Here is a 57,671-nt window from a genome sequence, read left to right as displayed (position 1 = left end):
CCAACGATTTGGACATGGCGACACTTGAGCTATTAGAGGAATCAGTCGCAAGCTTTGGTGGTACGATTTTGCTCATCAGCCATGATCGCTCATTTATGGATAACGTCGTTACCTCAACATGGGTATTCGGCGAAGATGAAGATGGCAAAGGGATCGTCAAAGAGTACGTCGGTGGCTATCAAGAGTATCTGGTACAAAAAAATCGTGAGCAAGCAGCACAAGCTGCTAGAGCACCAGTAAGTAATACAAATGCAGCAAATAAATCAGCTAACAAGCAAGCAGTAGCAAAACCTAGTATCACAGCCAAAAAGCTCAACTATAATGAACAGCGTGAGTTAGACAATTTGCCAAAAGAGATTGCAGTGCTTGAAGCTGAACAAAATGAGCTGCAAGAAAAACTGGCTGACGGCTCATGGTTTACTAAAGACTTCGATGCGGCAACAGCAGCTAGTGAGCGTTTACTAGTGATTGAAGATGAAATGATGAGCAAGCTTGAGCGCTGGAGTACACTTGAAGGCTAGGATGCGTCGCTAAAACGTACCTTTAAGTACCTTTGAAATAGACACATTCCATGAACTGATATTTTAAGTTTCTATCCATGGCATATTTAAAGGCTAAAATAATCATCACGCTATTAATAGTGTGGTGATTATTCGTTTACGACCACTTACACAGAGATTAGGGACTGAAAGTTAGTGAACATTCCCTCGATTTCAAGTATCATTCGCTATTGCCAAATACCCTTATTAATTATAAGGTCATCGCGCTGACAAACCTTGCTGGCATAAAAACAGTAACGATACGGCGATATCCAAGCCATCGTGGACAAATAATGTTGTTCAACCGCATACTATGCCCTATCAAGGTTGCTTTATTTTTAACGCAATAATTTATTTTATGACCAAAATAGCTTAGAATAGCAACAATTAGCAAAATTAGGCACAGCTAAAGTGGCTTGATATTGTATCTATATTTTTTAAGCCAATATTCTCTAAGCCACAAACCCAGTGTGGGATAATCCCATTTCATTCACCTGGAGGAAGTATTAATGAGCCATGCCGAAGGCGTTAATGTAAAACGCCGTAGAGTTCTTATTGCCTCAACTGCCGCGATTGGTGCAGCTGGGGTAGCTGCCTTGGCAACACCTTTTGTCCGCTCTTGGACGCCAAGCGCAAAAGCTGAAGCTGCAGGGGCTGCAGTGACCCAAGATATCGGTTCTATCGAAGATGGACAAATGATTGTCATCAAATATCGTGGCAAACCTATTTATGTGGTTAAGCGTACCGAAGATATGATTGCAGGATTAGAGTCAGTTAAACCATTGCTGTCTGACCCAGACTCTCTTGCCTCTTTACAGCCTGAATACTGTGCGAATCCTACGCGCTCTTTAGAACCAACTGTGTTGGTCGTTGAAGGCGTGTGTACGCATTTGGGCTGTGCGCCAAACTATCGCCCTGACGTTGGTGCCGCTGACTTAGGCGGTAATGACTGGTATGGCGGATTTTTCTGCCCCTGCCACGGTTCTAAGTATGACTTAGCAGGTCGCGTCTTTAATGGCGTTCCAGCACCGCTTAACTTACCCATCCCAGAGTATAATATGGATGGTACCATCTTGACGGTTGGGGAGGCTTAATATGAGTATGGGTAAAAAAATCATGCACTGGGTGGACGCGCGCTTTCCGGCGACCGAAACCTATGAATATCACATGTCTAAGTACTACGCACCAAAAAACTTTAACTTTTGGTACTTCTTTGGCGTGTTATCTATGGTCGTACTGGTCAACCAATTGGTGACGGGTATCTGGCTAACGATGATGTACAACCCAAGTGCCGAAGGGGCATTTGCGTCTGTTGAATACATCATGCGTGATGTGAAAGGCGGCTGGCTTATTCGCTATATGCATTCCACTGGCGCCTCGGCGTTCTTCGTGGTGGTCTATCTGCATATGTTTAGAGCCTTGCTCTACGGTTCGTACCAAAAACCACGTGAGCTTATTTGGCTCATCGGTATGGGTATCTATCTAGCATTGATGGCAGAAGGTTTCTTCGGATACTTGCTACCTTGGGGTAACATGTCATTCTGGGGTGCACAGGTTATCTTGAACTTACCTGCCGCGTTGCCAGTGATTGGTGACGGTCTTGCCGAATGGGTACGTGGTGATTATATTATCTCCGGTATTACCCTCAACCGCTTCTTTGCCTTACACGTTGTCGCTATTCCTTTAGTGCTCGTGGGCTTGGTCTTTATGCATTTAGTGGCACTGCATCATGTAGGTTCGAACAACCCTGATGGCATCGACATTAAAAAGCTAAAAGATAAAAACGGCGTGCCATTAGACGGTATTGAGTTCCATCCGTACTACACCGTTCATGATATGGTCGGTATTGTGGTGTTCTTTATCCTGTTCTTTGCAGTGGTATTCTTCTTCCCAGAGGGCGGCGGATTCTTCCTTGAGCCACCAAACTTTGAGACAGCGAACTCGCTGAAGACGCCTGCTCATATTGCACCAGTATGGTATTACACGCCATTCTATGCCATTTTACGTGCAGTCCCTGACAAGCTGGGTGGTGTGATTGCGATGGGTGGTGCGATTGCCGTATTGTTCTTGATACCATGGCTCGATAGATCGCCGGTACGCTCTATACGTTATAAAGGCATTTTATCTAAAATTGCTTTAACCGTGTTTGCGATTAGTTTCTTAGTTTTAGGTTACTTAGGCGCGACGCCAACAACACCAACAGCAACATTGATGGCTCGTATCTTCACTGTCTTGTATTTCTTGTTTTTCTTACTGATGCCAATTTATACTTCTATCGAGAAGTGTAAACAGCCACCAGAACGCGTTACCGGAGGTCACTAATGAGCACGCTAATTAAATCCCTAGCTGGTTTAGGCTTAGGCGCGGCACTGACTTTGACTGCTGGTACTGCACTGGCAGCGGGCAGTGGGTGTGGTACATTCACCAATGCTGAGGGTGTCGAAGAGCACTTGCTCTGTAGTGAAGCCCCTATTGACTTTACCAATAAAGGCTCGCTACAAAACGGTGCCAAGACTTTTATGAATTACTGTGCAGGTTGTCACTCAGCACAGTATGTTCGTCACTCTCGCATCGCTAAAGATTTAGAGATTCCACCTGAGCTAGTCGAAAAATACTTGATGGTGACGACCGATCAGATCGGTGATCATATCAATGCTGAGATTGACCCTGAGGTTCAGGCCTCATGGTTTGGTGCTGCGCCACCAGATTTGTCACTTGAGACAAGACTGCGTGGCGATGACTGGGTATACACTTACCTACTATCATTTTATGAAGATCCAAGTCGTCCTTGGGGTGCCAATAACCTAGTGCTTGCAAACGCTGCAATGCCTCATGTCTTGCACAATATGCAAGAAAAATTGAGTCAAGAAGAGTTCGAGTCTGAGGTCGGTGATTTGGTTAACTTCATGGCGTGGATGGGTGAGCCTGCTCGTCACGACCGTCAAGTAATTGGTTTCTTCGTCATTATCTTCTTATTGGTTTTACTCATCCCAGTCTACTTGCTCAACAAAGAGTTCTGGAAAGATGTAAAATAAATAGAAGTAGATAGTATAAAAACCAAGCATTATATAAGGCACTACTTCGGTAGTGCCTTTTTTATGTTTTGATGGTTTAATATCTAATGAAAACTCAAGACATCAGACAAATAAAGCGCTCACCAGCAACATTTACGCGAGTTACCTTGATAAACACAGCGACTTTGTTTACGATGACAACCTTCACTATTAACATTAGGCTTTCATGATTGATGCGAATGACATTCCCAGTAGTCAGCTGATTTTATACGCTGATGACGGCTACGACAGTCATGTAGTACGCCTATTACTTGAAGAAAAGAAGCTCGCTTATTATTTATCACGTTTGCATTCTGAGCGTCCTGAAGATTTGACTGAGCTCAACCCCTATCACACCTTGCCTGTTCTGCAACAGCGCGAGATTGCGCTCTATGAAATTAACGTCATCTTTGAATATCTTGAGGAACGTTATCACGCCAATAAATTGCTGCCCGACACCCCGCAAGAGCGGGCTCAGTTTCGTCAATTGGCATGGCGTATACAACGTGATTGGTTGGTGCTCGGTAAGCGACTGCTTATGCATCCAGATAGCTTTAACAAAGCACAAGCTGCCTTGGCAAAAAAGCAACTCGCTGATTCATTGATTACCTTGTCACCGCTGTTTGCTCACAAGTCTTACTTTATGGCGGATGAGTTTGGTTGGTGTGATGTACTACTCGCGCCTTTATTATGGCGACTTGAGGAGATGGGCATCGAACTACCTCGGGCTATTAGTCGTCCGTTGTTTGACTATCAAACGAGAGTCTTTGAACGCAGTAGCTTTCAAAAAAGCGTGCGTTAATTAGTGCGTGTCTTCAATTTACTCGATAGTCATCTAAATGGGCTGAAAATGGCTAAATCTTGCCAAACATCGTCAAATAGCTGGTTAATATCCCGATATTATCTGCGCTATTTTTCTTGTTTAACGGCAATTTATCTCATTTTTATCACCATTTTTGAAATTAAGACACGCCCTAGACAAATATAAAAAGCTGTCCTAGAATAAATACCAATAAAACAGACGTTAAGTAGCCTTTATCCTCTGATAAATTGCTGAAATAACTGTCTTTTAATTATAAAATATCATTAGTATAGGAAATCATCAGATGAGCGAAACCACCTCTATTACTCCGACCCGCCCCTACATGGTACGTGCGCTATACCAATGGATAGAAGACAATGACCTGACTCCCTATCTGATGGTCGATGCAACGGCTGAAAACGTGCAAATTCCAACCGAACACGTGCAAGATGGTCGTATTGTCTTGAATATCGCCAGCCGCGCCACTGGTAATATGAGTATGGAAAATGGCTATATACATTTCAGTGCGCGCTTTGGCGGCGTGTCACAAGATATTTGGGTACCACTGACGGCGGTGCTAGGTATTTATGCGAAAGAAAACTCGCAAGGGATGTTTTTTGATCCCAAAGAATATGACAATTATCAGCCTGAAGGCGATTCACCAGTTGCTGCTAAGAAAAGCCCAACAGCAGCACCCAAGCCGAAACGTGATAATAAAGCAGGCTTAAAAGTCTTAAAATAGTCGGTTTTTCTACATAAAAAAGCTGGTCGTATTGAATACGGCCAGCTTTTTTGTTGTAAGTCTAAAAGTGTAACGGCTTTTAAAACGCTTAGGTTTTTGGCGCTTGGGTTTTTGACGCTTAGGTTCTTGGTAAAGTCACACCACGCTGGCCTTGATATTTACCACCGCGATCTTTATAGCTGGTTTCACATACGTCATCAGCATCACTTTGGAAAAACAGCATCTGTGCCACGCCTTCACCCGCATAAATACGCGCTGGCAAATTGGTGGTATTACTAAATTCTAAAGTCACATGCCCTTCCCACTCAGGCTCAAGCGGCGTAACATTGACGATAATTCCGCAACGGGCATACGTTGATTTACCCAGGCAAATCGTTAATATGTCACGTGGAATACGGAAATATTCCATGGTGCGTGCTAGCGCAAATGAGTTGGGCGGAATGATGCACTCATCACCGACGATATCAATAAAACTTTTTTCATCGAAGTTTTTAGGATCAACGACGACTGAATGCACGTTGGTGAAGACTTTAAACTCAGGGGCACAGCGCACATCATAGCCATAGCTTGACGTACCGTAGCTGACCAAACGCTCGCCTGCATCATTAAATCGTACTTGACCCGCTTCAAATGGCTCAATCATGCCATGTTCTTCGGCCATTTTACGAATCCAGCGGTCAGATTTGATAGACATTGTTGTTCCTTAGCAAATATTGAATAGCGACGATTATACGGAATTGAGGGCTCAATTTATAGAGCGATGGCGACTTTAAAATTAATACGTCCAATAGCCTAATTATCATCAACCTATATTTTACAATCTACCATTTGGCAAAGTGATCTTCTGCTAAGCCCATCACCTTATCAAGCTTAATCACCTCATCTTTGATGCGAATCTCACCACTATAAAAGCCAAGCCATTGCTCAAAGATACTGGCAAGCACACCAAAGTTATCCGTCTTCTTATAAACGGTCATCGGTGTAAAGGTTAAGTCAATATCCACGTTGCTCCAGCCTAGATTTTGATGATAGACACGCCAAGTATTTTGCACGGATGTATCCCAATCTTTACGTATAAATAGCACTGGTGGTAGATAATAAATCTGCCCAGCCAGCCAGCACGCATTTTCGCTAACCCCTGTTTCATTGACGCCCATCGACAAGTTCAACGTAAAATGACGACCATCGGGTAAATAGCTGTTAATACAGGTCCAGAACCAATTGGTCTTGTGACGCATATAGCCAAGCGTCCAATCTAAATTGGCGATAGTCGTTTTGGAAAAGTGGATTTGTTTGGCTTGAGCACCCGTATTAAATTTTGAATTGGCTTTAATAAGCAAATGACCAGATATGGCTGTTAATGGCTCTTTTTGCGTAAACGTCCAGCCACGCCTGCCAGTTGGTGTGCATATAGCCAGTGGCTGCGCTTGCCGCGCCAGTGTCGCATGTAATGCGATATATTGACTGTCCAGCGCCACCTTAACTTGTGAAGGCATAAAATCTAATGTCACGGTTAAATTCGCATGGACAAACGCCATTTGCCCTTGATGACAATCACCTTCCAATAACGTATGACGAGTCAACGGCTGCAATGCTTCACAAACCTCCAACTCATCCGTCTCATCGTTGTAAAGATAAACAAAAGCACTGGTTGCCAGCTTAATCGTCGCCAATGCTAGACAGATTCGATAAGGTGGCTGAATAATTTGGATAAAGCAGAATTGGTTGGCCTTTAATTCTTTGCGCCAATTTGGTAAGGTTTTTTGTGAGATAAGATGGCTGTGATAGTCCAAATAATTGATATTTTTGACGTGAGCAAAGATGCCAAAAGTAGGCTGACCGTTTTGAATAAGCTCATTGAGAATAACTGGCTTCATGCGGGTGGATAAGTGTTGTTGGTTTTGGTCGTTGCGACTTTGATTCATGATTAAGGCATCCTAGCCATAGTTCATTGAGAAACTACCTGTCCTTGGTAGCTGACTGCGGTACTTATAACGCTTCTTTTTGCCTGTCTTGACGCTGCCCAAATTGCCTCTCTCACCGCTTTAATCTCTATCGACGTCAATCCATCTGCCAGCTCTTCAGTTACATTGACTACGGCAAAACCATTTATGCCAAATGGATGTTTGGGAAATTTAAGCAGTAGATCAGTCATCGCCTGTAATGCTTTAAAAAAATCGGCAATCACCATTCGGCGATTGCTAAAATCAGCATGGACTTCATAGCGTTTGCTACTCCCATCTTTATAGTAGCAAACGGCAATCAATTGATTGTTTGAGAGTTCAATCACATATATCGGTGGGCGGAATAATTTCAGTAACCTATATTGTTTGGGAATATTGTCTAAATGACGTTGATAAATCGATAAGCTCACAATATTCCCTTTTTAAAAATCTAAGCCCTTCAAGCTTTACTTACTTAGGCTATTTAACTATTACTAGAAGCCATTAAAAACCATTAAAAAATACGCTTATCATCGACAGGCTTGGCAAATTTATTAATATTGGCTTCGATATTTTTAGCAATGCTCATATAGTAAGGTGCAAATTCATCATCGGCTAAGACACTTGGCTCACCTTTATCCACTTGTGCACGAATACCGCTCGCCAATGGCAACTGACCTAATAGCGGCACCTGATATTGCTCAGCGATTTTTTCGCCGCCACCCATACCAAAGATAGCTTCGGTATGATTACAGTTGCTACATGTATGCAGCGCCATGTTTTCGACCACGCCAAGCACTGGTATATTGGTTTTGTTAAACATCTCAACGCCTTTCTGCGCATCAAGTAAGGCAATATGCTGCGGCGTCGTCACAATCACGGCACCCGTTACGGGAATGCGCTGAGCTAGCGTGAGCTGAATATCGCCCGTACCCGGTGGCATATCAATTACTAAGTAATCTAGCTGCGGCCAATTGGTTTGGTTATACAGCTGCATCAAGGCACCAGTAGCCTTTGGTCCGCGCCACGCGACAGGCGTATTGTCACCGTCGAGCAAGCTACCAATCGATAGCATTGCCATGCCATGCGCATTGATAGGAACAAACTGCTCATTCTCTAGCTCAGGTCTGACATTATCGACGCCCAGCATGGTTGGCATACTAGGGCCGTAGATATCGGCATCGAGCACGCCAACACGGTTGCCGAGCTTTTGTAATGCCAAGGCGATATTGACAGTAGTGGTTGATTTACCAACACCGCCTTTACCCGACGCTACCACGATAATATGACGAATACGCGGATGCGCTGTCAATGATGCTTGTGTCGGTGCGGCTTTGGTAATCGGCGGTTCGGCATCAGTTGTCTTACTACCAGTCGTTTCTGACGACTGGCTTTGGCTGTCCATTGCATTGGTGGTCTTGGGCATTGCCTTCGGTAAGCTTGATCCTGTACCTTTCGCTGGCGCTGGTAGACGGACATTCATGTGAATCGCTTTGATACCGTGCGGATGTAGCAGCTGCCCAAGCTCTTGTTGGATGATTTCAGGGTTACTATTTACGGGAAGACGCAAATCTAAGGTAAGCTGATCGCCATCGCGCTCAAGTCCTGTGACCATGGTGGCAATGCTAATGGTACCTACTTCGTAACCAAGCAGTACCTTGTCCACAGCACTATCGCGCTCTGCCCGCTGCTCTGGTGTTTCTGGTTTTTTAGTAGAGGTTTTCTTCATAAAGTTAAACATAGTGACCGTTACTGCCTATACAAGTGGTTAGGTATGGTAAAAACTCAGTGAATACTGTCGTAAATAGCGTCAACAATATAGCTCATGAGCATGTTAGCCAAACCTTTTATGATGACAGTGTAGCTGAATTGGAAGCATAAAAAAACCACAACGCCAGTAGGACTGACGTTGTGGTTTACATAGTTATATATGTATATTAATTCATAAACCAACCATGACTGGCAACGATAGACTGACCCGTAAATACATTGCTTGGGAATGCTGCTAAAAATAGTGCCAACTGAGCAATGTCTTCGACCGTCGTGAATTCTTTGTCGACAGTATTGACCAACATAATATCATTCACTACGGATTCTTCGCTGATGCCTTTTTCAGCCGCTTGTTGCGGGATTTGTTTTTCGACCAATGGCGTTTTGACAAATCCAGGACAAATCACATGCGCGCGCACATTGTGCTCGGCACCTTCTTTTGCCAATACTCGGCACAGTCCAAGTAAACCATGCTTGGCAGTCACATATGGTGCTTTAAACATTGATGCTTCATGCGAATGCACAGAACCCATATAGATGACCGTACCGCCTTTATCGTCTTTGTACATATGCTGTATGGCAGCTTTGGTGGTCAAAAATGCCCCGTCTAGATGAATAGCGAGCATTTTTTTCCAGTCATCAAATGCCATTTTATTGATTGGGTCGATGATTTGAATACCAGCATTGGAGACGAGAATATCAATCCCACCAAAGGTATCGACTAGCTGCTGCACACCGTCGTTTACCGCATCCTCTGAAGTAACATCCATGGCAATTGCCAATGCGCGCCCACCAGCCGCTTCGATAGCATCAACTGTTTTCTGCGCTGCTTCAAGATTAATATCTGCAATACCAACCGCAGCGCCTGCTTTTGCATAAGTTTCAGCGATGTCACGACCGATACCACTTGCAGAGCCAGTGACCAACGCTACCTTCCCTGTCAAATCATGCTGTAATTGAGTCGCCATCTTTTATATCCTTTCATTACATAGCTTTTCTGAATACTATTATTGGGCAATGCTTACTTATTGGGCAATACTCACTGGCGTTTTTTCTTGGAGTTCTTCGAAGCTGACCCCGTCTGCCAGCTCGACTAACTTCAAGCCACTGTCAGTCACATCGAGTACCGCAAGCTCAGTAATGATACGGTCAACGACCCCTTTACCCGTTAATGGTAGCTCACAATTGGCAAGGATTTTTGGTTCTCCGTGTTTGTTGACTTGCTCCATCAACACAATGACTCGCTGCACGCCAGCGACTAGATCCATCGCACCGCCCATGCCTTTGACCATCTTTTTGGGAATCATCCAGTTGGCCAAATCCCCTTTTTCTGAGACTTCCATCGCGCCCAATATCGCCAAATTGACATGACCGCCACGAATCATCGCAAACGACTCTGAACTACCAAAATAACTGGCGCCTGGTTCTGCGGTCACTGTTTGCTTGCCAGCGTTAATCAAATCAGCATCGACATTGTCTGCCGTTGGAAACTCGCCAATACCTAGCAGGCCGTTTTCTGACTGTAGCCAGACATCCACATCTTCAGGAATATAATTGGCAACTAGGGTTGGTAGACCAATACCTAAATTTACGTAATAGCCATCTTTTAGTTCTTTTGCGGCACGCTGTGCCATCTGCTCTCTTGTCCATGCCATGGTAACTTCCTTATTTTTATAACCACCCCAAAAAATATGATTAGCGGTGTCAAACTCGCTGAGTCTACTAAATGTAGCACTTTCACTCGTTTTCCTTGCTACTCCAATTTTCGGAAATGGTATTACAATATTTTATTATTAATGTCATCTTTTAGAAATATTTCGATAACGCTATCAATTAAGCGCCTTCGGCTGCCTTGATTGTCGTCTTTTCGATACGCTTTTCAGGGCTGTTATTTAATACAATACGCTGCACAAAGATACCAGGCAGATGCACTTCATCAGGATCGAACGTGCCAGTCTCTACAATCTCTTCTACTTCGACAATGGTAATTTTGCCTGCCATAGCGCAGTCTGGATTGAAGTTACGGGCAGTTTTGTTAAACATTAAGTTGCCCGATTTATCCGCTTTTTGCGCTTTGATTAATGACACATCAGCACGCAATGTATGCTCAAGCACATAAGTGCGACCATCAAAATCACGTGTTTCTTTACCTTCAGCTACCAGTGTGCCGACACCAGTTGCTGTGTAGAATGCAGGAATACCTGCGCCGCCCGAACGTAGCTTTTCAGCCAACGTTCCTTGCGGGGTCAGCTCAACTTCTAACTCACCTGCCAAGTATTGACGCTCAAACTCTTTGTTTTCACCCACATAAGAGGAAATCATTTTTTTGATTTGGCGAGTTTGTAGTAACAGACCAAGACCAAAGTCATCGACACCTGCGTTATTACTGATACAAGTTAGATCCTTCACTCCACTATCACGCAGAGCTTCGATTAATGCTTCAGGAATACCACACAGACCAAAGCCGCCGATAGCAAGGGTTTGTCCATCACTAACGATGCCTTTTAGCGCCTCTTCGGCACTACTATATACTTTTGATTGACTCATACTAAACTCCTTTTTTATTTAATATTTTATATGCAGCGTTACTTATGCAGCGTTACTAGGGCGTGTCCTCATTTTAAAAATGGTGATAAAAATGAGAACACCCCTTAACATTCAAAATCATAAGAATCATCATTTAAAGTAATACATTATATATCGGTATATCATATATAAAACACTTATGCTAACTTAGCACATTATTCTCATAGCGACTAGAGGATATCCATAAGTCAGAAACCGTAAGGAATAGCGCAGTCGCTGAGTGTATCGCCTGTCAACACTTCATCAGTACAAATGTGCATGACATAACAACCATTGACCATGCTGTACTGCTGAATTTTACCATTGACTCCTATTGATAGACTCTAAATACTCGCTACCTTAATTTTGCCAAGGAGGGCCATCATGTTTAGTACACTTGCTATTGTCATTACTCTATTATTACTCATGTTTTTTGCTTATCGCGGTTATTCTGTGCTGATCTTAGCACCGATTATGGCGACACTAGCAGTCTTACTGTCAGGTGACTTCTTAAGCACCATCCCCGCTTATACCGATGTTTTTATGGGCGCGTTAAGTGGATTCTTACTCAAGTTCTTCCCTATATTCTTGCTAGGCGCACTATTCGGGCGTTTGATGGCTGATTCTGGCGCGGCAACAGCCATTGCCAATACGGTCGTCGAAAAGCTCGGTGCCAGCAAAGCCATTCTTGCTGTGATTTTGGTCTGTGCCATTTTGACCTACGGCGGTGTGTCATTATTTGTCGTGGCATTTGCCATTTATCCAATCGCCAAAGACTTGTTTAAAGCCGCTGATATTCCGAAACGCTTAATTCCAGCAGCGATTGCTTTAGGGTCATTTACCTTTACCATGACTGCATTACCGGGCACGCCAGCCATTCAGAACGCTATTCCAATCCCTTATTACAATACCAACGTATTTGCTGCGCCTATTTTGGGTATTATCGGCGGTACGATCATGTTTATTTGTGGTTGGTTGTGGTTGCAATCACGTGCCAAAAAAGCGAATGCAGCGGGCGAAGGCTATGGTCAGCATGATGATGAAGATGTGGGCGGCGTTGGTGCGACTGCAAAAGAAGCTGAAGCATTAAATACGCATCACACCTCATTTACCATTGCGATGATTCCTCTGATATTGGTCATCGGTTTAAACGCTGTATTGACGTACGCTATCTTTCCATCGATGGACTTTAGCGCTCTACAGACACAGTTTCCTGACTTAAATATCGCAGGCTCACTCGGATTATGGTCAATTATCCTGTCATTGGTTGTGGCTTGTGTGGTATTAATCTTGCTACGTATCGGACATTGGAACAATCTACAGAAAACCATTAACCGTGGTACTTACGATTCTATGTTGCCGATTTTTAACACGGCATCAGAAGTCGGTTATGGTGCGGTCATCGCCTCATTGGCAGGCTTCCTTATCATTCGTGATAGCATCCTAAACCTAAGCCCTGAAAACCCACTCATCTCAGAAGCGGTCGCAATGACCACGCTGGCAGGTATTACGGGTTCATCGTCTGGTGGTTTGAGTATTGCTCTATCCACTTTGGGTGAAGATTATCTCAGAATGGCCGTCAATGCTGGTATCGACCCTGAACTAATGCACCGTGTGGCCGTTATGGCAGCGGGTGGTTTAGATACGCTGCCACACAGCGGCGCGGTCATTACTTTACTCGCTATTTGTGGTTTGACCCACAAGCAGTCTTACTTAAACTTAGCCATGGTTACGATGGTCATTCCATTAGTGGCTGTGGTTGCTGTTATTACCTTAGGTACCATGTTTGGCTCATTCTAAGCTAGCTTAGTTATTTACTATTACTGACTACTGGTATCTAAGCGAATAATGGATAAATAAAAAACCCACTTGGCAAAATGCTTGGTGGGTTTTTTGTGGCTGCTCTATAACCATTCTATAACTATCAAATATGGCGCAAGCCTATTGTTTATGGCTGACAGATGCTTGACAAACGATAAGTAATTACTAAGGAATATCACAAATTTATCTGAATTACGGTATCATAGGCACACTTTTTGAATTTTTATTATTTTTAGTATTAATAACATCGCATCGAAGAGCGATGAACTGCTTGAGATGTTCGATAACTAACCCGTTTTTATAAAAATATAGGTGATTTTGTGCGTGAGATTCTAGTAACCAGTGCGCTGCCCTACGCCAATGGCTATATCCATTTGGGGCATCTTGTAGAATATATTCAGACCGACATTTGGGTACGTGCCATGAAAGCGCAAGGTCATCAGGTTACCTATGTCTGCGCGGATGATGCACACGGTACGGCGATCATGCTCAAAGCTCAAGATAACGGCATCACACCAGAAGAGCAGATTGCGACAGTTAAAGCTTCACATGAGGCCGATTTTAGTAAATTTTTGATTGATTTTGATAATTATCATTCAACCCATTCAGAAGAAAACAAACATTTCTCTGAGCTGATTTATCGTCGTCTTAATAGCGCTGGGCATATCAGCACTAAAGATGTCGAGCAGCTTTTTGATCCCGAAAAGCAATTGTTTTTGGCCGATCGCTTTGTCAAAGGCACTTGCCCTGAATGCGGATCAGCTGACCAATACGGTGACAACTGTGAAGTATGTGGCACCACATACAATGCCACCGAACTTAAAGACCCACAGTCTACGCTATCGGGCGCGACACCTGTGCTCAAAACCTCTAAGCATTATTTCTTTAATTTGCCAGAGTTTGAGCAGTTCTTAAAAGATTGGACACGCAGCGATAACCGTTTGCAAACCTCTGTCGCCAACAAGCTACAAGAATGGTTTGAAGCCGGTTTAGCCACTTGGGATATCTCACGTGATGCGCCCTATTTTGGTTTCCAAATTCCAGATACGCCAAGCGATGAGCCAGACAAATATTTTTATGTATGGCTAGATGCGCCAGTTGGCTACATGGCAAGCTTTAAAAACCTGTGTGACAAACGTGCAGGTACTGATAACGCGCTTGATTTTGACCGTTATTGGATGCAGGAAAACGAGCACAAAACTGAGGTTTATCACTTCATTGGTAAAGACATCGTTTACTTCCATGCCCTATTTTGGCCAGCGATGCTAGCTGGTAGCGAATTACGTACGCCGACTGGCGTCTTTGCCCACGGCTTCTTGATGGTCAATGGCGAAAAGATGAGCAAGTCACGCGGCACCTTTATTAAAGCCGAAACCTATGCTGAGCATTTGCATCCTGAATACTTGCGTTATTACTTTGCCAGCAAACTGTCTGACAAAGTTGAAGACATTAACTTAGATTTAGAAGACTTTATGCAAAAGGTCAATTCTGACTTGGTTGGTAAAGTCGTCAATATCGCCAGTCGTAGCGCTGGATTTTTGGTGAAAAAATACGACGGTATGCTGTCAGAAGTTTGCGTAGAATCGGCATTATTAGAAGATATCACCAAAACGGGTGATGAGATTGCTGCTGCCTACGAGAATCGTGAATTCTCACGTGCCATGCGCTTGATCATGCAGTGTGCAGACAAGGCTAATGAATACATTGATGACAAAAAGCCATGGTCACTGGCCAAAGTTGAAGGCAAAGAGCAAGAAGTTCAAGATGTCTGCTCGGTAGCCATTAATATCTTCCGTCAGTTAATGGTTTATCTTGCTCCTGTCTTGCCTGAACTGACTGCCAATGCAAAAGAGTTTTTGAACATTGATAGCTTAGACTTCGCAAGCCGTAACCAATGGTTGCTGGGTCACAAAATCAATAAATTCAAACCACTCATGCAGCGTATCGAAGAAAAAGATGTTGCTGCGATGGTTGAAGATTCTAAAGCATCATTAGCTCAAGCAGACGCTCCTGCCGCGACTGAAAGTAACAAGCCTGCCGCAAAGGATAAAACACCTGCAACAGATGCGGATGCTGAACAAACTGACTATATTGGTATTGACGATTTCTCTAAAGTTGAAATGAAAGTGGCTCACGTTTTAGAGTGTAACCATGTTGAAGGTGCGGACAAGCTTTTACAGTTCACCTTAGATGTTGGCGAAGACAAGCCACGCAACGTATTTAGCGGTATCCGTAAGTTTTATGAGCCTGAACAATTGGTTAATAAAAAGGTCATTTGCGTGACCAACCTTGCCCCGCGCAAGATGAAATTTGGAATCTCAGAAGGCATGGTATTATCGACTGGTGATCCAAAGACAGGCTTAACAGTCGTTACCTTGCCTGATGCTTGTATCGTCGGTGATGTGCTTGCTTAACGGTGATTTTTAGTAGTAAAAAATAAAAAAGATGCCCTAGAGGCATCTTTTTTATGGTTGATTTATAAAATGGTTAAAAATCGAATCTTATATTTATCTGGTTAAAACATCGATGATCTGCAACGTATCATTAATCACCGTCACAATATTGTTTTCTGGGGTGCGAAGACGGACGTAACGGTCATCATAACGGTCTAAAACGACAGAACGATCATAATCTCTTCTATCAATATTGCCGACTACTCTGTAACCATATTTATCGAGATCACGCTTAAATGAGGCATTCGAGCTAGCATTGCGATAAGCGTTGATATTTGGTTTAGCATTGCCACTATGCTTGTAATCTTTACTAATATGAGCAGAGTTACCCTTGGCGTTTCCGTGCCCATTACCGTTACCATTTCCATGATTGTCTTTTGCCATAGCAGGCAAGCCAATCAATGAAGTAGCCGTGATACCGGCAATGGCTAATAATTTAAAATTAGCAGTGTTCATATTGTTATCCTTAAAATATTCATTCGAAAAAACTTAAGGAGATATTAGAGTGTGCTGTACATTCACCACGCCAGCATAGTAATGGAATGGTAAAAATTTTAGACTCACAATAATTCTCGTATCAAAATTAGCTTACGTTAATTATAAAATGAGTTCGTAATAGGTGCGTTGCTAGCGTGTAGGCTTTTTAATTGTAATTCTATTGAACAAAAAAATGTCCTTAGTGGCATCTTTTTCTTATGGCAATCTCTAAAATATCAAAAAAAAGTTATGATTTTCATTCTATCTATCACCATAACAAACGCAAATTAATTTTTTATTGCGATAAGTTACATTGCTGTCATAATATAGCCATCATGATCAAGGAATCGATCACCTCAATGTTAGCCTACTATCGCAGAATTGACATCACAGAACTGATATTACAGAACTGATACTGCTGTCATTCGGCTGACCTGCACTCTCTAACCTATGAGCCAGACTAATAATGACCATTGCTTCTACTCTACGCCTAAGCCTATGCAGCATTGCCATCAGTACGCTCGGCCTAATCGGCTGCTCAAACACTGACGATACGGCAACTACTGATAGCACGACAACGACAGATAAACCAGCCAAAACGCTGGCCATCACACAGATTGTTGAGCATCCATCGCTAGATGATATGCGCCGCGGCATCATTGATGAACTGGCAGATAATGGTTATATCGAAGGCCAGAATCTGACTATTAACTTCCAAAGCGCGCAAGGAAACACGGCAACTGCTGGACAAATCGCCAAGCAGTTCGCAGGAGACAATCCAGATGCTATCGTGGCTATCTCTACCCCGTCAGCACAATCGGTTGTGGCATCCACCACAAGCGTGCCAATTGTATATACGGCGGTTTCAGACCCACTTGCAGCCAAGCTCATCAATGCAGATGGCACTCCGTTTCAAGATAACTTGACCGGACTGTCAAGCCAGTTGCCATTAGAGCCACAAATTGACTTATTGCAAAAAATCAAACCCAATGCCAAAACCATCGGTTATGTGTATAGCCCTGGTGAAGCCAACTCAGTAGCACTGCGTGACAGGCTAAAAGAAATCTTGCCAACACGTGGCTTGTCTATTTTAGATATACCTGCCAACCGTCCAACTGATATTGGTATGGCGACGCGTAGCTTACAAGGACGCGCGGATATCATCTATACATCAATGGACAATAACGTAGCGTCTGCTTTTGAAGCCATGACACAAGCAGCAAATGAGCTAAAAATGCCGATTGTGGCCTCTGATGAGTTTAGCGTTCAGCGCGGGGCGACTGCTGCTTTAGGCGTTAATGACTATGACTTTGGTCGCAAGACCGGAAAAATGGTTTATAGAATTTTAAATGGCGAGGCTGTTAGCACCATCAAGCCTGAGGTAATGAATGATCTGACTTTATATGTCAGCCCCAAACATGCCAAAGCACAAGGTGTTAGCCTATCAGCAGAGATGATGAAAAACGCTGTCGATGTTGATACTAAAGCAAAAACCGGTAATAAGTAGCCAGCAATAAGAGCATCAACCAGCAGTAAACGCTTAATAAGTACGTTAATTATTTATGTATGGACACATTATTATTTTTAGGAGTAACACCCATGTTGTATCAGAATCGTTTTGCTAAAGCCTTACTATGGGGCGGCGTTTGTACCGCTATTTTGACCGGTTGTAGCCAGTCAGCAGAAGACACCACAGCTAATGATGGCGCCGCCACTGGCGATGCTGCTACCGCTATGAAAACGGTTGCCATTACGGCGATCGTTGAGCATCCAGCCCTTGATGACGTGCGTAAAGGCGTTATCGAAGAGCTCGCGGAAGCAGGCTTTACAGAAGGTGAAAACTTAACTGTTAATTTCCAGAGCGCACAGGGTAACACGGCAACAGCTGGGCAGATTGCCAAGCAATTTGTTGCAGACAACTCAGACGTTATCGTTGCCATTGGTACGCCATCAGCGCAGTCGGTTGCGGCAGCTACCAGCACTATTCCTTTGGTATTCTCTGCGGTGACTGACCCAGTAGAAGCCAAACTGGTATCAAAGCTTGATGGTTCTGGCACCAATGTGACTGGCGGTTCTGATGCGCTCCCTTATGAGCCACAAATTGAATTGATGCGCCAAATCATTCCAAGTTTGAAAAATGTGGGCTATGTTTATAGCCCAGGTGAAGTGAACTCGACCATCATCCTAAAAAATCTAAAAGAAAAACTGACCCCAATGGGCATCACGGTACACGAAGCACCTGCTCAGCGCAGTACGGATATTGCCATGGCAGCACGTAGCTTAGCTGGCAAGGTTGATATGATTTACACGTCAACCGATAATAACGTGGTCTCTGCTTACGAGTCGCTGTTCCAAGTCGCCAAAGAAAGCAAAATCCCGCTGGTTGCTTCAGACACCAGCTCTGTTGCACGTGGTGCTATTGCTGCATTAGGCGTTGACTATTATGCCCTTGGTCGCGAAACCGGTAAAATTGTGGTGCGTATTTTGAATGGCGAAAAAGCAGGTGATATTCCTGTTTATACACCGCAAGCGCTTGATTTATATGTCAGTCCAAAAAATGCTAAAGCGGAAGGCATCACATTGCCACAAGCCGTTATTGATAAAGCAAAAGAAGTGGTAGAATAGCGTCCTCTGAATATAAGCATCGAGTCAAACGATGATATTAATTATAGATTGTCGTTTGTGTTTACTGCTATTATTTCAGTATAAAAATAACCCAGCTACTGGTATATGAGCTGGGTTATTTTTAATGTGATATAAGCATTAAAACCGAATTTCGAACCAAGGTATTTTATGCTCATTCCTCATAGGAAGATGTTTTGGTTTACCCTAACCGCAGATTGCTTAATCTGTTAAATTCACCGCTTAGCCGTTTAGATTACTCTAGATTATAGAAAGCACTATTCATTGCTGCTTGCCTGTTTATCTATGATAATAATCGCTAAACGCTTGATTATGACTTACTGATACCTTATGTCTTTAATTGCTTTTTTTGGTGCACTTGAAAGTGGTCTGATTTACGGCCTCGTCGCACTTGGCGTACTTATCTCATTTCGTACTCTCGACTTTCCCGACTTAACGGCAGACGGTAGTTTTCCATTAGGGGGCGCAGTCGCTGGTATCTCTATCGTTGCTGGTGTCAATCCTTGGCTGGCATGTGCCTTTGGTATGCTGGCCGGCTCGGTCGCTGGTATTGTCACCGCATGGCTGCATGTAAAGCTTGGTATATTGCAGTTATTGGCCAGTATTTTGGTCATGGTGGCACTATATTCAGTCAACCTACGTATTATGGGCGCACCAAATTTGCCGCTACTGGGTGAAACTACCGTATTCAGTACGCTAGTCACCGATGGTAATGGCTACTGGATGCGCTGCTTAATTATTGGCGTGGTCGTTATCGCTGCAAAGTTGTTGCTGGATTGGTTTTATAATACCGAAACTGGACTGTCCATGCGTGCGACTGGCTCTAACTTGCGCATGGCACAGGCACAAGGTATCAATACTTCATGGATGACCATCATCGGTATGGCCGTCTCCAATGGTTTGATTGCTCTTGCAGGGGCGCTATTCGTCCAGACTCAGGGCGGCGCGGATATCTCTATTGGTATTGGTACGATTGTTATTGGTTTAGCAGCCGTCATCATCGGTGAAACGATTATTCCTGCCAAACGCATTTGGTTGATTACCGTTGCCGTGATTATTGGTGCCATCCTTTATAAACTATTTATTCAAGTGGCACTATCAAGCGACACATTGCGTAGTATTGGCTTTGGCCCGCAAGATTTGAACTTGATTACTGCCCTGCTGGTGGTGTTCGCATTGGTGTTACCAAAAGCCAAAACCAAGTTTTTAAGTCGTAAAGTACGGGCTTAATATCAAACTACTAAAGCGGTGATAGGCGATAACCATCCGCCAAGCTTGACGCAAATATAAGGAATAACGATTATGATGCAAGCCACAGATTTGCGGTTGACCTTTAACCCCGGCACACCCATCGAAAACCCTGCCCTGCGTGGTATTAATTTGAACATCGCTGACGGTGAATTTGTCACCGTTATCGGTACCAATGGCGCGGGGAAATCGACTTTTTTAAATGCAGTAAGTGGTACGACACGTGTGGATAGCGGCTCAATTCTGCTCAATGGCATTGATGTCACCAAAAAAACGGCTCATCAACGTGCTCATTGGGTAGCTCGTGTCTTTCAAGACCCGATGGCTGGTACGTGTGAAGCATTAACCATTGAAGAAAACATGGCGTTGGCCTATAAGCGCGGTGGTAAACGCGGTTTGAGTTTTGCATTAAACCCAAATAACCGTGAACTGTTTCGAGAAAAGCTGGCTGTTCTCAAGCTTGGATTAGAGAATCGTCTAACGGATCGTATGGGGCTATTATCTGGTGGCCAACGCCAAGCGGTAAGCTTACTCATGGCCTCACTACAGCCATCCAAGATACTTTTGCTTGATGAGCATACTGCCGCCCTTGACCCTAAGACAGCCGCCTTTGTGTTAGAGCTGACCGATAAAATCGTCACGGATAATAAACTGACCACCATGATGGTCACGCACTCGATGCAGCAAGCCTTGGCACATGGCACTAGAACTGTCATGCTACATCAAGGACAAGTGGTGCTAGATGTGGCAGGAGATAAGCGTCAGGGTATGACGGTGCATGATTTGCTCGATATGTTTGAGCAAACGCGCGGTGAGAAAGTGGAAGATGACAGCTTGATTTTGAGTTAAAGAATTCAGTTAAATAAATCTAAGCTGAAAAATAGAAAACGCCTGTTCCATAGCAGGCGTTTTTTGTTATCTATAGTTAATGCTTGTACAAACTTTTCATTAGTCACTATATAGTTGTTATATATCAGTACCCACTTATCATTATTTATCTATGAGGTCTGTCATGCGCAAAATTCCTGTTTATACTCACCCTGCTGCTGGTTGGCCTGCTCTAATTTCCTCCACTCGTAAACTGATGGACTATCAAACTTTTTTGCGTGGCAGTGTCAGCGTCTTCAAAAGTAACCAACCTCAAGGCGGCTTTGATTGTCCGGGTTGCGCATGGCCTGATCATAAATCGCATAAAATGCTTGATGTCTGTGAAAATGGTATCAAAGTACTGGCAAGTGAAACGATGACCACAAAGGCGGACGCTAAATTCTTTTTAGACCATACTGTCACTGAGCTACAAGGTTGGTCAGGGTATGAGCTAGAACATATTGGTCGATTATCCGAACCGCTATACTACGATGCTGTGCAGGATCATTATCTACCTATTTCTTGGCAGGCCGCTTATGAGCATGTCGCTGAGCAGTTGGGACAGCTTAATTCGCCTGACGAAGCATTGTTCTATACTTCAGGCCGTGTCACTAATGAGCCTGCATTTTTATTTCAATTATTCGTCCGCTGTTTCGGTACCAACAACCTACCAGACTGCTCTAACATGTGTCACGAACCAACCTCGGTCATGCTTGGCAAGCAATTAGGCATCGGCAAAGCGACGGTGAAGTTAGAAGATTTTGAGCAAGCTAAATTGATACTGATGTTCGGCCAAAATCCAGCGACCAATCATCCTCGTATGCTTGAGATGCTTGCCCACTCTCACGAGCAAGGATGCCGAATTATCTCGATCAATCCTATGCGCGAACAAGGCTTAAGTAAATTCAGAAACCCGCAAAAACCGACACATATGGCAGCAGGACAGAGCGATGACATGGTCGATGAGGTCGTTCAAATTCAAATCGGTGGCGATGCGGCTCTACTGACGGGTCTGGCTAAATGGCTGATTGAGAATGATAAAATTAATACTGATTTTATTACCACCCATACCTCAGGTTTTGAGCCATTGAAACGATGGTTGACCGAGCAATCATGGGCAGATATTCAGCTTGGTTGCGGCATTTCTCAAGCAGAAATTATCAATCTTGCTAAGCTCGTAGCAGACAGTCCAGCGACTATTTGCACTTGGGGCATGGGCATCACCCAGCATGTACAGGGCGATGACAACGTCGCTATGATTACCAATTTGCTATTGCTGATGGGTATGATAGGTATCGACGGTGCAGGTGCGTCACCTGTGCGAGGTCACTCCAACGTACAGGGCGATCGCACCATGGGTATCCATGAGCGTCCTAAGCAAAGCTTACTTGATAGCTTAGAACGTGTGTTCGAGCACCCAATGCCACAAGACAACGGTCTTGATGTCGTTGCAGGGGCAAAAGCGATGATACAAGGTGATATCAAAGCTTTCTTTAGCATGGGCGGCAACTACTCGGTTGCAGCGCCTGACTCAAATAACATCCAACAGGCATTAACCAAAAACAAGCTTAACGTCTTTGTTGGCACCAAACTAAACGAAACCATGCTGTATCCGGGTGAAAACAATCTCATTTTACCTTGTATTGGTCGTACCGAACACTTAGTCACTGCTAAAGGTGAGCAGTTCGCTACGATTGAAGACTCGATGTGTCAAATAGTACCGACTCAAGGTAGCCTCAAGCCCATTAGTAATACGCTAAAATCTGAAGCACAGATAGTCGCCGATATTGCGACCCAGATGTTCGGCTCTGACTCGTCCATTCCTTGGCAAGCGATGGGAGAAGACTTCGACTTGATTCGTGATTATATCGCCCAAGCTATCGATGGATTTGAGAACTTTAACGTGCGTATCCGTGAGTCTGAGCGCGGCTTTCATTTATATCATGCGGCGCGTCATCGCGTATGGAATACCGATAGCGGCAAAGCGCAGTTTGAAGTACCAAAGTATCCAATTACTTATGTCGCAAGCCAGATGGCAGAAAAGACATCGGCGTTTAAAATTGATGCCCAAAACGCCCAAAATACTAATGACAGTCAACACTCGGGGCAAAAAGTCTGGCAACTGACCAGTGTACGGAGCCATGATCAATTCAATACCATGATATTTGGCTATCAAGACCGTTATCGTCAGACCAATCGCCGTGATGTTTTGTTTATGCATCCTGATGAAATGACACGATTGGGATGGCAAAAAGGCGACAATGTTATGGTGTCGCGTCAAGACAGCCATGGTGAGCAACGCACATTGGGGCCTTTGGTACTTACCGACATGGATATCGCTGCCAACGCCGTGGCTACCTACTATCCTGAATGTAATGACTTGTTTGATTTGGACACACATGCGCCAGACTCTCACATTCCCGCCTACAAGTCTGTTACCGTCGTCTTAGAGCGCGTCAATGCAGGCGAGCTGGCGGTTTCTGCCTAATAAACGTGTGCAAGATGGAAGGTGAGTAATGTTAATAATGATAAAAGGCTGTCAGCATTCATAATGGCTAAATTAAACACTCAAGTTTCAGCCATCGACATGCCTGAAGCGACGGCAAAATCTGATGTGACACCACTATCGCGCGCGCATTTGGTGCAAAAACATTATTATGCGCCTACGGAATCAAGTGGTAGCCAGCAAGCGTATATTGAAGATCAATCGGCAAATTTGGTCGTAGAAGCAGCGATTTCTATTATCATTAACGGCATTCATTATGCAGTATTGATGGCAAGTCCTTATCAGTTAGAATATCTAGCGATAGGCTTTTTGTTCAGTGAAGGTCTGATTCAACACAGCCATGACTTATTAGATTGGGAAGTCACCCAGCTGACAGACGTTGCAAGCTATCAAAGATTTACTCAACACTCAGATGAAGACGATACGGCTGGTTCCTTTGGGCAAACTTTAGCACAGTTGCAGGACTACGATATTTATGTGGTGGAACTGACCTTAAATCAGCGCAGTCATCAACGCATCCAAGCCCAACGGCGGCAGCTGGCAGGGCGTACAGGATGCGGTATGTGCGGTATCACAGGCTTAACACAAGCGCTGCCCGACTTAAGTATCTATCGCCAAGACAAGAAAAGAGTAAAAGTAGATACCCCAAGCCTTGGTGACCTATTAGAAATACGGCAAAAAATCGATACCATGCAACATACCCACCAACTGACAGGCGCTGTCCATGCAGCGGCAACTATGCAAGGACAACACTTGCACCTCTTTGAAGATGTCGGCCGTCATAATGCCCTCGACAAGCTCATTGGTTGGCAGCTGCAACACAAGGCAGATATTGACTGCGTGGTCATGACCTCGCGCCTATCGATTGAGCTGGTACAAAAGTCTATTCGAAGTCACATACCTTGGCTGATCGGCATGTCTGCACCTACCAGTACTGCTGTGCGTGTTGCTGAGCGCTATGGCTTAGGATTGGCTGGATTTTTACGTGATAGCAGAGTCACTTACTATTCAAATCATTCCAATGGATAAAGTTTGAGGTTAACGACGTAATAGGTTACCCTACCCTCACGAACATGTTACATACACTTAACAGATCTGTAGTTTTATTTATTAATGCTAAGTTCATTGTGCTGATTATGCACACAGTATTGGATTTGGTATTTAAATTACAGGTGATGCATCCATGCGATAATTGAGTAAAAATCTCTTAACTATTGCTTATTACAGCTGATAAGGCTGTCTAAATCGAGCTCAGGTCATGTAATCATGGCTTAGTGCTTATTCGTAATTCCGCTATAGACGCTCATCACATGAGCTTTTTTTAGCACTCAGCTACCTTTTATGTCTATTCATAGCGTCATGGTTTATCCATTAACTGACGCCTATCGAGAGTAGCCCCTGTCATTTTGAATTAACACGATGTGTGACATCAAAACTAGGGCACGACACTTAGCACTTGCTTAACATTACAGTTGCTATTTTTGCTATTTATATTAGCCACATACATGTGGTATGAGGGCTTTTTAGACTATGTCGTATGCTAAATAGTTTGGAATAGATAGTTTTACTAAACCTTATTTACTTAAAACAATTGCGAGGTATGAGTTTGAAAACTGAGTCATTGTTTCAATTTTCGGCGCTCACCATTATTTTATTATTGGTGGCGTTTTATGGTGGTACATATCTGCTGTCTTTATTAATTAAAAAAGACAAAGAGACAACTTCCGGCTTTATGGTCGCAGGCCACAATGTGGGCTTTGGGATGGGTGCGGCAAGTATGACTGCGACCTGGATTTGGGCGGCCTCATTTTACGCTGCCGCCACCTCTGGCTATAAGTATGGCGTCTCTGGACCGATACATTACGGCTTTTGGGGTGCATTGATGATTTTGTTCATCTACCCTTTTGGCATGCGCTTTCGTGAGCTTGCTCCCAACGGTCACACTTTAGGTGAGCTTATCCACGCCCGCCACGGCTCATCAAGCCAATTAATTTTAGCCATATCCAACCTTATGGGCAGCTTAATTAGCTTGATGGTCAACTTTACCGCTGCGGGGGCATTGGTGTCAGTATTGTCACCATTGTCGTTCCAAACAGGGGTAATTATCGCGGGTGTCGGGGTATTGAGCTATACCTTAACCTCAGGGTTTAGAGCATCCGTCTTTACGGATTTTGCCCAATTGGTCGCTTTGATGGCGATTGGTGTCATCATCATTCCAGCGGTGCTATTCTCCATGGGAGGTCCTGCAGTGATGGTCAGCGGATTATCGAACTTGACCTTAGAGCAGCAGGATTTCTTTTCTTCTGAGGCATTCTTTCAGCAAGGGGCACCGTATTTTGTCGCGGTATTGGCCTATGCTATCGGCAACCAGACCATTACTCAGCGCTTATTTGCGATTGATAAAACCAAGATTAAGGCGACATTTATTACCGCTACGGTCGGCTATGCGGGTATCGTCATTGGGCTTGGTATGATTGGCTTGATGGCCTTGACCATTGGTATTGAACCACTCGATGGCAATATGAACAACCTGATCCCGCAAATGGTCAGCACTTATCTGCATCCCGTCTTCATCGCATTATTCTTTATTCTGGTCATTGGCTCGTTATCTTCCACAGCTGACTCGGATTTATCGGCGCTATCAACCATTATGATGGCCGATGTCTACGGTAAAAATATCGCCAAAAAAGGTCATGTTAAACCTAAAACCATGATGCTCGTCGGTCGTGGCACCATGATTGTCGCGACGGCAGCGGGACTTATCTTTGCCAGCTTCAAGCTTGATATTCTCGTAATGCTGGTATTCGTTGGTGCCTTGTGGGGTGCGATTGTTTTCCCTGTTATCGCCAGTGTATTCTGGAATCGTGTCACTAATGCCGCCTTTACTTCAGCAGTGATTGTCGGGCTCCTATTATTCTGTGTGGCGCGTTTTGAGTTGATACCCATCGTTGGCATCACTGCCCTATTCTTTGAAATCTTAGCCAGCGTTGGTGGTGCAGTTGTCATCGGTCTGATGGTATTTGGTTTCTTAGGTCGTAAGATCGGCATGGGCGCGGCTGCTATTACACTGGTGCTGATGTTAATCTTTGCCACTGGGTTCCTACGCCAGTACATGATCTTACTCGCTTCACTGACGGCTTACGGTGCCAGTACTATCGTTTGTGTGATCGTCAGTCTCATGGGCGATGAGCATTTCGACTTTGAGTTGATTAAGCAGCGCGTAGGCAATTACGATAAAAAAACTGAAATACCCTCATCACCTAAATCTTAAATCAAAATCGTTTTATCCAAGTAGTGATTAGTTAGCAGTATATGGCTAATCGCTATTTACTTAGAAATATTATAAGGAGATATCATGGACAACGTTTTTATCTACGGCTTATATATTTTAATTTGGCCCGCCATTACTCTTGCGGTACTGGTACTGATTTGCACCGCCACCTATCGCGATATCAAAAAGGCCAAACGTGACAATAGGGATATTGTTTAACGTACCCTAGCTATTACATTTTTAACGATCATCGCTAAATATTCGTTTATTAATGACTTAACAAAGCCTATTAACAGCATAAATGCCCCTAAACTGGGATTAAGTGCAGGCAAGATAGTAAATAACCTGCTTTTAACTAAAAAATGACTTGTAATTTACTATATTTTTGCTAATATAGGCCACCTTGATTGGCTGGATGGCAGAGTGGTCATGCAGCGGACTGCAACTCCGTTAACGCCGGTTCGATTCCGACTCCAGCCTCCAATTATTTATTAACTTTACGTTAATTTTGGCTTGCATTATTATCACAACCGATTATAATAGCGACCACTTATCTAGTAACTAGATGGTCTATCAGCTAGCTTACGTTAAAGATAAAACAAGTTTTGCCCGGGTGGTGAAATTGGTAGACACAAGGGATTTAAAATCCCTCGCTAGCAATAGCGTGCCGGTTCAAGTCCGGCTCCGGGTACCATTACATAGTTCTATACTATCTTATAGAACAGCTAAAGCCCCTGATATCAGGGGCTTTGTTGTATCTGGCGTTCTATACTGTCCTGCTCTATCTATCCCAATCCACACACTTCAAGTATACCGAATTTTGAGTGTACTCATGGAGATCTAGGATATGAATAGAAAAGCGATCAGTTCAGACCGGAGCATCAGCAGCCATAAGCCTGAAGATAAAAAATACTTCGTTCCTGTCAAAAACCATCCTGAGCTATTTTCAACGGTACGTCCTATCCAGCTTATAATTATAAAAAAACCAATGAAACCGCTATGAACATATCATGGCGGTTTCATTGGTTATATGGTTTTCAACGCTAAAACTTATTAGCCGAATACTTTCATACGTTCTTCAACAGGTTTGAACGCTTTATCACCTGCTGGCTGATCGATCGCACCAAACACCATTTGGGCATTAAGCTCCCAATCTTCAGCAATACTCCATTCTTCAGCGACTTTTTGATCAATGACTGGATTATAATGTTGTAAGTTTGCACCGATATCTAAACTAGACAATGCTGTCCAGATCACATACTGATGCATCGCACTGGTTTGATGCGACCAAATTGGGAATTTATCGGCATATAAAGGCGCGGCTTCTTGCATATTTCTTACGACGCCTTTGTCTTCAAAAAATAAGACGGTTCCCGCACCTGCTTTAAAGCCAGCGATTTTATCTTTTGTTCCTTTAAATTTCTCTTCATCACCAACGATATCTTTTAGCATCTCTTCGGTCATATTCCAAAGCTTGTTATGCTCATCACCAAACAAAACAACAATACGAGCTGACTGTGAGTTAAAAGCTGATGGCGTGTGCAAAATAGCATGTTCAACCAATTTCACCACTTCATCATTCGATACTGGTAATTGATTGCTTAGCGCATAAATTGAACGGCGTTTCTCTGCCAATTGCTGTAAATCTTGTAGGTTTGACATGATTTTCTCCAGTGATTTTCTATGAGTTAAGATTAGATATAAGGTATCAAAACAGATAATAATTAGCCTTTGAAACCTTTAGGTAGTTCAGGCGCAGGCAAACGTTTCATATCAGAGTCGACATTACCGAAACGCTCATGGCCATTATTCCAATCAATAGTAGATTGCTCAATCTCTGCTTTGTTATCAGCAACGAAGTTCCACCACAGTAGCACTGGGTTATTAAGCGGTTCGCCGCCGATGAACATGATACGTGTCCCCTTTTTGGCAGCCAGTTTAATACTTTTGCTATTGGCGACATCGCTATCATGAAAACGAAATAATTGATTTTGCTGACAGACCTTGCCTTCAGACTGTATCTCACCTTCTGAAACCAAGATACCGTACTCAAAGCCTGACTCTAGACTCAATGTCGCTTCGCCATCTTGCTTGAAGTACACATCTATACCGACCAGCTTTGAGTATTGGATGGTAGGTGCTTCAAACGTTTCACCCAATACATTGGTATAACTACCTGTCGTCAGAACCATCTCTGCATTGCCCTCGCTCCACGTTGGTAGCTCAGGATAGTGATGAAAACTGCGCTCAATTTTCTGGTCAGTGGGAAGTGCAATCCATAGTTGCACCATACTGATACCACGCGCTGCATCTTTTGAGCCACCCGTATCTGGAAAAACACTTTGTTCAGTATGACTGATGCCTTGGTTCAAACCCGTACCTGCGGTCATGACATTGACTTGGTTTTTGGTAATGACTTGTGCGTTACCCAAGCTGTCTTTGTGTAGCACTTCGCCATTTAACACCCAGCTAAAGGTTTGCAGATTGGTATGCGGATGACGACCAACCTGCATACCTGCGTCATCTTGGTCAAAATCAGCAGGACCTGCATGATCTAAAAAGCACCATGCACCGATCGGTTTTTTGCCTTTGTTAGGTAATAAACGCGCAATTGGAATACCGCCGACATCAGCCAATCTTGGCTCTAACGTTTGAATACTCATGAACTAACTCCTTTTTTGATACTTTATTTTCACAAATAATGAGCGTAGAAAAGTATTAAAAAGTCATCGGTACTTCCATGATTAATACTTTTGAGTTCTCTAGAACGTCCATAGTCATGCTTTTGGTATCCCAGACACCTAGACCGTCACGCGTATTTAACACGTTATTGTTAATGGTCACACTACCTTCAATCACGAAAACGTACACGCCATTGTTCGCATCATTTAGCGTATAGTTTTGAGTGACTCCTTGCTCAAAGTCACCCATACTGAACCATGCGTTTTGATGAATCCAGACGCCAGCATCGTCAGCGTTTGGTGACAATACTTGATTGAACTTATTTGGTTGCATGATGTCATCCATGCGTACTTGCTGATAACGAGGCGCTACGTTCATTTTGTTTGGAATGACCCAAATCTGTAAGAACTTTACATCTTCTTTGTCATCGCCATTCATCTCACTATGAGTGATGCCTGTACCGGCTGACATAACTTGAATTTCACCCGTTGCGATAATGCCATTGTTACCAATGTTATCGCCATGACCGAGCTTACCCGATAGTGGAATGCTGATGATTTCCATATCGCGATGTGAGTGCTTGCCAAAACCCTGACCGCCAATAACAAAATCATCGTTAATGACACGTAGCACACCAAATCCCATACGTTCTGGATTGTGATAATTAGCAAAGCTAAAAGTATGATTGCTTTTTAGCCAGCCATGATTAGCCTTGCCACGAGAGTTTGCTGCATGATAGATAGTTTTCATAATTTATCCTTATTTATTAGGGAGTTAAACATGTCTGAAAATTTACTATTAACGAACTTGTCTAAACAATGGAACAATTATAATTGTTGTTTAAGAAGAGATAAACATAGATAAATACAAATAACTATTCTTATTACTAGAACAATAAAACCATCAATATAGCGTCATATATTTGTGGTAGAACACTATATCTTCTAAACAGAGCCAGTAGCATAAATGGCTGCTACGCTTCATAGAATGAAAGTACATATAGAATAAGTCTAATCACACTTACGATATAAGGAAGCCTAACGATGTCAGATAAACCATTATTGAATTATGATGTAATAGATAATACAGATCAGAAACGTTTTGAAATTCATGTTGATGGGCATATCGCCTTTGAAGATTATGAATTTTTTACCACCAGTCAAGGTGAAGATGGCATTGCTTATACCCATACCGAGGTGCCCGAAGAGCTTAGCGGGCAAGGTATTGCAGGTTATCTTGCTAAATCAATACTAGACGATGCAGCAGCTAAAAACCTAAGAGTCAAACCTATCTGCCCATATATCAAAGCCTACATAGACAAGCATCCAGAATATCAAGACAACTCGATATTTCACAAAGCAACGCCTTAGACAATGTTTATCAGTGACAACCGTGTATAGTCGATACTAAATAAAATGGATACACGACATTGTGATCCGTGACTGGTACAAATTTTTCTTGCTTGCTATGCCTACGCAGACAGAGGCTACAAAAAATTTATATCCGTCACACTGTCTCTTTTTTACATTGACCTGACTATAGACGACATATAAAAAATGCCCTATCCGTCAAGATATGGCATTTTCATTATTGAAAGATAAAGGTTGAGATAGCAAGACACAAGGCATCAGTCTTGAAAATCCACACTACTGAATAATAATACAAGGCTATATTACGTTAGAAAACACTAAGCAATACTTTGTAAAAACGCTTTATCACGTGCCATTACTGACAAATACAGTACGGGTAATACAAACAATCCGACTGCCCAAAAATTTAGCTGAATATATAAAAGTGCACCCAGTAACGCCCCAACTAGAAAGCTAAAAACCAATGCTGAGCTGTGCGTCAGTTTTTTACCGTTATCTGCGGTACGATTGATCAAATAATCGGTCAGATTAATACCCAGTTGCGTGGTATTACCCGTCATTAACACAGTCGGACTCATATGCTTAATCACCGTTTTGCTGGCTGTATTACGAATAGCCAACGCAATCAAACCCAGGCCCCCTGTTATTGCCACAGTGATGTCCCCTGCATCCACAAAAGGCTGGTAGTAAAGACCAGCAATCATAAAGGCTATCAAAAAAACAGCTTCTGCTAAAAACAAACGGCTCAGCGTTAGCTGCTTGTTTTTACTATGATCAATAAATATCTTGGTCACCATCACCGTTATAATAAACAATGGTAAAGCGGCAAGCTTAATCCACAGACCTTGCTCACCTTTGACCAATCCACTACCCGCCATCACTAAGTTACCAGTGACATGCGCGGTAAAAAAACCAAACAAGGTGATAAAACCAATAGTATCAATAGCCCCACCTACCACGGTTAATAGTACGGGCGTTTGATAACGCTGCCAAAAACTCGGCGGTTTTGAATGTGGTGACACTGTTTGATTCTCTTTAGTGGTATGAGTGGCATTATTGTCAGGAATTAATTTAGTCACCCAGTTTCCCTGCAAAATCTACAAAATCAGAAGCGAAGCGTTGTAAGAATTTTTGTGTGCGTTCAGTGACACTGCCATCTTCATTTAAACTGTCAGTTGCCCGACTTAAATAAATTTCGGGATCAATCATCATTTGTGCCGAAAGCATTTGCATACTTTTTCTGACATCAAGTGCACTATTAATACCGCCAAAGCTACCTGGTGAGGCTGTCACTACCGCAACTTTCTTATGTGTCCAAACACTTTCTTTATAAGGACGCGAGGCGATATCTACGACATTTTTTAAAGCCGCGGGCATTGTACGATTGTGCTCTGGAGTGACGATTAACACTGCATCAGCGTCTTTTAATTGCTGACGTACACGCTCGTAGCTATCAATCGTTGTATCATCATAATCTTGGTTATAAAGCGGCAAGTCTGCGATACCCACTTCTTTGATATTCACGCGGTCAGGCATCTGCGACACAATATATTCTGCAAATTTACGATTGATGGACTCTTTGCGTAAACTACCAATAATCAGTGCAATATTGATGGATGCGCTCATAGCAACTCCTTAATGAGGATAAAACCTGATGAGTGAAGCATTTACTATACTAAATTTTATGCGTCTTACTATTATCAATTGAATACGCACCTGCGCCATGGGCAAAGATCATTAAGAAGCCGCCAGCGATAGCAATGTTTTTCATAAATGGATTCATTTGTGATTCATCGATCCAGAATTGATGAAAAAGAAGTGCCGATACGATGTTAAAACCAACAAACAACAAAGCTATCAGGCGCGCTTTAAAACCAATCAAAATGGCAATACCGCCAAATAACTCAAGAGCGATGACCAAAGGTAATAGCATCCCAGGTACGCCCATAGACTCCATATAACCTTGGGTAGCAGCGTAACCTGTTATTTTGGTAAAGCCTGAAAAAATAAAGATCATGGATAAAAATAGACGACCAATTGGCGTGCTTAGCTGTTGTAATTTGTCCATAGTGATGCTCCAGTAATGAGTACGTTTGTTTAAATAGCTTTTATTTGATTAGGAAACACAGTAATTGTAGTCGTTGCTTATAGATAGATAAACCGTGATAATTATAAATGTAAGTTCTTTTTTTAAGAACAGTTAAGGAGTAGCTCAAATGGGTCAACTAGAAGACATGGCAATGTTTGTACGTATTGTCGAAGCAGGAAGCATCACAAAAGCCGCTGAGCAATTGAACATTGCTAAATCAGCTGTAAGCCGCCGTCTTAAAGAGTTAGAAACACGCTTGGGTAGTCAGTTAATCAGCCGAACCACGCGCCAGTCAAACTTAACGCAGGCTGGTGAACAGTATTACCAAAAGGTCGGCAACATACTGAGTGAAGTAGACGCGCTCAACGAAGAAACGAGTGGCGCTCCGACTCGTATCGAGGGCACGCTAAAAATGACCGCACCATTATCGTTTGGCTTGATGCATCTGAATGACATCATTGACGAATATGCCAATCAACACCCTAATCTGAATTTTGAGTTAGATTTTTCTGATCGACATGTGGATTTGGTCGAAGAAGGATTTGAGCTGGCCATTCGTGTCAGAGAGATGCAAGATTCTAGCTATCAAGCCAAACGCCTCGCACTCATTCGTTATGCATTGTGTGCCAGTCCTGAATATCTGGATAAAATGGGCACACCAAAAACGGTAGAAGAGTTAGCAACGCATAAAATTTTGCAATATGGTCTGAGTAAATCTAGCACGATAGAATTGATAGACGAGCAAGGCAAAAAACATGAGATAGAGGTTAACTCAAAAATAAAAGTCAACAACGGTGATTTTTTGCGTGAGATGGCAGTAAAAGGGCAAGGCATTGCCTTTTTACCAACCTTTATTACTTATCAAACCTTAGCCAGTGGTGAGCTAGTCCCTATCATGCAGCAGTACCAACTGCCCACACTAAATGCCTATGCGGTCTATCCAAAAAATCGATTTTTATCTCAGCGTTGCCGCTATTTAATTGATCTTATCGCTGAACGCTTTGGTGATGATCCTTATTGGGATAGGTATTAGTTTTTTGATTATTCAAATTATATCTATTGGAGCACAGTAAATGATTTGTGTACCCACGATTCATGCTAGAGACCCTAATGAGCAACATCGAGCCTCTAGTACGCTTAAGTTATGATTTGATCTTGTCTATGTCATTGCTGTTGCTGTTGCTACAGCAAGCGGGCTTCATCACCGCTTACTTGAGTATGACTTTTCTGGATTTTTAACTTTTATCGTGGCATTTTTTATATTGTGGAATGCTTGGACGAGCTTTACTTGGTTTGCCTCAGAGTATGATCCTGATGATTGGTATTACCATCTCTCAGTAATGTTGCAAATGTTTGGCCCATTAATGCTTGTCGCCAACATCAATCAGTTTTTTGAGCAAGGACTAACATGGATAGGCGTTACTGGTTACGCGATCATGCGATTGGCCCGCTGCAGTCAGTGGTTGCGTGTGTATCAACAAGTAGAAGGCCACAAGTTTAGGTTTACGTTTTCTTCGGCATAGCTCAGCTGATTGTCTTTGATAAAGGCGTACTTTACTAACTATCACTGCAGGCATAGCCCTACGTCTTGCGTCACTAAAACAGTCTACTAGACTGTTTCTTAACGTTACTCATTGGCGAAGTACGCCGTCGCCTTTTTTAGTATTTCGCGCTCCTCCTCGGCAACTTTAAGCTGTCGTTTGAGGCGCTTGCTCTCTTCTAGAACAGCTATTATTTCAGGATCATACTTTCTTGGTCATGGTAAACTCCTCATCAAGTCGTTAGTTTACCAAGTTTATCTCTACGGTTTCTTCAGCATAGCTCAGTTGCAATAAAAAATAGATAGAAAGATCCTAACATCACAAAAAAAGCAGCCACCTTCATAGTGGCTAACGGTCTATTGGTGATATCAGCAAATACAAGCGGCCTATTGGTGACACTAGCCAACACAAGCATTAATTTGGAATCCGTAAGCATAAATAAACACAACGCCTGCATAAAGATAATACTTAATAACTGCTCATAGATAATTGCTCCACAGGTTTGTTCAACAAATAGCAGAATCGATATATCGACGATGATCATAGTAAAAAAGGCATATTTAACATAGTTATTTAAATACGCATTTTCATTGTGTCGTTTGTAAGCTCTGGGTCGCCTTGCTCTTTTCCTTTTTATATAACTCGTGGTAGGTTGAATAGTCATCGGATTGGTTTCATTGAAATACCAAATGGTTTCCCACCTTCCTTTAGTCATGTCTGGCATGATGTCTTCTGCTTGAAAATGCTGCAACTCCTGACTGGCAGGTGACCACCAATATCCTGTCTGCGGACAAGGCTGATCTGCCGCGCAATGTGAAGATTCCGGTACTGCACTACTGCCACCACCACTATCCTTGATACGCTCAACCAGCATCCAAGTGACGGGCGCTCTACCGACAGCGTGTGTCGTATCAGGATCATAACCAACATTAGCTTCATTCGCCAACATGCTATCTAATAGCACTTGAGCACTGGCATCTGCTCGATTTGGTACATAAATGCCAGCGACAGGGACAACTTCATCTACCTCAACGCTATATTGTTGGTTGAGGCTATAGATAGGCCATGATTCAGGCGCATTAAGCGGTCCTTTTGATTCGATGCTGTAATTTTCTATTAAACTGTATAGATACCAGCCAAAGTAACTGGTTATTCCCATGTTAAAGGCACGTAAGCTTGCCTCTTTTCGCCATTTTTCATAGTCAAGTTGTTGCTGTTCTGGCATCCAGTCAATATCGTAATCCATATTGATAGCGCGAAAATCACTCTCAACATTACCCCCATATCCTATCGCTGCTAGATCCCCTTTTAACAGCTCTTGATAGCCAACATTAAGACTATCTAAAGTACTACGCAGATTCGGTAATACGCGCTCGCCCCAGACAATATAAGGTTGTCTGTTGATAGGACGCGTACGGTAATCAAAGGGCAAATCGTTGACAAATAGCTCCAACGCATATTCAGCAGCTTCTAGCATATTCGCAAAGGCATCACGCATCTCTTTAAAGTAAGCGGGTGAGCTATAGCGCTCTAGTAGGTAAATCTCTTGCGGTCTTATAATGTAGTTATTCATTTTTATTGGCTTCCATACTGTTTATTTTTCTTATGTTCCAATCTTCATCTAAGCAATCACCAGCATCACATAAAGTATCGAACCGATAAACCACGTTGCATTCACAGCAACACCTGAATACCATTTCAGCTTAACCGTTTTATTTTGATTAGCAAAAGCGGCTTGCCGCTCAGGTGTGACAGGCAAGATATTATACGGATTATTTTGACCATCCCACATGAGCCGACGTTGCGCTTCAGGATGTAGTGCTGGGTTGGCACTGGATTGATAGATGTTGCCTTCGGCAAGGTCTAAGTAGCTGATAGTGCAGCACCTAATAATCCAATCAGCGAGACGAAACTCATGAGTAGGATTCTTACCATAAAACTCTTTGGAGGTTTGAGCGATATCAGCACAGGCAAATAATGACTGACTCATGTCCGTTGGGCACGCTTGAGCGTATTCTGTGTTTAAAGGCAGCTCTTCTGCTGGACGCTCCATGTAGGTGCGGATGAATGCCCATTGATCGTAAGGGTTGAGTCGCATATCTTCAAAGCTAATAGAATGTATCAACTCCCCTGTTGACTCATCAATAACATGAAGATTGAGAACTTCAAATATTAAGCCTTCATTACGTCTGACAGAGGCAAAAATATCTTTATAATCAATCAAATGAAAGATAGGCTCTTGCTTGCGATTATGCTCGTAGTAAGCAATCTGCTGGGTATTTTTTAGTAGTAAGATTTTGTGGTATCGAGATTTCTTGATGATAAGCTGCTTTATAGTGAAAAATGCACCAAAGCCTAACATTGATATCAGAAGCATCAACATAAGTATTAAGCTCAAACCAATCATATCGATAGTTTCAACAAAAATGTATTCATACGCAACTACTAATAAAAAAAACATTTGCAACCCACTCAACCATGCTCCGCCGTATGATGCTAAAAGCCATACATTCTGAATAGAATTGATTACTGGATGAAACAGTAGATAGTCTGGATTTATGTCATGAATAAGATTGCTTAGTCTATCCACACTATTTTGCTTTTCTTTAAAATCAGGTATCTTACCTTCGTAAGGACGACTGATTATTTTGAATACTGGGGGCTTAGGTGGTAGAGGTATCATCATAATATAACTCAACTTAAATATGTCGTGTAGTCACTGGCTCAGTATTTGTTATTATCCATGTAAGCAAAGTCATACAATGGATAGACAGGATTTTGAGTGGCATCAGCGATATACTTAATGATCACTCTGCCCTTTTGAATGCTATCTGCACTATAGACGCTGTTTTTGATATAGATATCTTTGATTGTGACTACAGTATTTTTATCTTTACTTTCTATAACGACTTGACTACTATCAAAATTACCACCAAATCCAGCATATCCTAGTGAACCATTAGTAGATGACATAGACATATTAAATATGTTATTCAATACCTTGCCATCCTTCGTGACCAGCTCAACAGAAATATGCAACTCACTACTGTCAATAAACTGACCCATCACGACTTGGCTGTTAAATTTGATACCATGTATTCCGGCAACAGCCCCTCCTAATATCCCATTTGTTCTACCGTGATTTTTACTTAATGTACTTTTTGCAAAAAAGCCTGAACAAGCGGTAATAAAACCGCTAATATCCTCTGCTAAGCTGTTAAAAACGGGCTGTGTCTGAAACGGATTTATTAGATAATAGTCTTGTCCTCGCATAGCTTGATTACCAAAGACGCTGTTGTCTAGCCAATATTCTATCAATACGTTTTGTTTATCATCATACTTGTAAGCTAGACGCTGAAAGCTATAGCTTAGAGATAATCCTATCATCATAATAGACAGTAACACGGCACCGGGAATAGCAGCTGTTCCAGCTGATGACGTACTAACTGCTGCATAACCATAAATTAGTCCCGCAACGGCTGAGGCTGATATAGAACCAATAGCTAATCCTGTGTAAATAACAGATATCCTGTTACCATCATTAAACTTACGATAACCATAAATGGTCAAGCTTCCTATCTCTAGCACTGCACCGACTACCCCTATCCATCCTGCACGGTATATTAGTTTACTGGCAAAGCTGGTTCTGCCTATTATACTTGCCCCTGCTGCTGTGGTATCCATACTAGCTGTCACAATGGCTAGACTGGTACTTGCTGTGCCTAGTTGTGTTTGAGTTAATAATAATTTATCACCTGCATATCTGAGTTTTGAGAGAAATGGTAGGATTGCAACGACTGACTTTAATTGAAAGAAGGTTATAAAGATAGAGAAGCCACCAGCAGCGACATTTGCGCTTTTACCACGCCACTGCCTTGCCTCAGCTGCTAGCTGCTCTGCATCTAAAGCATCAAGGTTGATAGGTTTTCCATTGTTAAGAGGTTCAAGAGAGCTAACGCCCTTATTACTTCGCTTCGCTTCATCAATATGATTGAGTATATAAATCTGCGCTTGAGCAGGAGTATCAATGTTAGGTAACCGCGTGACTGTATTGCCTGACATACCTTCATACTTATTGATCGCTCCTGATTTGATTTTACGTGCTCTAGCATTGATAGCGTCTTTTAGTGTTTTTGGTACAGTCATATCCATAGCATAATTGGCAAAGGCTGACATCGTATCCATACTAGCGATAACCCGCCTTGGTACAATTTTAATACCCGTATGGCCATAAATACTTGCTTGTAGGGTAAGATGTAAATTTTTAAAGGCTTTTACATCATGATGATACAGTTTAATTAAGTTTTGGCTTAGAGTTTTAACTAGAGCATTCTTATTAGCGGCAGCGCTGCGTTCACTGTCGACTTTTATACTCTCAAGTTCACCGGCGCTAATTTGCTCGCTAAGATAGCCAATGCCTGCACCAGCAGCTTCCGTCCCTCTATCTTGTTTACTAAAATCATAAAGTTTTTGGACTAAGTTTTTATCTAGTCCACCAAGCGCTTTAAGTAACCAATTTTTATTTATTTCAGTGCTTTGCTTAAATTGAGGTAATAATATTTTCTGAAATTCTTCATCAGCAATATCATTACTCTTTGGTGCAGACTTCGCGAAAGCATCAAGAATACTTTGCGGTAATCCAAGGTTGCTATCATCAATACCACAATTGGTAATACAACCAGCGACTATAGCCTCAAAACCTTTAGCCGTCTCTTCATCATGGCTAAGATTAATATCAAAATCATTTTCTAAAACATACTGGAAATTCAACGATGCTTTTTTGTCCGTTATAATAGAAATGTAGTTTTTCCGTGCCTCAAAAAGTTGCTTTTTTAGTCCAATAACTTGCTGAGAGGTTCGTAGATAAAAACGGTAACTATCTTCCTTGATATGCTTGAATATAAGTGTATCGGGATCAGTATCACTGAATATATCGTTTAAAAAAGTACCTAAATAATCATTATCCCCCCAATTAAACCACTCCTTATCATTGTATTTGGTTGTCTTAATACTAGACTCTTCAAGATTTTTTATAATAAGTGCGTTTGCTACTTTGCGCAGATTGCTATTTTCCGATAGCTGACTAAGCTGGCTAATTAGGTAATTACATTTTTCTGCCGCTGCCAGTACTTCGCCTACGGGATCTGGTAGAGCGACCATCATGGGTTTGGCATTTACCAAAGTAGAAATGTCTTTCGGGTTACTCGCTAAAATGTAATCAGCTTTTCGTATATCCTCGATACTATCCTTAATACTATAATGCATTCGTTCATACAATAACTTAGCTGCTTGCTGACTACTTTTAGCAAGCATATAAGAATCACGAATATAATCTTGACTTACTGAAGTCTTGCTTGCTGAAAGAGTATTTTTTTTAGATGCATATGATGACTGTTCTGATACTATAATTTTACTATCAATATCATTTCCTTTTTCTAATTCTTTTCTACGATTAAAACTATTAATATATTCTTTCTCGTTATTTGACATAAATATAGTATTTATATTTTTTACTTGATCAGCCATTACAAACTTTTGCATGCCTTTTTTTCTAAAGTTTTCATCTTGCATATATTTTTTTAAGACAGTTACGCTTAACCTGGCATGAGATACTTTTAAGAATGCAACATCATATTCCTGTGACAAACAAATATACTTAGTCGCTATAGTACTATGCTGCGGTTCAGTACAGTTTATAGGTTGAGAAATACTCTCATCTATTATACTTTTACGTTTTGATGAGCTGGCCTCTTTACTGTCTCCTTCCAATTTTTCTTTGTCGTACTTAGTTATTTCTTTAAATGATCCGTCATTGCCTGTATAATATTCACTTATATATTCAATACCTGAAAGATACTTAAAATAAACATATAAATAAATTTGAGTAGGTAGAGAAGCTAATGCGGTATTACTTTGTGATTTTTCAGCAAGTAAATGGTTAAAATATCGCTCATCCTTAGCACTTAAATTATAGCTTTTCTGGCTGAAAACGACTGGTAAAATTGGGATACCTCGCTTGCCACATTCATATGGACATTGGAAAGGTCCAAATATACTATCTATTTTCGAACCACCCTCGCTATTCACTGCCAATTTTATCTTATGATCATTGGTGATATCATCTAATACTTCAGATGTATGTTGATCGTCATTACCTCTTAAATTATCAATATACTTATCAATTGACTCGCTCATACTCTGCTCCTATCATCGCTCATCTGCACTAAGCTTTTAACAACATTATTAACCGCCTGCTGCTGCGTGACTTGACGTTTGGCAATGAGTAATGCTTGTGATATGACTATATTTACAATATCTTCCGTCACTCTGACTTGCTCTTTTAATTGTCTTACTATCATATTTATCCATTCTGTTTGCTCAAGCAGTTGCCACTGCTGTTGACTAAATCTAAACGGTAGAGGTTTAAGCTGCTCCAATGCTGCTTTCGTATCAGACGGATATACTTTATTAGGCAGCGGGAACATTATCTCTTTAAAGGTGTTATTCCAATCTACATAGTGCATACGAGGTAATTTTAATTGGTATACTTGCAGCTTTTGTTCAGCTGTCCAAATATGGGTTAACAGGGCTAACACTCTCGGATCCCAGTAGCGTAAATAGCGACGCTTGTTTGATCCCAATCCATACGCTTGCCCTATCAGATATATACTATGTTTAAACCTTTCAGTGATTGGTTGATCAAATAGCCATAGACAGACGCTACGAGGATGCGCATGACCTGCGATATCATTACTGTTCTCATATATTGCTAGAGCCAATAGCTGCTCTAATAAACGTTGACCAGTACTACTGTTCAGTTGAATGTCGATAAGTGCTAAATCATCTTCAAAGGTATGATGAATACGTTTGACACGCTCAAATAGCAAATTAGCGCCACCGTCAAGTATATCCAAGACTGCTGTTCCATGAGCATTCAAATCAATAAGAACAGTCAGCTGCTGATACTGCTTATCATAGACCTTTAGATATAAAGCATTAAGCTGCTTTTGATAAGCGTCGGTCGCTTGAATATCATCGAGAAACTCTACTTTTGGTATTAGCATACCTAGACCGCTCCACCTTTATTGCCAGCACTACCGGTCTTGGCAGCACAGTCGGCAAGCTCGTCTTGAGGCATGGTAATCGTTGGACTAACTCCACCCCCGCTACCCCAATCCACCTTACTTGCCTTATAGCCCACTTGAGCAGGCGTTATAAATGTCACATTGCCACCCGATATCTCAATACCACTGCCTGCTGCTTTTAGCGTTAGCGTATCAGGCGCGATGATCTCAATACTGTCTCGGCTATGGATGCGTAGGACTTGCTCACTGTCAAGTCGAATCTCACTTTGATGCGCTTTTATCGTCACATCGCCATGAGCAGCGGTATGGGTTTGCGCTTCATTGCTGTAGTAATGTATATCGCCTGCCACCAGTTGATTCATTTGAGTTTGACTGTGATGATGGGTATTGTTTGTCGCGTGGCTATGCGTGCTCTTGGTGCTGGTATGCTGACTGTGTTGTCCACTGAGCAGTGCCAAATGACGCTGGGAATCAATGAGCAAGTTGGCTTGTTGCCATTGACCCGCATTATCTAGCGCGCTGTCATTGGTATCTTTGCTAAATTGGGAAAATGGGGTTTGCGCGTCTTCTTTACTGTTGCTTTGCTTGTTATTACTACTATCCTCTAGTCCCACTGGTTGATGGGTGTCAGCCAGCTGCGCGTAGGCTTGCTGATGTTGGTCAGCAGTTTGTAACTTACTATGACTGTCATGACTCATATGCTGTTTTGGTTGAACGCCAGTTTTGCGACTACTGATATGAATACCAGTGCTGCCTTGTACATTGGCGGCGGCTTGAGTCTCGATGCTGATGCCTTTGCCCCGTGCTTGACCACGGGTATGGTCGCTATGCTGATACAGATGACCCAAGGTCAGGCTGCTTTGGTGGCTGCTGCTATAGACGTTAATTTGCGGACTCTCAGGATGAGCGTCAAACATGAGTTGGTTATAGCCGTTAATAAGGCTGTCTTTAGTGGCATCACCTGTTCGACTGCTATCAATACTTTGAGTCTTAATCCCATCTATGGGATAAGTATGGCTTTGATTGATAAACCAAGCGGGACTGATGGCGTCAATAGTGTCGGTATCACTGACGATGCTATTATGCTGAGCATCAATATTGCCTTGCCCGTTATGGGTACTGCCAATGATGATGGGATGGGTGATGTCACCACCGATGAAGTCGATAAGGACATGCTGTCCATGACGCAGAGGATGAGTCTGTCCCATGTGGTCGGCAACGAGGTGACTAGCAATGGGTATCCAGTGCGCGCTATCGTCTCCTTCGCTTTGCCAGTGATATCTGATATGCGCACGGTGGTTACGATCATGGGTGATGGCGCTGCTATCTGTATCAATAATACTCGCACTCATGAGACCTGTCAGACTGGGATGTGGTTGTCCAAGTGTAGCAAACTGCTCCCCATAGGGAATGTGGTGATGATGTGGGAACGGTAGGTAGCAGGCGTTGATGTGATGGACGTTGTCGTCATCACTGTCATTGGCATGATTCGTATTGGGCTGTAAGGTAATAGGATCAAAAGCGATTGCGCCCAGCCAGTCTGCTGGAATATGATTGTTAATGTGCTGATGAATAGAGACGAGACTGATCGGATCGGTCAGATAAGGGTTGCCATCGATATAGTGGCTACTTGGCAAATTCAGATGACGGATGTTGCCGGTTAGGCTGCCTAGATTGGCCAGCTGCTCAGCGTTCTGCTGATAGCGGGTGGCAAGTGCGGTGAGTCCATCATCGTTTAAATAACTATGACTGTGCAAAAAGCGATGATGCGTGCTGCTTGATGAGTCGATAGGTTGCTCGCTACTGTGACTGCCGGTATAGGTACTCATCAAGCGACTGTCATAACGATGTAGATCGCTTTGCTGAATATGCTGGGCAATACGGGGACGAATGGCGGTGATGCGATCTTGTCTATCAGCGAGATTGGCAGGGTTTTGACTTAAGATGCTTTGAATGTCATTGGCATCAGGGCGCAGTATTTCGCCATTATGAGGAAGTAACACTAGCGTGTGACTATCCGCTTCATGACGGTAATAACCTGTAATACCGTAAAGGGTGAGATACTGCGTTAAGTAAGCAAGATCGGTTTGGTTGTATTGGACGCTATGCTGAATATGATAGCTGCTGTCATCACTGAGACGCTCGTCAATCTCAACGTCTATATCATATGGGCTAACAATATCTTTGATAAGCTCGCTTAAACTTAGATGATGATGACGGCGGTTATGACTGTTAAGGCGTAATTGGCTTACCGTAGGTTCGCAGATAATACGGTAGGCAGCCATACCACTGTTGCTACCGAGGGCAACGGCTTCGGTGATGATGCCGTGACGGGTTTGGCTGGGTAGTATGGCGTCACCCGTGTGCCAGTGCATGGCTAGTTTTTGGCCTAACCATTGTTGTATATCCAGTCCTGCTTGTGGGTGCAGTAACGTAATACTAATACGGTAGCCAGTATAAAGCGCGAGCTGACGGTCGGTATAGCTTTGGACACGTTGGTCATGATGGTAGGGGCTTGGGTAGGCATCAGGCGCTGGCATCAGCGCGGGCTTACGCCAAACACTGTCAGGTAATGGCATACCTAACAAACTCTCAATCAAGTCAGCCTGTTGAATGAGACTGGTGGCGATATCAGGATGGGCACTGCTAAGTTGCACATGCCGCTTTGTTTGAGTCCATACCATGACAAGCCCTTCTCTATCTAAAGGTTTAGCGATCAAAATCACCAAGTAAAAAGTAATGCAAGCATTGCAATTTAACCAACAGTTCTATCAATCCAACTTTAATTTAATGATCATCGTCAGAGGAGTCACGTTTGGGCTGAATACCAATCATGTCAGACAGCAGCGATAATTGATCTTCGTTTTTGATGATATGGGTGAGCCATTGATCCAGCGGCATGTCGGCCCAGTCAATCGCCCGACCGAGTAAAAAAGTCACTGGGCTGTGCGGCTCATTGGTGGCAAAATAGTCTTGGATTTGAGCCAGCAATTTAAGCGCTTGCCGCCGATTGCTTTGATGATCACGGTTACTGGGCTTGAAGCTGGTTGAGCTAATATTATTTGTGCTGGCTGATTGTCCACTACTATCCGACATCATAGGTTCATTAGTATCAATCAGGTCGACATTATCGGCTTGGCTCTCTTGACCCATACTATGAGCAGTATCAGAATATTCTGGTATCAATGGACGCAAATGCTGCGTCAGTGCAATCAATAAATCCGTCACTGGTGCGAAGACTGGCGCATCCATACCCATCAGATCATTGAGCTGATCGGTCAATGTCTGCCACTGCTCAGTTACTTTATTAAGATTGCTCATCAGTGCTTGTTGCCAAGTCTCACTACTGGTCTTGATGGCGTGATTATAATCACTCAGTGTCAATTGGTTGGATGTTTCGCTGTCAGGGTTTTGCTGACGCTGCTTATCATGATCGCGTGCGGTTAGGTAGTAGTTGTAGTTGTAGCTCTCGGCCTTTGTATCAGCCAGCGATAGTTGCTTGATATCATCGGATAGTGCCTTGACGAACCACGACAGCAGCCCTGCTCTGATATCCATGCTGTCTTCTTCACCGTCTAATGGTGGATACATGGTGAGCCAGTACTCGTCATTGAATGCTTGCAATACGCTCAGCCCATGACTGATGCCTGCTAAATGATTGGTGTGACTCAGGGCATCAACGTACCACAGTGTCAGCTTCATGTCTTTACTGGTATCGCTGAGCAACTCTGCACACTGGTTTTTGACAAAATCCCAATCAGCGACTTTTAATTCAGTGACCCAGTTGCCTTGTGCCAGCAGTGGATCGTCTTCTTGACGAGCAGCAACGATGGCATCGATACGTGGATCAAAGATGAGATCTTCACCCACCCCATGATGGCTGCCATCGATAGGCGCGATAAGGGTGTCAATATCGGTTAGTAAGGAATTACCCATATTCATTATAATAAATCCTTCTTAACAGATTTTTTACTGATGGTTTTTTTCACTGATGGCTTTTTTACGGCAGCCTCTTTAGTAGCAGCCTCTTTAGTAGCAGGCTCTTTTTTAGTAGAAGATTTTTTGGTAGCTGGCTTCTTAGCTGCAACTTGTTTGCTAGGCGCTTTACTCACGTCACCTTCAACCTCACTGTACTGCGCCATATGATTGAGCGCTACAACAGCATCAGTATCGAGACGATAGGCAAAATTATCATCCTCATCGACGAATACCGTCATTTTCTTTAGCACACTTTGACTGTCATCATGGGCCAGTAGCTGACCCGCCAGCTGCGGTAGCAAGGTATGACTGATAATAGCATCGGCGTTACGTGCACCAGAATCGACCTCATGACAACGTGATAAAATCAGCTCAATCACCTCATCGTCAATGACACAAGGCACATCGTAATTATCACGGATGCGGCCAGTGATTTTATCCAGCTTTAGGCGAATGATTTCTGCGAGCGCGTCATCCGTCAATGGATAATAAGGGATGACCGTTAGACGACCCAAAAATGCAGGCTTGAAGGCTTTGTATAAATGTGGATTGATGGCTTGTTTTAGGCTATCACTGTCTGGCAGGCTAAAATCAGTGATGGCTGGATCTGTATTGATGCACGCTTGCATAATCTGCGCTGAGCCAATATTACTGGTCAATAAAATAAGGGTGTTTTTGAAGTCAATTAAACGCCCCTCGCTGTCTTCCATCACCCCTTTATCGAAGACCTGATAAAACAAATCCAACACGTCTGGATGTGCTTTTTCGACTTCATCGAGTAGGAGCACACTATAAGGACGGCGGCGGATGGCCTCCGTCAATACCCCACCTTCACCATAGCCAACATAACCTGGCGGCGAGCCTTTTAATGACGCAACACTGTGCGCTTCCTGATACTCTGACAAGTTAATGGTGATAAGATTACGCTCACCCCCATACAGTACCTCTGATAGCGCCAACGCAGTTTCTGTCTTGCCCACACCGCTTGGCCCGACTAGCATAAATACGCCTTGCGGGCGGTTGGGGTCATCTAAGCGCGCTTTTGCAGTATGAATCCGCTTAACGATAGCCGCCACAGAGTGGTCTTGCCCAATGACACGTGCTTGCAAGGTATCAGCCAAATTTAAGATCTGGTCTTTTTCATTGCCTGCCATATCGTTGAGTGGAATCCCTGTCCAATCTGAGATAATCTGCTTAATCACTTGTCTATCCAATACAGGATGGATAAGGCGATGCGTCTCTTGTACTTGTTTTAGCGACTGCTCAATACTTTGATACTCAGCTTGTTTGTCTAAGCGCTCTTTTGCACTAAGTATATTTGTATTAGAGGCATTATCAGCCTTACCATTCAACTGCTGATTGAGTGTATCAAGTTGATTGTTCAGCTGACGTTGCTCCTGCCAGCGAGCTGTCATATCAGCTATGCTTTGTTGATTCGACTGACGCTGCTCATCGAGTACCGCTATTTTTTGGCTGACTTTCTCTTTTTCGTCAACGCCGCCGATACGCTCAAGCTGTTGACTAAGATTATTGATATGCTGCTCTAATTGCACGCCTTTGGCTTGTAGCCTATCCAGCTGATTGGGCATCGCAGTTTTTGATAAACTCACCCGTGCCGCTGCCGTATCTAATACGCTGACCGCTTTATCAGGCAGTTGTCTATCACTGATATAACGTGCGGATAATTCAACCGCCGCTTGTAACGCATCATCGTCTATTAAAATACCGAAATGCGCCTGCATCTTGGCACTCAACCCACGAATCATCGCCACTGCCGTTTCAATATCAGGCTCATCGACTTTGACCACTTGGAAGCGGCGCGATAATGCCGCGTCTTTTTCAAAGTATTTCTTGTACTCTGACCACGTCGTCGCAGCAATGGTTCTCAGCTCACCACGAGCCAGCGCCGGTTTCAGTAAATTCGCTGCATCGTTTTGACCTGCCTGCCCACCAGCACCGATAAGGGTATGTGCCTCATCAATGAACAAAATAATCGGCTGTAACGAGGCTTGTACTTCTTCGATCACTTGCTTGAGACGGTTTTCAAATTCACCTTTGACGCTCGCCCCAGCTTGTAGCAAGCCCATGTCGAGACTACGTATCGTCACGTCTTTGAGCTGATCTGGCACTTGACCAGCAACTATCTTTTGCGCCAAGCCCTCTACCACAGCAGTTTTACCAACGCCTGCCTCACCTGTCAAAATAGGGTTGTTTTGACGACGACGAATCAAAATATCGATCAGCTGATGAATCTCAAACTCACGGCCGATGACTGGATCTATTTGCTCGGCACTGGCCTTTGCGGTCAAATCGTAAGTATATTTATCCAACGCAGGGGTTGGCTTAGTTTCAGTTTGCTTAGCGTCTAAAGATTCTTGATTGTTAATGTCATTGTCTTCACTATCAGCACCACCATCAGCCCCCTTATTGACGCCTTTATTATTGGTACTTTTATTACTGCTTGTTCCACTACCCTCGGTACTACCGAGACACTGGCGCTCATAATCATCTTTTAAGGTAAAACGATCGATATACTGTAGCTGCTCAGGAAGGGTTTTAAGTATCGACTGATAACGCTCATATGCCAACAGCACGAGCAATATGTGCCCAGAGCGGATTTCTAGTGCGCTATTATTATCAGCACTCTGACCATGTTGGCTACTGGCTAGCTCCCATGCGTCCTCTAACAACGCCATCAACCCTTGACTAAACACAGGGGTAGAGCCTGTTGCTTGACCAAAGGTATTCAGCAAATCGGTCATGTCTGCTAAAAGCGATGGCTGAGCAATCTTATTGAACTTAAGTATCTGAGCCACATCATTGTGCGGCATCGCAATCAGTTCATGTAGCAGATGGACGGTATCAACTTCACGATGCCCGTTATTGATACAAAGCCTAGCTGCCTGCTGCAAACACTGTCGACAGCTTGGGCTTAAGCGGGTAATTACAGCTTTTAACTGGCTCATAAAATTTTTCCTTTGGCATGTTCAATAGACTTAACATTATTTTTATTAAACTGATGTATCAAAATTAGAGTGGCTTTTTTTAGAGCAACTTTTAAAGCAATTTCTTACAGTTACTAGCAAACCAGCAACTTATAGTTGATTCACTTCAAAACCGATATGAATGCTACTGAATAGGCAGCGCATAGCGGGTATTATCATGATGCTGCATCGCAGGCTGAGATACCAAAAACCCACCCTGCCCTAAGCCACCAAAGCTGCTTTCTGATAATGACAAAGGGGTAATATATTGCTTGTCTAGCTCCAGCTGCATTTCGACCGCCAAGCTCACACCGCACCATTTACGAATAAAATCGATAATGACGCGATACATATCCCCTGCTGGTAACAGTCTTAAATAGCGTTTGGCATCCAACTGATGAAAGACGATTCTAATTTTGCTATCGAACTGTACAGCCCGCGCGCCGCAAAATGTAGATATCCCAAGTGCCGCATGCTGACCACCGAGTGCGGTCTGCTCGCTAGCGGGCAGATCAAACCACTCAGGCACGAACTGCTGCACGCTGACCGTGCTATCTAAGAAGTGCGACAGTACATGTGCTAACTGATCAGCGGTCAGACGTCCGGGGGCAATCATGCCAGCATAAGCAATCAAGCTATCGATTGCCGTTAGCTTTTTCGGCTGACGTGCCAGTGCCCGCAAGCTCAACAGGTAGCTGTCTTTTTTATCCTTTAACTCATACTGTAGTGGCAAGTTATAAAACCAGCTCGCTTGTACGTACAAATCCGTCAATCGATGGTTAAATAAGTCCAAAAAAGCGGGGGCTGCTTTGTCTTTTGCATGATTGACTCGCGATGCCAAATGATCGGTATACATCGCTGGCAAAGCTGATAATGGTCCTGTCAGTCCAATAACTGCTGGGCAAACCTCTATCTGTCTGGCCATTAACGAACTGGCATTTAATGAACTGTCCTTTATTTGACCATCCTTTACTGAACGGCCACTGTCTTCCATATTGTCTTGAGCAATGAGCGCCATCGACTCAATTTCAGCTTGCGGATACGCCAATGACAATGAGGCACGGTAGCGCACTTCGATAGGCGCATGCCCCATACCGACTTCATGCTGAACCAAGCGCAGCGCTTGCAATAGCTCATAAGATTGCGGCGCCGCTAATAAATCCGTTAAATAAGAGGACTGAGACCGCTGCGTGGCTGACATCTGTATATCTCCTCTTTGGTAACGGCATCACTGATGGCAACCTCAACGAAGCTGTTTAAGCTGGCATGATAGCCAAAAACATGAGCCAATAAATGGGCAAACTGGCGGATACTCACTCCAGCAAAATTCTTTTGGTTAATCTGAATATCAATGACCGTACCGCGTACAAATCCAGGTTGCGGCAAGCGCTGAATCCGCTGAGCTTTGATACTGGTGGTGACAGAGACGATGCCTTCTACCAGCAGTTTATTAGAGGCAGATTGAGTAATATCATAGAGCGACAGATACTCTTTCATCAGCTCAGCATCTTGGGCAGCAAGTGATAAAAAATTCAAACTGATCAGCGATATTAGTCGCCAACGCTCCTCACCGGTGTATTCAAACCGTGCCGTTCTGGTAGGCTGCTTTAATAATGACAGACTACTAAAGCCCGTCATCCCTTCACTAAACAAATCACCTCGGCTTTGACCGAACACCACTTGCGCGGGCAAGTCTCTATTGGTGCATAGCAGAGCAGCACTTATGCTCACCGCACCTGACACATCCTCACGCTGCTTTTCTACAAACATAATCTGATATTCAAAGCCCTGCTTAAATTCAGCCATATCCTTATCGCGTTTGATATGATAATAACGACCGTCATCTTGCTGCTCATAGTGATTGAGCGCATAAAACGGATGGTATTCGCGTTGTATCAAACGATTATTACTTTGCTTGGACTCTATGACTTTATTGACCTCATAAATCTCATGTTGAAAAAGCGCACGAGTATCGGGCACCAAATCATAATAGATAGAGCGATGAGTGACTTGAATGGGCTTGGCGGCTGCCTTGAATAGATTGACCACGGGCGTACAAAACAGCTTAATACTGCTGGCACTCAGTTGCTGCAAGTTTTTTAAATGGATGGTGTTTTTTTTATCAAACTTAAAATAACAGCGAATCTCAAAACCAGTGCTATCAATTTTTAAATTGGGACAAACACGGCCAAGATTGAGGCGTAAGAAATTGAATTTTTCAGGGAAATAAAAGTACTCTTTTAATAATGCAGAGGCAGCGTTACTCACTCGATGACTAGGAAGAATTTGCTGCTCCGGATCGAAGCCTATAATCTCAAACGGACTACCCGTTATCTTATTGACCTGCCTACCATGAAGATGCGTTTGTTTCACATCACACCCTAGCAGATCCCACAAGCTGGTGCCTTGACTGGCATCCTCATCTATATATAAATCTAGCGAATGATTTAACAAAGCCTGATAGTCGAAGCTTGGATTAAGACCTTTGAATTTAATGCTAATGCAGCCGTTAAGCAGTCCATGCTGATTATCGTATACTTCTTGGCGTGTCTCAAAATCGACGCTATCTATCTGTAGCGGTAGCAACGTCACGTCTTGGGTTGACTGAAACTGGCAAGGCGTGCCGTTTATTTTTTGACTAGCAAACATACTTTTTTTAGGCACTAAAACAGGCTCACTCATCGCATTGCCCTGCACGCCTAGGTTAAACTGTGCAATAGAGACTGATGGAAAAGGCTTAAGATAATCGGGATAAACGACTTCAAGTAAAGACTCGGTAAAGTCTGCATATGAATCATCTAGCTTTTTATTGATGCGCGCACTAATCAGTGAAAAAGCCTGTATCAATCGCTCAATATGCGGATCATCTACCGTATCGTGACCCATCAATAACCGATTGGCAATTTTGGGATACTTTTTGGCAAATTCTTTTGATTGCTTATTAAATAAACTAAGCTCATGCTCAAAATAAGGAAGTAGACTGTCCATGATGCCTCAATATAGTGATCGCTGTTAACTGTAAAGATTGAGCGGTAACACTGGTTATTTCATTAAATTAATAATGACTATTTTATTAAATAACGCTGAGAGCTTGGCTCAAAGAACGCATCGAAACTGACCAGTTCTTGGGCAGGATAAACTTTCAGTAACGCTTCAATTGAAAAACATAGCTGATTGACATCGACTGCGCCAATATCTAGCGATACTCTGACATTCTGCAGACGACTGTCTTGCTGCTCGACTGTCTGCGCGATTTGTCGGCAGATATAATCACAGTCTGCAGGATTGGCACTACTCAGTCCCACAAAGTCCAATATGCCAAAGTTTAGTATCGATGAGCGTACATGTTGATAGGCTTGCAGCTTACTCGACACCACACAGCGAGTATTTAATAACGCTTCTAGGTCTTGGGCTACTGAAGACTTTAACTCATCAATATTAAGCCTGCGAACCACGAGTTCATGCGCTAAATGACGAGGCTGGTCATCGAATAGTTGCTCAAATAAATTTGGGCGAAACCCAACTTTATGATTAGAGGCGTTAGCGGCGTAATTCATGGATACAGTCATCCCTATTTAAAAAAATAAAAAAGAAAGGCCTAGATATAAACCTTTCTTCATTGACACAATAAATGAATGACACTTAACACCAGTTTAGGCAGTATAAGTAGCAGTGTTGTTGGCTAGTGACCATTTCTTCGTCACAGCGCCCTTGGCAGTACCATCGATATCTTGCTGCGTGTAAGTCCACTCAACTGCTGCATACTTGATACCGACTTTTTCGATTGGTACGCCTTCAGAGCGGACAGTTGGCTCAACACTAGCAATGAGCGCATGCTTAAGCTTTACTTCAAGATATTTAACGCGCTTATCACCGTTGGCACGATAAAAGTCAATTTGAATTTCATCAAAAGTATAGCCAGCAGAACATGCTTCCCATAGCTTAGGACTGGTCGAGTCCAAATCTTTCATAAAGGTCATATCGGCATGTTCACAGCGCTCAGAAGTGTGACCACCAACGCTGCTGGCTGTCGCTGATTTTGGCTGACGAATCAAGTGATCCCAAGTATTTACTTCAAGCCAACCTTTATGCTCGCTGTCACGAGACTCACCGTCAATTTTGTACTTACCACGGAACTGAATATAAATATCTTTCATATCACACACCTTGTATTTAAAAATTTAAATTTAACGTTGGGTTTTAATAAACGATCAGCTGTTGCTAGACTGCGGCAGTTGAGTGACCAGACGCAAAGAAACAGACAATTCGTCAAGCTGAAAGTGTGGTCTCAAAAAGACCACGGACTTGTAGACACCAGGTTTGCCTGGCACTTCTACAACTTGTACAGAAGCTTCGCGCAGTGGGTACTGGGCTTTTGCTTCTTGTGAGGCTCCATCATCTAGCAAGACATAACGAGAAATCCAATCATTCAAGAACGACTCAACATTACCAGGTGCTAAGAAACTACCTACCTTATCGCGCATCATTGCCTTTAGATAATGGGCAATACGTGATACTGCCATTATATATTGCAACTGAGTCGACAGTACCGCATTGGCATTGGCATCATCGTTTTGATAGGTTTTGGCTTTTTGAACTGATTGCGCACCAAAGAAGGCGGCATAATTGGTATTTTTGCAATGGACTAATGGAATGAAACCCAAGTCACTTAACTCTTTTTCGCGGCGATCAGTGATAGAGATTTCCGTTGGGCATTTAAGCGCCAAGTCCCCTTCATCAGTCTTAAAAGTATGGACAGGTAAACCTTCAACCAAGCCGCCACCTTCCACACCGCGAATAGCGGCACACCAACGATAGTCAGAAAAGGCAGAAGTCAATCGTGAAGCAAAAGCATAAGCGGCATTCACCCATAGATAATCATTGTGATCATTACCAGAGACTTCTTCAGTGAAGTTAAAGCCTTCTACCACTGTGCCATCTTTAGGATCATAAGGCAGACGACCTAAAAAGCTAGGCACTGTCAGCGCCACATAGCGAGCATCCTCTGACTGCCTAAAGGCGCGCCAGCGTATATATTCAGCCGTTTCAAATATCTTTGATAAATCGCGTGGGCGACCAATATCAGTAAAGGAATCGAGTCCGAACATCTCAGCGGAAGCCGCCGACACAAATGGTGCATGGGAAGCGGCCGCAACATGAGACAACTGCTCGAGCAGATACATATCAGAGTTTTGGCGAGTAAATTCAAAGTCACCAACGATTGCTGCATACGGCTCACCACCGAAACTACCGAACTCTTCTTCATAGATTTTTTTGAACAGCGTGCTTTGGTCAAAGTCTATTGAAGACTGAAAGTCTTTGGTAAGCTCGCGCTTCGTAGTATTCATCATGCGTATCTTAAGCATGGATTCAGACGGGGTTTGGCTACATAGATAATGCAGACCGCGCCAGCTAGATTCTAGCTTCTGAAACTCAGGTGCGTGCATGACCGTCGTCAGCTGCTTAGAGATCAGCGCATCAATTTGGGCAATTCGTGCATCAATAGATGAGGCTAAATTGTCTGATAATGTCACCGTGCCTTGCATGACTTCATTGGCCAGCTCGGCGATTTGCGACTTCGCACGGTTTTTTTCATCATCGGACTTGGCAACATTGCTTTTATTAACGATTTCTTCGAGTAAGTCATAGCTCTCGCTATTCAATGGATCCGTTGCTATCTGCTGCTGGGCTTGAGCATTCATCGTTTAATCCTCACCGTCGGTTTGGTTTTGTTCCGCCATTTTCTTGACTTGTTCAGTGTTTTTGAGCACATCATCCAATAGGTCTTCGAGTTTTTCGTTGGCCGATATTTTGTTGCGTAAATCTGCCAAGCGATCTCGTGCTTGTACCAGTTGCTTTAATGGCTCAATTTGATCAGCAACCGCTTCAGGGCGAAAATCGTTGATACTATTGAATGCCAAATCAACCGCGAACTCGCCGCCTTTGTCACTCAAGTCATTGCTTACTCGGAACGTCGCACGCGGTGCTAGACCTGACATCACCTCATCAAAGGTATCCAAATCCACTTCGACAAATTTCTTGTCTTTAAAGCGCGGTTGCTCAAGAGTAGAATCTCCTGAAAACTCTCCCAACACCCCAACGACAAACGGAATTTCTTTCGTTTCGATCGCATCGCCCACTTCAACGTCATAAGTCAAATGCACCCGAGGAGCACGTACTTTTGCGAGTTTCTTTTGCACACTATCTTGATTAGCCATAATAAGTTGCCTCAGCAGTTTCTGGTTTCAACGTAATATACTGAATGGATCAGTAGATTTGGTGTTGCTACTTCTAGGGGATGATGGTTTAGTCGGTCTCTGAACGGGCTTTGCTTTTGGCACTGGACGTGACTTCTGTTTCACTGCTGCTTTTCTTTTAACAGGGGCGGCTTGTCTTTTGACGGCTGCGCGGCGCTTCGCGTTGGACACGTTTTTGCTTCTAGTCGATCGAGCCTTCACCACAGGCGCAGGTGGTTTTGGCAAAGACTCATCATAGTTAAAACCGTAGACTTCACCATATATCTTGCTAAGCGCGCGCTGATATTCAGTTAAAAATGCCGTATCCATATCATCCGTCAAGTAATCTGACTGTAATTGGCTCTGTGAGACAAGGGCACTGCTATTTATAAGGATGCTTTTGAGCGTGGCGGTGCTTTGACCTGAGTCAATTGCTTCGCTCGCTGCGTAGACAGCATAAGCATGATAGCCATTGTTGGCGTAAATCTGAGCCAACAGCTCCCAAGCCAAAGAATCCTTCGGATTACGAGTTAGCCTCTGATTTAAGTCAGCAATCAATTGATGCAACTGCGGTGATTTTGCATCCGCATTTTTAAGGGCAGCATACTGGTTAATGACACTTGACCCTGGATCTTGCTCTTGTATCGAAAGCTCACTATGAGCTGTACTCATAACCGATCCCATAATAAGTAGACCGGCCAAGATCGTCTTGGGTATTTTATTAGTGACTTTGATAGCGTTTTTAATACTTGTCATCGTAAATCGGTGCTCGCTATTATTAATATGAGATGTATGCATCTGTTGACTCGATAATGGTTAATCAGCCGTACTAACCAAGGTCGTCATATTGGTTAAAGTGTCTTTGAATCTCGCTTTATCATTATCGTTCATCACCGCATTGTCACTGTAAGCGTCAATATTACTCTCCGTTACTTTGACCGCAGAGAGCATAGCAAGTTGACGCGCTCCTACCAGCTGATCATCGAGACTCAATGCTTCGGTTGCCGCTCTTAATGAACGGGCGTACTTTTTTGATTGATAATTGCTTTGGGCAATGGTCATCCATTGCTGGGCTGTCACTGCACGCCCGTCATCGACTTTCATGGCATCAGAAAGATAAGAGAGTGAAGGCTCATCCAACTGCTTAGCCACTGTTGGCTTAGAAACCGTTAAGGGCTGTGTGTTTTTCTTCGCGGCGCCACCGCACGCTGTCAGTAACACACTGGCACTGAAAATCACAGATAGCAGACCTACCCCTTTCAGCTTAGTACAATCAATAGAATTCATAAGCAAATCATCATCATTAAAACAAAAAGAATAAGAGGAAGTATGACGTTATAATAGAATATATTTAGAACTAAAGTTCTTTAATTAAAAACTTATTGCAAATCGATTATACAGATACTTGACAATATTTCAATAAACTCTATACTTTTCTTAGTATATATTTTAGCAGTGCTTACTTTTAAGCGACCGACTGTACCCTTAAATCTGCAGTCACGGGAACCTCCCTTATGCCTTCGCAAACCGCTCGTCTACACCAGATTACCGTTGAAACCAATAATATACCCATTACTACCTTATATCCTGCTGCATTCTCTTGGTCAAGTGCCATTGATAAAGCGGCTACTAGTCAGCTATTGTTCTATTCGCATGCTTTTTTAGATTCAAACTCTTGTTTATCTTTGGTAAATACATTTGTCTGCTTAAACACTCTTTCGGTTTCCCGTGAACCCAGTCATCGCACTGGGCTTATTAAAGCCGTCAACTACCAGCATTCAGATGGCGCACTGCATTTTTACACTTTAGACATCGTCAGCCCCGATTGGCAATTAACCCAGTGCATTCATACCCGCAGTTTCATTAATCAATCTACGCTCGACATCGTCACTACCCTCTTTGCCGACTATGAATTTGATTGGCAGTTATCTGAGACTTTGCAGTCATCAGAGCGCCTGTCTTCTCAGCTTCCTATGCGCACCCAGTCGGATGTCAGTGATTGGGAGTTTATAACCGGGCTACTTGCTGATAGTGGTGTCAGTACCCTATGGATATCGGGTGATTCATTAGATAATTTAGGGTGTCTGATGCTACTAAGCAGTTTTGATGAGACAGAGTTACTACCATTAGACTATCGTTATGCCCAGTCTTCTATCCAGTCAGGACAAGATACGGTTAATGAGCTACAAATGAGGTCGCAGCAACTGGGTAGTCAGACGGTGATGGTAAGAGCAGATGGCTTAAGCGCGGATACCATTTATGAAGGCCAAGCTACTGATGAGTCAGCACTAGCAATAGACGACACGACTGTGCTTTTAGGCGCGCCTTCACGCGTCGATAGCGATAGTGCAGCGACGGTGTTGGCACAGCAATGGGTGAATGCCAATCGCTGTCAGCGTGAACATTACCAAGCGACTGGTGCGATGCGAGGCATGGTGGTCGGTAGTCCTGTGAGTATTCATAATTTACCTACTATCGGTCGTTTGACTAGCTACTGTATCAGTACGCAGATGGTTGGGATTGAGCCGGACAGCGACAGCGTGTCTTATCACAACCAAGCCTATATCAAAGCGTGGTTACAACGTACTACGCAACAGAGCGGGATATTCATCCCCGATCATGGCTACGATATTGCTCGTGACACTGGGGTTTGGGTATCAGCGACTTTGCTTGACGCCGCAATCCCCTACGCCCCTTATCCCAGCAACTTGTCCTTTGCCAGTCATACTTATAAAGGGTTGACCCAAGCGCGTACTGGCAGCGCTACTACACCAAGTTATGACTCCAGTGTCACCGATGACAACCTACAACAAACCATCACGACCCCCGTCTACTCAGGCATCAGCCCTCACGACGACGGCACTACCCCGCCGCTGCGCGCATTGCAACTGTCATCCGGTAGCAGTCATGGCTGGCAATTCGCCCCACGGCTTGGACAATCCGTCCTGCTTAACCATTGGTACGGCGATATCGACAGTCCAGTGATTAGCAGATCGCTCTATGACG

48 protein-coding genes, 2 tRNA genes and 1 pseudogene (1 of these 51 running past the window's edge) are annotated in these 57,671 nt (G+C 43.3%); 22 read left to right on the top strand and 29 right to left on the bottom strand.

Annotated features, from left to right (window positions below; translation table 11 throughout):
• From JMY08_RS10190 to JMY08_RS10165, 6 genes are all read left to right on the top strand, one after another.
• A protein-coding gene (locus JMY08_RS10190; RefSeq protein WP_201593171.1) for an ATP-binding cassette domain-containing protein crosses the window boundary here: on the top strand, window positions 1-521 show its final stretch. 1,423 nt of this gene lie to the left of the window's left edge; the window shows 521 of its 1,944 coding nt (coding positions 1,424-1,944); the start codon falls outside the window, past its left edge; it ends in the stop codon at window positions 519-521.
• Window positions 522-1,048: 527 nt separating this feature from the next.
• On the top strand, window positions 1,049-1,633 hold the full coding sequence (petA, locus tag JMY08_RS10185) for a ubiquinol-cytochrome c reductase iron-sulfur subunit (protein ID WP_010199886.1): 585 nt from the start codon (window positions 1,049-1,051) through the stop codon (window positions 1,631-1,633).
• Between the two features lie 7 nt (window positions 1,634-1,640).
• On the top strand, window positions 1,641-2,861 hold the full coding sequence (locus JMY08_RS10180; RefSeq protein ID WP_010199888.1) for a cytochrome b N-terminal domain-containing protein: 1,221 nt from the start codon (window positions 1,641-1,643) through the stop codon (window positions 2,859-2,861).
• A complete protein-coding gene (locus JMY08_RS10175; protein WP_189581025.1) occupies window positions 2,861-3,574 on the top strand; it encodes a cytochrome c1 in 714 nt (237 codons plus the stop codon). The genes JMY08_RS10180 and JMY08_RS10175 overlap by 1 nt, the downstream gene beginning before the upstream one ends.
• Before the next feature lie 205 nt (window positions 3,575-3,779).
• The gene (locus tag JMY08_RS10170) at window positions 3,780-4,394 is read left to right on the top strand and encodes a glutathione S-transferase N-terminal domain-containing protein (protein WP_010199892.1); all 615 of its coding nucleotides are present in this window, start codon (window positions 3,780-3,782) and stop codon (window positions 4,392-4,394) included.
• A gap of 304 nt (window positions 4,395-4,698) precedes the next feature.
• A complete protein-coding gene (locus tag JMY08_RS10165) occupies window positions 4,699-5,136 on the top strand; it encodes a ClpXP protease specificity-enhancing factor (protein ID WP_201593170.1) in 438 nt (145 codons plus the stop codon).
• Between the two features lie 118 nt (window positions 5,137-5,254).
• Here JMY08_RS10165 and dcd read toward each other — a convergent pair whose 3' ends face one another.
• From dcd to JMY08_RS10130, 7 genes are all read right to left on the bottom strand, one after another.
• On the bottom strand, window positions 5,255-5,830 hold the full coding sequence (gene dcd / locus JMY08_RS10160) for a dCTP deaminase (RefSeq protein ID WP_201593169.1): 576 nt from the start codon (window positions 5,828-5,830) through the stop codon (window positions 5,255-5,257).
• A gap of 127 nt (window positions 5,831-5,957) precedes the next feature.
• The gene (locus tag JMY08_RS10155; RefSeq protein ID WP_201593168.1) at window positions 5,958-7,061 is read right to left on the bottom strand and encodes a DUF2804 domain-containing protein; all 1,104 of its coding nucleotides are present in this window, start codon (window positions 7,059-7,061) and stop codon (window positions 5,958-5,960) included.
• A gap of 23 nt (window positions 7,062-7,084) precedes the next feature.
• Complete coding sequence (locus JMY08_RS10150) at window positions 7,085-7,510, bottom strand: hypothetical protein (protein ID WP_201593166.1); 426 nt, start codon at window positions 7,508-7,510, stop codon at window positions 7,085-7,087.
• A gap of 83 nt (window positions 7,511-7,593) precedes the next feature.
• Entirely contained in the window at window positions 7,594-8,820 is a 1,227-nt protein-coding gene (gene apbC / locus JMY08_RS10145; RefSeq protein ID WP_201593164.1) for an iron-sulfur cluster carrier protein ApbC, read from the bottom strand.
• Window positions 8,821-9,016: 196 nt separating this feature from the next.
• Window positions 9,017-9,817 (bottom strand): 3-hydroxybutyrate dehydrogenase, encoded by an 801-nt coding sequence (locus JMY08_RS10140; protein WP_201593162.1) that lies wholly within the window; start codon window positions 9,815-9,817, stop codon window positions 9,017-9,019.
• Between the two features lie 57 nt (window positions 9,818-9,874).
• Entirely contained in the window at window positions 9,875-10,504 is a 630-nt protein-coding gene (locus JMY08_RS10135) for a CoA transferase subunit B (RefSeq protein ID WP_201593160.1), read from the bottom strand.
• Between the two features lie 178 nt (window positions 10,505-10,682).
• Entirely contained in the window at window positions 10,683-11,396 is a 714-nt protein-coding gene (locus JMY08_RS10130; protein ID WP_010199924.1) for a CoA transferase subunit A, read from the bottom strand.
• Between the two features lie 402 nt (window positions 11,397-11,798).
• On the opposite strand from JMY08_RS10130, the gene JMY08_RS10125 reads away from it, so the two are divergent.
• Entirely contained in the window at window positions 11,799-13,214 is a 1,416-nt protein-coding gene (locus JMY08_RS10125) for a GntP family permease (protein WP_201593158.1), read from the top strand.
• A 341-nt stretch (window positions 13,215-13,555) separates the two neighbouring features.
• The gene (gene metG, locus JMY08_RS10120) at window positions 13,556-15,649 is read left to right on the top strand and encodes a methionine--tRNA ligase (RefSeq protein WP_201593156.1); all 2,094 of its coding nucleotides are present in this window, start codon (window positions 13,556-13,558) and stop codon (window positions 15,647-15,649) included.
• A 93-nt stretch (window positions 15,650-15,742) separates the two neighbouring features.
• Here metG and JMY08_RS10115 read toward each other — a convergent pair whose 3' ends face one another.
• Window positions 15,743-16,144 carry a hypothetical protein gene (locus JMY08_RS10115; RefSeq protein WP_201593154.1) on the bottom strand — a complete coding sequence of 134 codons (402 nt, stop codon included), beginning with the start codon at window positions 16,142-16,144 and terminating at the stop codon, window positions 15,743-15,745.
• A 487-nt stretch (window positions 16,145-16,631) separates the two neighbouring features.
• On the opposite strand from JMY08_RS10115, the gene JMY08_RS10110 reads away from it, so the two are divergent.
• From JMY08_RS10110 to JMY08_RS10070, 10 genes are all read left to right on the top strand, one after another.
• The gene (locus tag JMY08_RS10110; protein WP_201593152.1) at window positions 16,632-17,672 is read left to right on the top strand and encodes an ABC transporter substrate-binding protein; all 1,041 of its coding nucleotides are present in this window, start codon (window positions 16,632-16,634) and stop codon (window positions 17,670-17,672) included.
• A gap of 92 nt (window positions 17,673-17,764) precedes the next feature.
• Complete coding sequence (locus tag JMY08_RS10105) at window positions 17,765-18,790, top strand: ABC transporter substrate-binding protein (RefSeq protein ID WP_194618937.1); 1,026 nt, start codon at window positions 17,765-17,767, stop codon at window positions 18,788-18,790.
• A 348-nt stretch (window positions 18,791-19,138) separates the two neighbouring features.
• Window positions 19,139-20,038, top strand: a complete 900-nt coding sequence (locus JMY08_RS10100) for an ABC transporter permease (protein WP_194618938.1) — start codon at window positions 19,139-19,141, stop codon at window positions 20,036-20,038.
• Between the two features lie 72 nt (window positions 20,039-20,110).
• Window positions 20,111-20,905, top strand: a complete 795-nt coding sequence (locus tag JMY08_RS10095; RefSeq protein ID WP_189580970.1) for an ABC transporter ATP-binding protein — start codon at window positions 20,111-20,113, stop codon at window positions 20,903-20,905.
• Window positions 20,906-21,068: 163 nt separating this feature from the next.
• A complete protein-coding gene (locus tag JMY08_RS10090) occupies window positions 21,069-23,411 on the top strand; it encodes an FdhF/YdeP family oxidoreductase (protein WP_201593150.1) in 2,343 nt (780 codons plus the stop codon).
• Window positions 23,412-23,474: 63 nt separating this feature from the next.
• The gene (locus JMY08_RS10085; protein ID WP_227679655.1) at window positions 23,475-24,458 is read left to right on the top strand and encodes a formate dehydrogenase accessory sulfurtransferase FdhD; all 984 of its coding nucleotides are present in this window, start codon (window positions 23,475-23,477) and stop codon (window positions 24,456-24,458) included.
• Between the two features lie 571 nt (window positions 24,459-25,029).
• The gene (locus JMY08_RS10080; protein ID WP_227679654.1) at window positions 25,030-26,700 is read left to right on the top strand and encodes a sodium:solute symporter family protein; all 1,671 of its coding nucleotides are present in this window, start codon (window positions 25,030-25,032) and stop codon (window positions 26,698-26,700) included.
• An 84-nt stretch (window positions 26,701-26,784) separates the two neighbouring features.
• Window positions 26,785-26,919, top strand: a complete 135-nt coding sequence (locus tag JMY08_RS14030; RefSeq protein ID WP_227679653.1) for a putative transporter small subunit — start codon at window positions 26,785-26,787, stop codon at window positions 26,917-26,919.
• 190 nt (window positions 26,920-27,109) lie between these two features.
• A tRNA-Cys gene (locus tag JMY08_RS10075) sits at window positions 27,110-27,183 on the top strand.
• Window positions 27,184-27,307: 124 nt separating this feature from the next.
• Window positions 27,308-27,394: transfer RNA gene (locus JMY08_RS10070), tRNA-Leu, on the top strand.
• A 359-nt stretch (window positions 27,395-27,753) separates the two neighbouring features.
• On the opposite strand, the gene JMY08_RS10065 is transcribed toward JMY08_RS10070, so the two are convergent.
• The 3 genes from JMY08_RS10065 to JMY08_RS10055 all read right to left on the bottom strand — a co-directional run bounded on the left by JMY08_RS10065 (window position 27,754) and on the right by JMY08_RS10055 (window position 30,132).
• Entirely contained in the window at window positions 27,754-28,362 is a 609-nt protein-coding gene (locus tag JMY08_RS10065) for a nitroreductase family protein (RefSeq protein WP_201593149.1), read from the bottom strand.
• A 62-nt stretch (window positions 28,363-28,424) separates the two neighbouring features.
• Complete coding sequence (locus JMY08_RS10060; RefSeq protein WP_201593148.1) at window positions 28,425-29,363, bottom strand: pirin family protein; 939 nt, start codon at window positions 29,361-29,363, stop codon at window positions 28,425-28,427.
• Window positions 29,364-29,418: 55 nt separating this feature from the next.
• Complete coding sequence (locus tag JMY08_RS10055) at window positions 29,419-30,132, bottom strand: pirin family protein (protein ID WP_201593147.1); 714 nt, start codon at window positions 30,130-30,132, stop codon at window positions 29,419-29,421.
• 293 nt (window positions 30,133-30,425) lie between these two features.
• Between JMY08_RS10055 and JMY08_RS10050 the strand changes: the two genes are divergently transcribed.
• On the top strand, window positions 30,426-30,752 hold the full coding sequence (locus JMY08_RS10050; RefSeq protein ID WP_201593146.1) for a GNAT family N-acetyltransferase: 327 nt from the start codon (window positions 30,426-30,428) through the stop codon (window positions 30,750-30,752).
• Between the two features lie 317 nt (window positions 30,753-31,069).
• Here the strand turns inward: JMY08_RS10050 and JMY08_RS10045 are convergent, their stop codons facing one another.
• The 3 genes from JMY08_RS10045 to JMY08_RS10035 are packed head-to-tail and all read right to left on the bottom strand — an operon-like array spanning window position 31,070 to window position 32,820.
• Window positions 31,070-31,774: a YoaK family protein gene (locus tag JMY08_RS10045; protein WP_201593176.1), complete on the bottom strand. Its 705-nt coding sequence runs from the start codon at window positions 31,772-31,774 to the stop codon at window positions 31,070-31,072.
• Window positions 31,775-31,823: 49 nt separating this feature from the next.
• The gene (locus tag JMY08_RS10040) at window positions 31,824-32,378 is read right to left on the bottom strand and encodes an NADPH-dependent FMN reductase (protein ID WP_201593145.1); all 555 of its coding nucleotides are present in this window, start codon (window positions 32,376-32,378) and stop codon (window positions 31,824-31,826) included.
• Window positions 32,379-32,427: 49 nt separating this feature from the next.
• Entirely contained in the window at window positions 32,428-32,820 is a 393-nt protein-coding gene (locus JMY08_RS10035; RefSeq protein ID WP_201593144.1) for a DoxX family protein, read from the bottom strand.
• Window positions 32,821-32,968: 148 nt separating this feature from the next.
• Here JMY08_RS10035 and JMY08_RS10030 point away from each other — a divergent pair, with 148 nt between their 5' ends.
• Both JMY08_RS10030 and JMY08_RS10025 read left to right on the top strand, forming a co-directional pair.
• Window positions 32,969-33,874 carry a LysR family transcriptional regulator gene (locus tag JMY08_RS10030; RefSeq protein ID WP_201593142.1) on the top strand — a complete coding sequence of 302 codons (906 nt, stop codon included), beginning with the start codon at window positions 32,969-32,971 and terminating at the stop codon, window positions 33,872-33,874.
• Window positions 33,875-34,001: 127 nt separating this feature from the next.
• Window positions 34,002-34,364 (top strand): annotated as a pseudogene (locus JMY08_RS10025) (low temperature requirement protein A); the annotation flags it as partial.
• Window positions 34,365-34,653: 289 nt separating this feature from the next.
• Here the strand turns inward: JMY08_RS10025 and JMY08_RS10020 are convergent.
• The 15 genes from JMY08_RS10020 to JMY08_RS09950 all read right to left on the bottom strand — a co-directional run bounded on the left by JMY08_RS10020 (window position 34,654) and on the right by JMY08_RS09950 (window position 55,952).
• The gene (locus JMY08_RS10020) at window positions 34,654-35,955 is read right to left on the bottom strand and encodes a hypothetical protein (protein ID WP_201593140.1); all 1,302 of its coding nucleotides are present in this window, start codon (window positions 35,953-35,955) and stop codon (window positions 34,654-34,656) included.
• 48 nt (window positions 35,956-36,003) lie between these two features.
• Window positions 36,004-37,068 (bottom strand): hypothetical protein, encoded by a 1,065-nt coding sequence (locus tag JMY08_RS10015; RefSeq protein ID WP_201593139.1) that lies wholly within the window; start codon window positions 37,066-37,068, stop codon window positions 36,004-36,006.
• Window positions 37,069-37,106: 38 nt separating this feature from the next.
• A complete protein-coding gene (locus JMY08_RS10010) occupies window positions 37,107-40,577 on the bottom strand; it encodes a toxin VasX (RefSeq protein ID WP_201593138.1) in 3,471 nt (1,156 codons plus the stop codon).
• Entirely contained in the window at window positions 40,574-41,446 is an 873-nt protein-coding gene (locus JMY08_RS10005) for a hypothetical protein (protein ID WP_201593137.1), read from the bottom strand. The genes JMY08_RS10010 and JMY08_RS10005 overlap by 4 nt, the downstream gene beginning before the upstream one ends.
• A gap of 2 nt (window positions 41,447-41,448) precedes the next feature.
• On the bottom strand, window positions 41,449-44,151 hold the full coding sequence (locus JMY08_RS10000; RefSeq protein WP_201593136.1) for a contractile injection system protein, VgrG/Pvc8 family: 2,703 nt from the start codon (window positions 44,149-44,151) through the stop codon (window positions 41,449-41,451).
• Window positions 44,152-44,254: 103 nt separating this feature from the next.
• Window positions 44,255-45,409 (bottom strand): type VI secretion system protein TssA, encoded by a 1,155-nt coding sequence (gene tssA, locus JMY08_RS09995; RefSeq protein WP_201593135.1) that lies wholly within the window; start codon window positions 45,407-45,409, stop codon window positions 44,255-44,257.
• Entirely contained in the window at window positions 45,409-48,411 is a 3,003-nt protein-coding gene (gene tssH / locus JMY08_RS09990) for a type VI secretion system ATPase TssH (protein ID WP_201593134.1), read from the bottom strand. Before tssH ends, tssA begins: the two co-directional genes overlap by 1 nt.
• Window positions 48,412-48,574: 163 nt before the next feature.
• The gene (gene tssG / locus JMY08_RS09985; RefSeq protein WP_201593132.1) at window positions 48,575-49,630 is read right to left on the bottom strand and encodes a type VI secretion system baseplate subunit TssG; all 1,056 of its coding nucleotides are present in this window, start codon (window positions 49,628-49,630) and stop codon (window positions 48,575-48,577) included.
• On the bottom strand, window positions 49,594-51,417 hold the full coding sequence (gene tssF, locus JMY08_RS09980) for a type VI secretion system baseplate subunit TssF (RefSeq protein WP_201593131.1): 1,824 nt from the start codon (window positions 51,415-51,417) through the stop codon (window positions 49,594-49,596). The genes tssG and tssF overlap by 37 nt, the downstream gene beginning before the upstream one ends.
• Before the next feature lie 77 nt (window positions 51,418-51,494).
• Complete coding sequence (gene tssE / locus JMY08_RS09975; protein WP_189580852.1) at window positions 51,495-51,986, bottom strand: type VI secretion system baseplate subunit TssE; 492 nt, start codon at window positions 51,984-51,986, stop codon at window positions 51,495-51,497.
• Between the two features lie 96 nt (window positions 51,987-52,082).
• Window positions 52,083-52,586 (bottom strand): Hcp family type VI secretion system effector, encoded by a 504-nt coding sequence (locus tag JMY08_RS09970; protein ID WP_025651832.1) that lies wholly within the window; start codon window positions 52,584-52,586, stop codon window positions 52,083-52,085.
• Between the two features lie 54 nt (window positions 52,587-52,640).
• Window positions 52,641-54,131, bottom strand: coding sequence for a type VI secretion system contractile sheath large subunit (tssC, locus tag JMY08_RS09965; protein ID WP_194618964.1), 1,491 nt, complete (start codon window positions 54,129-54,131; stop codon window positions 52,641-52,643).
• A 3-nt stretch (window positions 54,132-54,134) separates the two neighbouring features.
• Complete coding sequence (tssB, locus tag JMY08_RS09960; RefSeq protein WP_010199981.1) at window positions 54,135-54,647, bottom strand: type VI secretion system contractile sheath small subunit; 513 nt, start codon at window positions 54,645-54,647, stop codon at window positions 54,135-54,137.
• Window positions 54,648-54,674: 27 nt separating this feature from the next.
• A complete protein-coding gene (locus JMY08_RS09955) occupies window positions 54,675-55,337 on the bottom strand; it encodes a hypothetical protein (protein WP_201593130.1) in 663 nt (220 codons plus the stop codon).
• Window positions 55,338-55,481: 144 nt separating this feature from the next.
• Window positions 55,482-55,952: a hypothetical protein gene (locus tag JMY08_RS09950; protein ID WP_201593129.1), complete on the bottom strand. Its 471-nt coding sequence runs from the start codon at window positions 55,950-55,952 to the stop codon at window positions 55,482-55,484.
• Window positions 55,953-56,179: 227 nt separating this feature from the next.
• On the opposite strand from JMY08_RS09950, the gene JMY08_RS09945 reads away from it, so the two are divergent.
• Window positions 56,180-57,671 (top strand): phage late control D family protein (locus tag JMY08_RS09945; protein WP_201593128.1); only part of this gene is annotated, 1,492 nt, incomplete at its 3' end.

Origin of the sequence: Psychrobacter sp. Pi2-51 (genome assembly GCF_904846665.1) — a bacterium.
GTDB lineage: Bacteria > Pseudomonadota > Gammaproteobacteria > Pseudomonadales > Moraxellaceae > Psychrobacter > Psychrobacter glaciei.
This window is presented reverse-complemented; position numbering and strand designations above follow the sequence as displayed.

Coding starts and splice junctions, on each gene's coding strand:
- JMY08_RS10085 (WP_227679655.1), top strand. CDS start 23,475: ATGGCTAAATTAAACACTCAAGTTTCAGCCATCGACATGCCTGAAGCG.
- JMY08_RS10100 (WP_194618938.1), top strand. CDS start 19,139: ATGTCTTTAATTGCTTTTTTTGGTGCACTTGAAAGTGGTCTGATTTAC.
- JMY08_RS10040 (WP_201593145.1), bottom strand. CDS start 32,378: ATGAGCGCATCCATCAATATTGCACTGATTATTGGTAGTTTACGCAAA.
- JMY08_RS10010 (WP_201593138.1), bottom strand. CDS start 40,577: ATGAGCGAGTCAATTGATAAGTATATTGATAATTTAAGAGGTAATGAC.
- JMY08_RS10015 (WP_201593139.1), bottom strand. CDS start 37,068: ATGATGATACCTCTACCACCTAAGCCCCCAGTATTCAAAATAATCAGT.
- JMY08_RS09950 (WP_201593129.1), bottom strand. CDS start 55,952: ATGAATTCTATTGATTGTACTAAGCTGAAAGGGGTAGGTCTGCTATCT.
- JMY08_RS10140 (WP_201593162.1), bottom strand. CDS start 9,817: ATGGCGACTCAATTACAGCATGATTTGACAGGGAAGGTAGCGTTGGTC.
- JMY08_RS10135 (WP_201593160.1), bottom strand. CDS start 10,504: ATGGCATGGACAAGAGAGCAGATGGCACAGCGTGCCGCAAAAGAACTA.
- JMY08_RS10020 (WP_201593140.1), bottom strand. CDS start 35,955: ATGAATAACTACATTATAAGACCGCAAGAGATTTACCTACTAGAGCGC.
- JMY08_RS09970 (WP_025651832.1), bottom strand. CDS start 52,586: ATGAAAGATATTTATATTCAGTTCCGTGGTAAGTACAAAATTGACGGT.
- JMY08_RS10030 (WP_201593142.1), top strand. CDS start 32,969: ATGGGTCAACTAGAAGACATGGCAATGTTTGTACGTATTGTCGAAGCA.
- JMY08_RS10115 (WP_201593154.1), bottom strand. CDS start 16,144: ATGAACACTGCTAATTTTAAATTATTAGCCATTGCCGGTATCACGGCT.
- tssG (WP_201593132.1), bottom strand. CDS start 49,630: ATGTCAGCCACGCAGCGGTCTCAGTCCTCTTATTTAACGGATTTATTA.
- JMY08_RS10125 (WP_201593158.1), top strand. CDS start 11,799: ATGTTTAGTACACTTGCTATTGTCATTACTCTATTATTACTCATGTTT.
- JMY08_RS10095 (WP_189580970.1), top strand. CDS start 20,111: ATGATGCAAGCCACAGATTTGCGGTTGACCTTTAACCCCGGCACACCC.
- dcd (WP_201593169.1), bottom strand. CDS start 5,830: ATGTCTATCAAATCTGACCGCTGGATTCGTAAAATGGCCGAAGAACAT.
- JMY08_RS10035 (WP_201593144.1), bottom strand. CDS start 32,820: ATGGACAAATTACAACAGCTAAGCACGCCAATTGGTCGTCTATTTTTA.
- JMY08_RS10050 (WP_201593146.1), top strand. CDS start 30,426: ATGTCAGATAAACCATTATTGAATTATGATGTAATAGATAATACAGAT.
- JMY08_RS10175 (WP_189581025.1), top strand. CDS start 2,861: ATGAGCACGCTAATTAAATCCCTAGCTGGTTTAGGCTTAGGCGCGGCA.
- tssA (WP_201593135.1), bottom strand. CDS start 45,409: ATGAATATGGGTAATTCCTTACTAACCGATATTGACACCCTTATCGCG.
- petA (WP_010199886.1), top strand. CDS start 1,049: ATGAGCCATGCCGAAGGCGTTAATGTAAAACGCCGTAGAGTTCTTATT.
- JMY08_RS14030 (WP_227679653.1), top strand. CDS start 26,785: ATGGACAACGTTTTTATCTACGGCTTATATATTTTAATTTGGCCCGCC.
- JMY08_RS10180 (WP_010199888.1), top strand. CDS start 1,641: ATGGGTAAAAAAATCATGCACTGGGTGGACGCGCGCTTTCCGGCGACC.
- apbC (WP_201593164.1), bottom strand. CDS start 8,820: ATGTTTAACTTTATGAAGAAAACCTCTACTAAAAAACCAGAAACACCA.
- JMY08_RS10130 (WP_010199924.1), bottom strand. CDS start 11,396: ATGAGTCAATCAAAAGTATATAGTAGTGCCGAAGAGGCGCTAAAAGGC.
- JMY08_RS10080 (WP_227679654.1), top strand. CDS start 25,030: ATGAGTTTGAAAACTGAGTCATTGTTTCAATTTTCGGCGCTCACCATT.
- tssE (WP_189580852.1), bottom strand. CDS start 51,986: ATGAATTACGCCGCTAACGCCTCTAATCATAAAGTTGGGTTTCGCCCA.
- JMY08_RS10005 (WP_201593137.1), bottom strand. CDS start 41,446: ATGCTAATACCAAAAGTAGAGTTTCTCGATGATATTCAAGCGACCGAC.
- JMY08_RS10155 (WP_201593168.1), bottom strand. CDS start 7,061: ATGAATCAAAGTCGCAACGACCAAAACCAACAACACTTATCCACCCGC.
- JMY08_RS10110 (WP_201593152.1), top strand. CDS start 16,632: ATGACCATTGCTTCTACTCTACGCCTAAGCCTATGCAGCATTGCCATC.
- JMY08_RS10090 (WP_201593150.1), top strand. CDS start 21,069: ATGCGCAAAATTCCTGTTTATACTCACCCTGCTGCTGGTTGGCCTGCT.
- tssC (WP_194618964.1), bottom strand. CDS start 54,131: ATGAATGCTCAAGCCCAGCAGCAGATAGCAACGGATCCATTGAATAGC.
- tssB (WP_010199981.1), bottom strand. CDS start 54,647: ATGGCTAATCAAGATAGTGTGCAAAAGAAACTCGCAAAAGTACGTGCT.
- JMY08_RS10065 (WP_201593149.1), bottom strand. CDS start 28,362: ATGTCAAACCTACAAGATTTACAGCAATTGGCAGAGAAACGCCGTTCA.
- JMY08_RS10000 (WP_201593136.1), bottom strand. CDS start 44,151: ATGGTATGGACTCAAACAAAGCGGCATGTGCAACTTAGCAGTGCCCAT.
- JMY08_RS10105 (WP_194618937.1), top strand. CDS start 17,765: ATGTTGTATCAGAATCGTTTTGCTAAAGCCTTACTATGGGGCGGCGTT.
- tssF (WP_201593131.1), bottom strand. CDS start 51,417: ATGGACAGTCTACTTCCTTATTTTGAGCATGAGCTTAGTTTATTTAAT.
- JMY08_RS10165 (WP_201593170.1), top strand. CDS start 4,699: ATGAGCGAAACCACCTCTATTACTCCGACCCGCCCCTACATGGTACGT.
- JMY08_RS09955 (WP_201593130.1), bottom strand. CDS start 55,337: ATGAGTACAGCTCATAGTGAGCTTTCGATACAAGAGCAAGATCCAGGG.
- JMY08_RS10060 (WP_201593148.1), bottom strand. CDS start 29,363: ATGAGTATTCAAACGTTAGAGCCAAGATTGGCTGATGTCGGCGGTATT.
- JMY08_RS10170 (WP_010199892.1), top strand. CDS start 3,780: ATGATTGATGCGAATGACATTCCCAGTAGTCAGCTGATTTTATACGCT.
- tssH (WP_201593134.1), bottom strand. CDS start 48,411: ATGAGCCAGTTAAAAGCTGTAATTACCCGCTTAAGCCCAAGCTGTCGA.
- JMY08_RS10055 (WP_201593147.1), bottom strand. CDS start 30,132: ATGAAAACTATCTATCATGCAGCAAACTCTCGTGGCAAGGCTAATCAT.